The 54580-nt window shown below is 70.7% G+C and carries 57 protein-coding genes (2 of these 57 running past the window's edge); 25 read left to right on the plus strand and 32 right to left on the minus strand.

Translation table 11 applies throughout. The features are described from left to right. Positions 1 to 1096, minus strand: the start of a protein-coding gene (locus HCU73_RS11175; protein WP_168623538.1) for an alpha-2-macroglobulin family protein. It extends 4310 nt beyond the left edge of the window; 1096 of the gene's 5406 nt are visible here — the first part of the coding sequence; its start codon is at positions 1094 to 1096; the stop codon falls past the left edge of the window. Positions 1097 to 1249: 153 nt separating this feature from the next. Between HCU73_RS11175 and HCU73_RS11180 the strand changes: the two genes are divergently transcribed. After that, the gene (locus tag HCU73_RS11180; protein ID WP_168623539.1) at positions 1250 to 3367 is read left to right on the plus strand and encodes an ATP-binding protein; all 2118 of its coding nucleotides are present in this window, start codon (positions 1250 to 1252) and stop codon (positions 3365 to 3367) included. A 30-nt stretch (positions 3368 to 3397) separates the two neighbouring features. Here HCU73_RS11180 and HCU73_RS11185 read toward each other — a convergent pair whose 3' ends face one another. Further along, positions 3398 to 4414, minus strand: coding sequence for an asparaginase (locus HCU73_RS11185; protein ID WP_168623540.1), 1017 nt, complete (start codon positions 4412 to 4414; stop codon positions 3398 to 3400). Between the two features lie 158 nt (positions 4415 to 4572). On the opposite strand from HCU73_RS11185, the gene HCU73_RS11190 reads away from it, so the two are divergent. Continuing rightward, a complete protein-coding gene (locus HCU73_RS11190; protein WP_168623541.1) occupies positions 4573 to 5103 on the plus strand; it encodes an invasion associated locus B family protein in 531 nt (176 codons plus the stop codon). Positions 5104 to 5186: 83 nt separating this feature from the next. After that, entirely contained in the window at positions 5187 to 6371 is a 1185-nt protein-coding gene (rlmN, locus tag HCU73_RS11195; RefSeq protein WP_168623542.1) for a dual-specificity RNA methyltransferase RlmN, read from the plus strand. A 100-nt stretch (positions 6372 to 6471) separates the two neighbouring features. Here rlmN and HCU73_RS11200 read toward each other — a convergent pair whose 3' ends face one another. Beyond that, entirely contained in the window at positions 6472 to 6657 is a 186-nt protein-coding gene (locus tag HCU73_RS11200; protein WP_168623543.1) for a hypothetical protein, read from the minus strand. Positions 6658 to 6805: 148 nt separating this feature from the next. Then, positions 6806 to 7402 (minus strand): L,D-transpeptidase, encoded by a 597-nt coding sequence (locus tag HCU73_RS11205; RefSeq protein WP_168623544.1) that lies wholly within the window; start codon positions 7400 to 7402, stop codon positions 6806 to 6808. Between the two features lie 183 nt (positions 7403 to 7585). Here HCU73_RS11205 and dalA point away from each other — a divergent pair, with 183 nt between their 5' ends. Continuing rightward, positions 7586 to 8137 (plus strand): divisome-associated lipoprotein DalA, encoded by a 552-nt coding sequence (dalA, locus tag HCU73_RS11210; protein WP_168623721.1) that lies wholly within the window; start codon positions 7586 to 7588, stop codon positions 8135 to 8137. Positions 8138 to 8146: 9 nt separating this feature from the next. Here the strand turns inward: dalA and HCU73_RS11215 are convergent, their stop codons facing one another. The 9 genes from HCU73_RS11215 to paaI all read right to left on the minus strand — a co-directional run bounded on the left by HCU73_RS11215 (position 8147) and on the right by paaI (position 15432). Next, positions 8147 to 8653 (minus strand): L,D-transpeptidase family protein, encoded by a 507-nt coding sequence (locus tag HCU73_RS11215; protein ID WP_168623545.1) that lies wholly within the window; start codon positions 8651 to 8653, stop codon positions 8147 to 8149. A gap of 60 nt (positions 8654 to 8713) precedes the next feature. Beyond that, on the minus strand, positions 8714 to 9577 hold the full coding sequence (locus HCU73_RS11220) for an SDR family oxidoreductase (RefSeq protein ID WP_168623546.1): 864 nt from the start codon (positions 9575 to 9577) through the stop codon (positions 8714 to 8716). Next, positions 9574 to 10548 (minus strand): tRNA epoxyqueuosine(34) reductase QueG, encoded by a 975-nt coding sequence (queG, locus tag HCU73_RS11225; protein ID WP_420853584.1) that lies wholly within the window; start codon positions 10546 to 10548, stop codon positions 9574 to 9576. Before queG ends, HCU73_RS11220 begins: the two co-directional genes overlap by 4 nt. Before the next feature lie 53 nt (positions 10549 to 10601). Further along, on the minus strand, positions 10602 to 11267 hold the full coding sequence (fzlA, locus tag HCU73_RS11230; RefSeq protein ID WP_168623548.1) for an FtsZ-binding protein FzlA: 666 nt from the start codon (positions 11265 to 11267) through the stop codon (positions 10602 to 10604). 56 nt (positions 11268 to 11323) lie between these two features. Next, on the minus strand, positions 11324 to 12091 hold the full coding sequence (gene mtgA, locus HCU73_RS11235) for a monofunctional biosynthetic peptidoglycan transglycosylase (RefSeq protein ID WP_420853580.1): 768 nt from the start codon (positions 12089 to 12091) through the stop codon (positions 11324 to 11326). Positions 12092 to 12157: 66 nt separating this feature from the next. Continuing rightward, on the minus strand, positions 12158 to 12949 hold the full coding sequence (locus HCU73_RS11240; protein ID WP_168623549.1) for an SDR family NAD(P)-dependent oxidoreductase: 792 nt from the start codon (positions 12947 to 12949) through the stop codon (positions 12158 to 12160). 155 nt (positions 12950 to 13104) lie between these two features. Continuing rightward, a complete protein-coding gene (locus HCU73_RS11245) occupies positions 13105 to 13686 on the minus strand; it encodes a TetR-type transcription factor C-terminal domain-containing protein (protein ID WP_168623550.1) in 582 nt (193 codons plus the stop codon). A gap of 4 nt (positions 13687 to 13690) precedes the next feature. Continuing rightward, a complete protein-coding gene (gene paaK / locus HCU73_RS11250; RefSeq protein WP_168623551.1) occupies positions 13691 to 15001 on the minus strand; it encodes a phenylacetate--CoA ligase PaaK in 1311 nt (436 codons plus the stop codon). Continuing rightward, on the minus strand, positions 15001 to 15432 hold the full coding sequence (paaI, locus tag HCU73_RS11255) for a hydroxyphenylacetyl-CoA thioesterase PaaI (protein WP_168623552.1): 432 nt from the start codon (positions 15430 to 15432) through the stop codon (positions 15001 to 15003). Before paaI ends, paaK begins: the two co-directional genes overlap by 1 nt. A gap of 85 nt (positions 15433 to 15517) precedes the next feature. On the opposite strand from paaI, the gene paaZ reads away from it, so the two are divergent. From paaZ to HCU73_RS11285, 7 genes are all read left to right on the plus strand, one after another. Continuing rightward, complete coding sequence (gene paaZ / locus HCU73_RS11260; protein ID WP_168623553.1) at positions 15518 to 17542, plus strand: phenylacetic acid degradation bifunctional protein PaaZ; 2025 nt, start codon at positions 15518 to 15520, stop codon at positions 17540 to 17542. A 128-nt stretch (positions 17543 to 17670) separates the two neighbouring features. After that, positions 17671 to 18474 carry a PaaX family transcriptional regulator C-terminal domain-containing protein gene (locus tag HCU73_RS11265; protein ID WP_168623554.1) on the plus strand — a complete coding sequence of 268 codons (804 nt, stop codon included), beginning with the start codon at positions 17671 to 17673 and terminating at the stop codon, positions 18472 to 18474. Between the two features lie 76 nt (positions 18475 to 18550). Beyond that, positions 18551 to 19540, plus strand: coding sequence for a 1,2-phenylacetyl-CoA epoxidase subunit PaaA (paaA, locus tag HCU73_RS11270; protein ID WP_168623555.1), 990 nt, complete (start codon positions 18551 to 18553; stop codon positions 19538 to 19540). Between the two features lie 114 nt (positions 19541 to 19654). Beyond that, the gene (gene paaB, locus HCU73_RS11275) at positions 19655 to 19939 is read left to right on the plus strand and encodes a 1,2-phenylacetyl-CoA epoxidase subunit PaaB (RefSeq protein ID WP_168623556.1); all 285 of its coding nucleotides are present in this window, start codon (positions 19655 to 19657) and stop codon (positions 19937 to 19939) included. Further along, the gene (paaC, locus tag HCU73_RS18735) at positions 19939 to 20724 is read left to right on the plus strand and encodes a 1,2-phenylacetyl-CoA epoxidase subunit PaaC (protein ID WP_239025536.1); all 786 of its coding nucleotides are present in this window, start codon (positions 19939 to 19941) and stop codon (positions 20722 to 20724) included. The genes paaB and paaC overlap by 1 nt, the downstream gene beginning before the upstream one ends. Further along, positions 20721 to 21197, plus strand: coding sequence for a 1,2-phenylacetyl-CoA epoxidase subunit PaaD (gene paaD, locus HCU73_RS18740; protein ID WP_338052085.1), 477 nt, complete (start codon positions 20721 to 20723; stop codon positions 21195 to 21197). The genes paaC and paaD overlap by 4 nt, the downstream gene beginning before the upstream one ends. 10 nt (positions 21198 to 21207) lie before the next feature. Continuing rightward, the gene (locus tag HCU73_RS11285) at positions 21208 to 22257 is read left to right on the plus strand and encodes a 2Fe-2S iron-sulfur cluster-binding protein (protein WP_168623558.1); all 1050 of its coding nucleotides are present in this window, start codon (positions 21208 to 21210) and stop codon (positions 22255 to 22257) included. Between the two features lie 68 nt (positions 22258 to 22325). On the opposite strand, the gene HCU73_RS11290 is transcribed toward HCU73_RS11285, so the two are convergent. Then, entirely contained in the window at positions 22326 to 23051 is a 726-nt protein-coding gene (locus HCU73_RS11290) for a class II aldolase and adducin N-terminal domain-containing protein (protein ID WP_168623559.1), read from the minus strand. 60 nt (positions 23052 to 23111) lie between these two features. On the opposite strand from HCU73_RS11290, the gene HCU73_RS11295 reads away from it, so the two are divergent. Both HCU73_RS11295 and HCU73_RS11300 read left to right on the plus strand, forming a co-directional pair. Continuing rightward, on the plus strand, positions 23112 to 23279 hold the full coding sequence (locus tag HCU73_RS11295) for a hypothetical protein (RefSeq protein WP_168623560.1): 168 nt from the start codon (positions 23112 to 23114) through the stop codon (positions 23277 to 23279). Further along, positions 23267 to 24172 carry a LysR family transcriptional regulator gene (locus HCU73_RS11300; protein ID WP_168623561.1) on the plus strand — a complete coding sequence of 302 codons (906 nt, stop codon included), beginning with the start codon at positions 23267 to 23269 and terminating at the stop codon, positions 24170 to 24172. Before HCU73_RS11295 ends, HCU73_RS11300 begins: the two co-directional genes overlap by 13 nt. A gap of 126 nt (positions 24173 to 24298) precedes the next feature. Here the strand turns inward: HCU73_RS11300 and HCU73_RS11305 are convergent, their stop codons facing one another. Genes HCU73_RS11305 through HCU73_RS11315 form a run of 3 tightly spaced genes read right to left on the minus strand, consistent with a single transcriptional unit; the run spans position 24299 to position 26710 of the window. Next, entirely contained in the window at positions 24299 to 25252 is a 954-nt protein-coding gene (locus HCU73_RS11305) for an OmpA family protein (RefSeq protein ID WP_168623562.1), read from the minus strand. Positions 25253 to 25259: 7 nt separating this feature from the next. Then, complete coding sequence (locus HCU73_RS11310; RefSeq protein WP_168623563.1) at positions 25260 to 25985, minus strand: GNAT family N-acetyltransferase; 726 nt, start codon at positions 25983 to 25985, stop codon at positions 25260 to 25262. Beyond that, positions 25982 to 26710, minus strand: a complete 729-nt coding sequence (locus HCU73_RS11315) for a competence/damage-inducible protein A (protein ID WP_168623564.1) — start codon at positions 26708 to 26710, stop codon at positions 25982 to 25984. The genes HCU73_RS11310 and HCU73_RS11315 overlap by 4 nt, the downstream gene beginning before the upstream one ends. 48 nt (positions 26711 to 26758) lie before the next feature. Between HCU73_RS11315 and sfsA the strand changes: the two genes are divergently transcribed. Continuing rightward, entirely contained in the window at positions 26759 to 27508 is a 750-nt protein-coding gene (gene sfsA / locus HCU73_RS11320; RefSeq protein ID WP_168623565.1) for a DNA/RNA nuclease SfsA, read from the plus strand. Positions 27509 to 27569: 61 nt separating this feature from the next. After that, on the plus strand, positions 27570 to 28379 hold the full coding sequence (map, locus tag HCU73_RS11325) for a type I methionyl aminopeptidase (protein WP_420853581.1): 810 nt from the start codon (positions 27570 to 27572) through the stop codon (positions 28377 to 28379). Positions 28380 to 28385: 6 nt separating this feature from the next. Here the strand turns inward: map and HCU73_RS11330 are convergent, their stop codons facing one another. The 3 genes from HCU73_RS11330 to secA form a co-directional block, all read right to left on the minus strand. Then, on the minus strand, positions 28386 to 29867 hold the full coding sequence (locus HCU73_RS11330) for a phosphate ABC transporter substrate-binding/OmpA family protein (protein ID WP_338052087.1): 1482 nt from the start codon (positions 29865 to 29867) through the stop codon (positions 28386 to 28388). Between the two features lie 97 nt (positions 29868 to 29964). Then, on the minus strand, positions 29965 to 30960 hold the full coding sequence (locus HCU73_RS11335; protein WP_168623568.1) for a hypothetical protein: 996 nt from the start codon (positions 30958 to 30960) through the stop codon (positions 29965 to 29967). Positions 30961 to 31080: 120 nt separating this feature from the next. Then, the gene (gene secA, locus HCU73_RS11340) at positions 31081 to 33792 is read right to left on the minus strand and encodes a preprotein translocase subunit SecA (protein ID WP_168623569.1); all 2712 of its coding nucleotides are present in this window, start codon (positions 33790 to 33792) and stop codon (positions 31081 to 31083) included. A 223-nt stretch (positions 33793 to 34015) separates the two neighbouring features. Between secA and HCU73_RS11345 the strand changes: the two genes are divergently transcribed. The 4 genes from HCU73_RS11345 to HCU73_RS18840 all read left to right on the plus strand — a co-directional run bounded on the left by HCU73_RS11345 (position 34016) and on the right by HCU73_RS18840 (position 36875). Further along, positions 34016 to 34855 (plus strand): peptidylprolyl isomerase, encoded by an 840-nt coding sequence (locus HCU73_RS11345; protein ID WP_168623570.1) that lies wholly within the window; start codon positions 34016 to 34018, stop codon positions 34853 to 34855. Positions 34856 to 34880: 25 nt separating this feature from the next. Then, positions 34881 to 36212, plus strand: a complete 1332-nt coding sequence (gene argJ / locus HCU73_RS11350; RefSeq protein ID WP_168623571.1) for a bifunctional glutamate N-acetyltransferase/amino-acid acetyltransferase ArgJ — start codon at positions 34881 to 34883, stop codon at positions 36210 to 36212. After that, positions 36209 to 36607: an 8-oxo-dGTP diphosphatase MutT gene (mutT, locus tag HCU73_RS11355; RefSeq protein WP_168623572.1), complete on the plus strand. Its 399-nt coding sequence runs from the start codon at positions 36209 to 36211 to the stop codon at positions 36605 to 36607. Before argJ ends, mutT begins: the two co-directional genes overlap by 4 nt. 133 nt (positions 36608 to 36740) lie before the next feature. After that, positions 36741 to 36875: a hypothetical protein gene (locus tag HCU73_RS18840; RefSeq protein ID WP_275403034.1), complete on the plus strand. Its 135-nt coding sequence runs from the start codon at positions 36741 to 36743 to the stop codon at positions 36873 to 36875. A 4-nt stretch (positions 36876 to 36879) separates the two neighbouring features. On the opposite strand, the gene hemH is transcribed toward HCU73_RS18840, so the two are convergent. Both hemH and HCU73_RS11365 read right to left on the minus strand, forming a co-directional pair. Then, positions 36880 to 37947, minus strand: coding sequence for a ferrochelatase (gene hemH / locus HCU73_RS11360; RefSeq protein ID WP_420853582.1), 1068 nt, complete (start codon positions 37945 to 37947; stop codon positions 36880 to 36882). A gap of 20 nt (positions 37948 to 37967) precedes the next feature. Continuing rightward, complete coding sequence (locus HCU73_RS11365; RefSeq protein WP_168623574.1) at positions 37968 to 38831, minus strand: methyltransferase domain-containing protein; 864 nt, start codon at positions 38829 to 38831, stop codon at positions 37968 to 37970. Positions 38832 to 38878: 47 nt separating this feature from the next. Here HCU73_RS11365 and HCU73_RS11370 point away from each other — a divergent pair, with 47 nt between their 5' ends. Genes HCU73_RS11370 through HCU73_RS11380 form a run of 3 tightly spaced genes read left to right on the plus strand, consistent with a single transcriptional unit; the run spans position 38879 to position 40403 of the window. Beyond that, positions 38879 to 39604 carry a double zinc ribbon domain-containing protein gene (locus HCU73_RS11370; protein ID WP_168623575.1) on the plus strand — a complete coding sequence of 242 codons (726 nt, stop codon included), beginning with the start codon at positions 38879 to 38881 and terminating at the stop codon, positions 39602 to 39604. A gap of 35 nt (positions 39605 to 39639) precedes the next feature. After that, positions 39640 to 39900 carry a glutaredoxin 3 gene (grxC, locus tag HCU73_RS11375; protein ID WP_168623576.1) on the plus strand — a complete coding sequence of 87 codons (261 nt, stop codon included), beginning with the start codon at positions 39640 to 39642 and terminating at the stop codon, positions 39898 to 39900. Positions 39901 to 39959: 59 nt separating this feature from the next. Further along, entirely contained in the window at positions 39960 to 40403 is a 444-nt protein-coding gene (locus tag HCU73_RS11380) for a MarR family winged helix-turn-helix transcriptional regulator (protein WP_168623577.1), read from the plus strand. A 33-nt stretch (positions 40404 to 40436) separates the two neighbouring features. Here HCU73_RS11380 and ubiG read toward each other — a convergent pair whose 3' ends face one another. Beyond that, complete coding sequence (gene ubiG, locus HCU73_RS11385; RefSeq protein ID WP_168623578.1) at positions 40437 to 41183, minus strand: bifunctional 2-polyprenyl-6-hydroxyphenol methylase/3-demethylubiquinol 3-O-methyltransferase UbiG; 747 nt, start codon at positions 41181 to 41183, stop codon at positions 40437 to 40439. A gap of 70 nt (positions 41184 to 41253) precedes the next feature. Between ubiG and pip the strand changes: the two genes are divergently transcribed. Both pip and HCU73_RS11395 read left to right on the plus strand, forming a co-directional pair. Next, the gene (pip, locus tag HCU73_RS11390) at positions 41254 to 42243 is read left to right on the plus strand and encodes a prolyl aminopeptidase (RefSeq protein ID WP_168623579.1); all 990 of its coding nucleotides are present in this window, start codon (positions 41254 to 41256) and stop codon (positions 42241 to 42243) included. A 17-nt stretch (positions 42244 to 42260) separates the two neighbouring features. Continuing rightward, complete coding sequence (locus HCU73_RS11395; protein ID WP_168623580.1) at positions 42261 to 42749, plus strand: hypothetical protein; 489 nt, start codon at positions 42261 to 42263, stop codon at positions 42747 to 42749. Here HCU73_RS11395 and HCU73_RS11400 read toward each other — a convergent pair. Next, positions 42692 to 45658 carry an error-prone DNA polymerase gene (locus HCU73_RS11400; RefSeq protein WP_168623581.1) on the minus strand — a complete coding sequence of 989 codons (2967 nt, stop codon included), beginning with the start codon at positions 45656 to 45658 and terminating at the stop codon, positions 42692 to 42694. The genes HCU73_RS11395 and HCU73_RS11400 overlap by 58 nt on opposite strands. Positions 45659 to 45783: 125 nt before the next feature. Between HCU73_RS11400 and HCU73_RS11405 the strand changes: the two genes are divergently transcribed. Next, positions 45784 to 46716, plus strand: a complete 933-nt coding sequence (locus HCU73_RS11405; protein ID WP_168623582.1) for a glycosyltransferase family 8 protein — start codon at positions 45784 to 45786, stop codon at positions 46714 to 46716. Positions 46717 to 46750: 34 nt separating this feature from the next. Here the strand turns inward: HCU73_RS11405 and HCU73_RS11410 are convergent, their stop codons facing one another. From HCU73_RS11410 to HCU73_RS11445, 8 genes are all read right to left on the minus strand, one after another. Further along, positions 46751 to 47203, minus strand: coding sequence for a hypothetical protein (locus HCU73_RS11410; protein WP_168623583.1), 453 nt, complete (start codon positions 47201 to 47203; stop codon positions 46751 to 46753). Positions 47204 to 47288: 85 nt separating this feature from the next. After that, on the minus strand, positions 47289 to 47582 hold the full coding sequence (locus tag HCU73_RS11415; protein ID WP_168623584.1) for a hypothetical protein: 294 nt from the start codon (positions 47580 to 47582) through the stop codon (positions 47289 to 47291). A 31-nt stretch (positions 47583 to 47613) separates the two neighbouring features. Beyond that, on the minus strand, positions 47614 to 48087 hold the full coding sequence (locus HCU73_RS11420; protein ID WP_168623585.1) for an RNA pyrophosphohydrolase: 474 nt from the start codon (positions 48085 to 48087) through the stop codon (positions 47614 to 47616). Positions 48088 to 48094: 7 nt separating this feature from the next. Next, positions 48095 to 49432 (minus strand): S41 family peptidase, encoded by a 1338-nt coding sequence (locus HCU73_RS11425; protein WP_168623586.1) that lies wholly within the window; start codon positions 49430 to 49432, stop codon positions 48095 to 48097. An 18-nt stretch (positions 49433 to 49450) separates the two neighbouring features. Then, the gene (locus HCU73_RS11430) at positions 49451 to 50581 is read right to left on the minus strand and encodes a peptidase M23 (RefSeq protein WP_168623723.1); all 1131 of its coding nucleotides are present in this window, start codon (positions 50579 to 50581) and stop codon (positions 49451 to 49453) included. Next, positions 50581 to 52119 (minus strand): 2,3-bisphosphoglycerate-independent phosphoglycerate mutase, encoded by a 1539-nt coding sequence (gene gpmI, locus HCU73_RS11435; RefSeq protein WP_168623587.1) that lies wholly within the window; start codon positions 52117 to 52119, stop codon positions 50581 to 50583. The genes HCU73_RS11430 and gpmI overlap by 1 nt, the downstream gene beginning before the upstream one ends. A 61-nt stretch (positions 52120 to 52180) precedes the next feature. Beyond that, positions 52181 to 53842, minus strand: coding sequence for a serine aminopeptidase domain-containing protein (locus HCU73_RS11440; RefSeq protein ID WP_168623588.1), 1662 nt, complete (start codon positions 53840 to 53842; stop codon positions 52181 to 52183). A 109-nt stretch (positions 53843 to 53951) separates the two neighbouring features. After that, positions 53952 to 54580 carry the final stretch of a calcium-binding protein gene (locus HCU73_RS11445; protein WP_168623589.1) on the minus strand. The gene runs 1633 nt beyond the window's last position, so 629 of the gene's 2262 nt are visible here — the last part of the coding sequence; its start codon lies beyond the right edge, outside the window — the gene reads right to left on this strand; its stop codon occupies positions 53952 to 53954.

Consider the following 54580-nt stretch of genomic DNA (forward strand, 5'->3'; position numbering starts at 1 on the left):
AGCGCACCGAGGGCGCGCGGTCGCGCACGTATTGCCGGATCGGGACGGGGCGCTGCAGCACCTCACCCGAGGCGGCGGGCAGGCCAGCGCGCAACGTCACCTCGTAGCGCGCCCCGTGCTGCACGCCCGCGATGCAGAGCTGCCGGTCCTCGGCCTCGACGCTGAGGCCGGTGTCGGTGGTCTGGACGAAATCCGACCAGATCACCCCGCCGGCGGCGAGCGGTTCCGAGAACACCGCGCAGATGCGGGGGAAGTCGGTCTCGCCGTCCACCTGCGTCTCGACCACGCGGAACCCGAAAAGGCCCACCAGCCGGTCGAGCGCCGCGGCGCGGTCGGCGGTGCCGGCCTCGACCATGGCGAGCCGCAGCGCCGGGATGGCGTCGCCCCCGCGCTCGGCCCGTTCCAGCGCCTGGGCCAGCACGTCGAGCGCGGCGGCCAGCTCCGCCCCCGGCGCGGCGCGCAGGCCGGCGTTGACCGCCGCCGACAGGGCCGCGTTGGTCCGCTCCTGCCGTTCGGCCCAGCCACCGCCCTCGATCGCCAGCGTCAGCCGCGCGTGGTCGGCCCAGTCGGCGGCCGCGTCGGACCGCGTCACCGCCGCGCCCATCATCCGCGCGGCGCCCGCAAGGTTGCCCGCGGCCTCCTCGCGCGCGGCGGCCTCGCGCCAGGCCTCGGCGGTGAACTGGCCCGCGTAATGTGCCCGTCCCATGCCCAGCGCCTGTTCCCGCGCGGCGACGAGGTCGTCCTCGCGCAGGAACGCCAGCGCCGCCAGCCGCGCGTCGAGCCGGTCCAGCACCCCCGGCGCGACCGGCCGCATCTCGCCCGAGATGGCGTTCTGGTAGGCCACCGGCTCGGACAGGTCGGATTTCGGGAAACAGGCCCCGTTGCGCCCGTTGTAGGTAAAGCCCACGCAGTCGGGATCGGCCCGGCAGGCGGCCTCGCAGGCGCTGAGCGTGGTGTCGAAGATCGGCCTCAGGTCGCCGCCCGGGAAATCCACGTCGCGGGTCAGGGTCACGAAGCGGTCGGGGATCACGTCCTGTGCCGCGGCGGTCAGCGGCAGGCACAACAGGGCGGCCAGAATCGCGGAGGCGGTACGCATGGAACCCTCGTCTCGATACGGCACTCTCGATGGGCGAGTGTGCCAGTGGCGACACACCCTGTCCATGATTCCCCCGGTCAAGGCGGGTTAACCCCCTGTTCAGCCTGAGCTGCGAAGCTGTCCGCGAAAGACGGCCGGGGGCGGACGAACAGGATGAGCATCGCGGGCATCGACGACCGCCTGGCGCGGGAACGCCGCGCGCGGCTGCAGGCCGAACGCCTGCTCGCCCAGCGGTCCGAGGAACTGTATTCCGCCAACAAGAAGCTCGCCGAACACGCCCACGCCCTGTCGCACACCGTCATCGCCCAGCGCGAGGAGAACGCCGCCCTGATGGGCCGGTCCACCCGGACCGAGGCCGCGCTGGAGGTCGCCACCGAAAAGGCCGTGGTCGCCGAGCGCCGGCTCTGGGACGCGCTGACCGCGGTCGAGGACGGGTTCGCCATCTTCGACCGCGACTGGCGTCTCGTCGTCGCCAACCCGGCCTGGATCGGCGCCTTCGACGGCGTCACCGACGTCGCGCCCGGCGCCACCTATGAGGCCGTCCTGCGCATCGCGGTCGAGGAGGGGCTGGTCGACCTGCAGGGCGAGGCGCCCGACGACTGGGTCGACCGCATGATCGCCCGCTGGGAACGCCCGCAGATCCCGCAGACAGACATCCGCCTGTTCAACGGCGCCTATGTCCGCCTGATCGACAAGCGCACCCCCGACGGCGACATGGTCAGCCTCGCCGTCGACATCACCGACACCATCCGCCGCGAGCGCGAGCTGACCCGCGCCCGCGACGAGGCCGAGGCGGCGGCGCGGGCGAAATCCGCCTTCCTCGCCAACATGTCCCACGAGATCCGCACGCCGATGAACGGCGTCGTCTCGATGGCCGACCTGTTGCGCGACACCGACCTGACCGAGGAACAGCGCCTCTACGCCGACACCATCCGCACCTCGGGCGAGGCGCTGCTGGTCATCATCAACGACGTGCTGGACTACTCCAAGATCGACGCCGGCAAGCTGGTGCTGCACCCCGAGCCCTTCGACCTGCAGCAGCTGATCCTCGAGATTTTCCAGCTCATGCGCCCCGGCCTGCAGGGCAAGCCGCTGGACCTGCGGCTGGACTACGACCTGTTCCTGCCCGAACGCGTGGTGGGCGACCGCGGGCGGCTGAGGCAGGTGCTGACGAACCTGATCGGCAACGCGGTCAAGTTCACCGAGGCGGGGCATGTCACCGTGCATGTGGTCGGCGCGCCGCGGCCCACCCCGCCCGACACCGTTCCGATCCGCGTGGTGGTCGAGGACACCGGCATCGGCATCGCGCCCGAGATGCAGGCCCATGTCTTCGGCGAGTTCAACCAGGTCGAATCGGAGGCCAACCGCCGCTTCGACGGCACCGGCCTGGGGCTGGCCATCACCCGGCGGCTGATCGGGTTGATGGGGGGCGAGATCTGGCTCGATTCGGTGCCGGGCGAGGGGTCGTCCTTCGGCTTCGCGGTCACGCTCGGCGCCGCGCCGGGGGAGGAGGGCGCGCCCGTCGCCCCGCTGCCGCCCGAGCGCGCCACGGTCTGGGCCATCACCGGCGGCCGGCCCCTGCCGGCCACGGTCGAGGGCCACCTGCGCCGCCTGCGCGCCCGGCTGGCCGAGACCGAGGGGCCCGGGGGCGGCCCCGCCGACCCCTCGGCGGTGATCCTGCTGGGCGGGGCCGATCCGGGGGCGCTGCGCGACGGCGGGTTCACCGGACCGATCCTCTGCCTCTGCCCCGCGGCGCGGGCGCGCGACCTGCCCCCCGGGGTGGTCCCGATCCGGCCCGACCTGCCGCTGGCCGAGCTGCGCGCCGCGCTCCTGTCCGACCCGGTGCCGCCGCCCCGGACCCGCCTGCGCGTGCTGGCGGCCGAGGACAACCGCACCAACCAGCTGGTGTTCCGCACGATGCTCAAGGGCCTCGACCTTGACCTGACGCTGGTCGAGAACGGCGCCCAGCTGGTCGCGGCGGTCGAGGCCGGGGCGCCGGACCTCGTGTTCACCGACATCTCCATGCCCGAGATGGACGGGCTCGAGGCCGCCCGCCGGATCCGCGCCCGCGAGGCCGCGCTGGGCCTGCCCCGCCTGCCGCTGGTCGCGATGACCGCCCACGCGATGGACGGCGACCGCGACCGCGTGCTGGCCGCCGGGATCGACGGCTACCTGACCAAGCCGCTCAAGAAGGCCGAACTGCTGGAAATGCTGCGGACCCACGCCCCCGAGGGGCGCGCGCCGGGGTCCGTTGCGACACCGCCGCCCTAGGCCGGGGGTGCCCCGACCGGGCCCGCCCGCCTACAGCCGCGGCTGCCACCCCGTCAGCGCCTCGGTCAGCCGGTAGCCGCCCGTCACCGTGCCCCGCACGTTGCGGATCGGCCCGGACAGGTAGCCCTGCGCCACCGGGTCGGCGCGGTCGAGCAGGCCCAGCTTGCACAGGATCTCGGTCACCACGGCCTCGGAGGCGCGCGTCGCGCCGTCGGCGATCTTGACCGCCACGCCGATCCGGTGCTCGGGCACGATGGCGGCGAACACCGCCTCGGCCCCGGTCTTGATCGCCGCGCGCGGGCCCATGACCTCCATCAGCCGGGTGCAGGCCCGGCCCTCGCCCGCGACCAGCAGCGGGTGCGCCATCATCGCGCCGCGCAGCCGCACCATCGCCGACTGCCGCGCATCGGCGCCGTCCCGCGCCGCGGCGAACTGCGACAGGGCGCGCGCGAAGCCCTTGAGGCTCGACGCGAAGTTCGGGGCCGAGCAGCCGTCGATGCCGTAACCGGGGCTGGTCTCGTCGGTCAGCTCCTCCCAGGCGGCGAGGACGGCGCGCTGCACCGGGTGGGCGGGGTCGACGTACTCGGGCCCGGCCTTGAGGTGTTTCGTCAGGGTCAGGAAGCCCGAATGCTTGCCCGAGCAGTTGTTGTGCCTTTGCCCCGCCGCGCACTTGCTGCAGACCAGCGCGTCGCGCGTCGGCTCGTGGTAGGGCAGATGCGCCCCGCAGCGCAGCGCGTCCTCGGTCAGCCCCAGCGCGGACAGCCAGTCCGTCACCATGCCGGTGTGCACGGGCATTCCCGAATGCGACGCGCAGGCCAGCGCCAGCTGCGCGTCGGTCAGGCCGTGGGCGTCGGCGGCGCCGCTTTCGACCAGCGGCAGGGCCTGGATCATCTTGGAGGACGACCGCGGCAGCATCGGCCGGTCGATGTCGCCCAGGGCCCAGATCAGCCCAGCATCGGCGTGCCAGACCGCGACATGGCCGCGGTGCTCGCTCTCGCAGATGTCCCCGCGCCAGACCTCGACCAGCCGCTCCGCCGTTCCGACCATGCTCCGCTCCCTTCACGTCCCGGCGATTTTCCGCCACCGGGGCTTTTGCTGCACGGCGGTTTCCTCTAGTGTCTCTGTGGATAAGGTTTGCCGCCCAGACGTTACCTGAACCAAAAACCGGGCGCAGACCAGAGGCAGAAAGGGCGGAGGCTCTGGACATGAAACACTGGCTTGTCGGTGCCCTGGTGGGGACGGCGCTGGCCGTGGCCGGCGGCATGGCGTCGGCTCAGGAAGAATCGACCAACCGCGTGAACGCCGAGACGGACTGGTCCGTCTTCGTCGAGGACAACCCGACCCAGTGCTGGGTCGTGTCGACCCCGCGCGAGACCGTGAACACCCGCGACGGCCGCGTCGTGTCGGTGCGCCGCGGCGAGATCCTGATGTTCGTCAGCTTCTGGCCCGGGCAGGAGCGGATGGGCGAAGTGTCGTTCACCGGCGGCTATCCCTTCGCCGACGGGTCCACCGTGACGATGCAGATCGGCGACGCGACCTTCGAGCTGTTCACCGAGGGCGAGATGGCCTGGGCCGCCTCGCCGCAGGACGACCAGCGCATCATCACCGCGATGAAGCGCGGCGCCGACGCGGTGCTGACGGCGCGCTCGGCGCGGGGCACGCAGACGCAGGACACCTTCTCGCTGATGGGCTTCACCGCCGCCGTCGAGGACGCCGAGGCGCGCTGCGGCAGCTGACCCGGGGCCGGACGGCGCGCAAAACCCTTTGCGCGGGGGCGGCGATGCCTATATCTGCCCCCAGTTCACCAAGGATTGCGCCCATGACCGCCTCTGCGCCCGTCACGCAGGATGTCCTGACCATTCCGCGCAAGCTGCCCGAGGGGCCGGTCAACCTGATCGGCCTGACGCGCGAGGCCATGCGCGACGCGCTGATCGCCGCCGGCACGCCGGAAAAGCAGGCGAAGATGCGGGTCAGCCAGATCTGGCAGTGGATCTATGTCTGGGGCGTCCGCGACTTCGACGCGATGACGAACCTGGCGAAATCCTACCGCGCCGAGCTCAAGGACCGCTTCGTGATCGAGGTGCCCGAGATGGTGCGCCGCGACGTCTCGGCCGACGGGACGCGGAAATACCTGGTGCGGATCGCCGGCGGCCACGAGGTCGAGGTGGTCTACATCCCCGAGGAGGACCGCGGGACGCTGTGCATCTCCTCCCAGGTGGGCTGCACGCTGACCTGTTCCTTCTGCCACACCGGCACGCAGAAGCTGGTGCGCAACCTGACCGCGGGCGAGATCGTGGGCCAGGTGATGATGGCGCGCGACGATCTGGGCGAATGGCCGGAACCCGGCGAGGGCATGGGCGACCGGCCGCGGCTGATCTCCAACATCGTGCTGATGGGCATGGGCGAGCCGCTATACAATTTCGAGAACGTGCGCGACGCCATGAAGATCGCCATGGACGGCGAGGGGATTTCCCTGTCGCGCCGGCGGATCACCCTGTCGACCTCCGGCGTGGTGCCCGAGATCGCGCGCTGCGCCGACGAGATCGGCTGCATGTTGGCGGTGTCCTTCCACGCCACCACCGACGCGATCCGCGACAAGCTGGTGCCGATCAACAAGCGCTGGAACATCGCCACGCTGCTCGACGCGCTGCGGGCCTATCCCAAGGCCAGCAATTCCGAGCGGATCACCTTTGAATACGTGATGCTGAAGGGCGTGAACGATTCGGACGACGACGCGCGGCGGCTGGTCAAGCTGATCGCGGGCATCCCGGCCAAGATCAACCTGATCCCCTTCAACGAATGGCCAGGCGCCCCCTACGAGCGGTCGGACTGGGAGCGGATCGAGCGTTTCGCCGACATCGTCTACAAGGCGGGCTATGCCAGCCCCATCCGCACGCCCCGCGGCGAGGACATCATGGCCGCCTGCGGGCAGCTCAAGTCCGCCACCGAGCGGGAGCGCAAGTCGCGCGCCCAGATCGCGGCCGAGGCCGGTCTGCAGGAGTGATCCGGCGCGCCTCCGGCCAACCGCCGTTCGTGACCCCGGATACGAAAAAGGCGGCCCGAACCCGGGCCGCCTTTTCCTGAACTGGTCGACTGTCGTCGGATCAGTCGTTGGCAGCGACAGCTGCGGCGATCAGGATGAGCGCCAGGATCGGAACCAGGATGCCGCCGGCCGAGGAAGAGGTGTCTTCCACGATGACGACGGGCTCCACGACGGGTTCCACATAGCCGCCAGCGAACGCGCCAGTGGCGACGACCGACAGAGCAGCAGCGAGAGCGAGTTTCTTCATTGTATCCTCCAAGATACGCCCCTTTTCGCGCGACATGCGCAAGGTCAGGGCACCCAAGACTGTACCTCGTACGATTTGTTTAAGCAGCAATGCCATCCGATTGCAATGCGTCCGAAATCGCCCGAACCGCAGGATTGCCTGCATGTCGTCAAATAAGCAACACCTGCGTTCCGATGCGGGCGAGGCCGTAAAGCTCTGCGATGTGATGGTTGTAGAGGCCCACGCAGCCGTTGGACGACCGGCGCCCGATCTTGCGCGTGTCGTGGGTGCCGTGGATGCGGTAGAACTCCCAGCTGAGGTACAGGGCATGGGTCCCGAGCGGGTTGTCGGGGCCGGGCGGGACGTAGTCGGGCCACTCGGGATTGCGCTCGCGCATCGCCGGCGTCGGGCGCCAGTCGGGGCCTTCGACCTTGCGCACCACCTCGGTCCGGCCGAGGCGGGTCAGATCGTCGGACATCGGCACCGAGGTCGGGTACAGCCGGTAGACGCTGCGGTCCTCGCTCCAGAAATGCAGCGCGCGCGAGGTGATGTCGACCAGGATCGCGCCGTTCCGGGTGCTGTCGAAATAGGGCTGCCAGTCGAGCGTGCGAAAGCTCGAGATGTTGCGGCGGACGCCCTGGTCGAGGGGCGTCTCGAACTCGGTCGATCCGGGGGTCTCCTGCGCCAGGGCGGGGGCGGCCAGGCCGCCGGCCATGCCGGCCAGGAACGCGCGCCGGCCGATGCCGCCGCGGGTGGGTCTGCTCATGCGTCTGCCTCCTTGTCGCCGGGGGCTGGAATGACTGCCTCGCGCGACAGCCTACCACGACGGGGGCCCGATCCGACCGGCCGCTGAGTCGATTTGGCAACGAATGTGGTCAAATGGCCGCAGCCGCCCGGCGCCGCCATTGTCAACGAATCCGCAACGGTTCTTGGTTAAACCATGGTTCCCATGATCCCGCGCAGACAATTCCTTTTCGCCTCGGCCGGCGCGCTCGCGCTGTCGGCCTGCATCCGGGCCGAGCCGCAGCTCGGCCCCGACGGGCAGCCCCTGCCGGTGCTGTACCGAATCGACCCGGCCGACACCGCGCGCATCCAGTTCCGGGTGCTCGACAGCGTGAACTCGCTCCGCGCGGCGGCCGGCGCGCCGCCGCTGGCGCTCAACGCCGAACTCAACGCCGCCGCGGCCACCCATGCGCGCGACATGGCGGTGCAGAACCGGCCCTGGCATTTCGGCTCCGACGGGTCCTCGCCCATCGACCGGGCGCAGCGCGCGGGCTACCGCGGCACCGTGCTGGGCGAGAACATCTCCGAGACCTACGAGGCCGAGCTGGAAACGGTGGCCGCCTGGATGACCCGGCCCGACACCCGCGACGTCATCACCGACCCGCGCGGCCGCGACCTCGGCATCGCCTTCTACCAGGAGGAGGCCGGCAAGATCTGGTGGACCATGCTGGTCGGCGACGGCGGCACCACGGGGCCGGCGAACGCGCCGACCGGCTGACCGGGCCGCTCAGGCGTAGATGTCGATCACCGTGCCGTCGCGCACCGCGGCATAGATGTGCCGCATCTCGCGGTTCGACACCGCAATGCAGCCCGCCGTCCAGTCGCCGCGGTTGCGCCACGGGTTCGGGGTGCCGTGGATGAAGATGTCGCCACCCGGGCTGACGCCGCGCTCGCGGGCCTGCGCGCGGTCTTCCTCGTTGGGGTAGCTGATCCCGATGGACAGGTAGAAGGCGCTGTTGGGGTTGCGCCGGTCGATGTGGTAGCGCCCCTCGGGCGTGCGGCCGTCGCCCTCGGTGGTCTTGTGCCCCTGCGGCGCGAAGCCCAGCGCGATGTCGTAGCCCTCCAGCACCGTCTCGTGGTTCAGGAGGAACATCTGCCGCGACGACTTGTGGACCTCGACGCGGGTGACCTCGGGGCCGTCATAGGTGATGAAACGCGACGGCTCGCAGGCCGCGACGGCGGCGGTGGAGCCGAGAAGGCACAGGGTGGTCCGACGGGTGAAAACGGGGCTCATGGCTGCTCATACCGATGTTTTTTCGGCCTTCTACCGCAGAATCGCGCCCCTGCGTAGGGGTTACGCACCGCCCTCGGCGGCAAGCAGCGCAGCCAGACCCGCCCGGTAGTCGGGGTAGCGCAGTCGCACGCCAAGCTCCTCCTTGATGCGGCGGTTATCGACCCGTTTCGATTCGGCGTAGAAGCTGGCGGCCATCGGCGACAGCTCGGCCTCGTCGAAGGGGATCTCGGGCGGCAGCGGCAGGCCGAGCAACTCCGCGGCGTGGCCGATCACGTCCTGCGGGGGGGCCGGGTCGTCGTCGCAGACGTTGTAGGCCGCGCCGGGGTCGGGCCGCGCCATCGAGGCCGCCAGCACCTGCGCGATGTCCTCCACATGGATGCGGCTGAACACCTGCCCCGGCTTGACGATCCGCCGCGCGGTGCCCTCGCGGACCTTCTCGAAGGGGCCGCGGCCGGGGCCGTAGATGCCGGCGAGGCGGAAGATGTGCAGGGCCAGCCCGTGCTCGCGGTGCAGCGCCTGCCACTCGGTCTCGGCCGCCACCCGCGCCCGGCCCCGTTCGGTCGAGGGGGTGAGCGGCGTGTCCTCGGTGACCCAGCCGCCGGCGTGGTCGCCGTAGACGCCGGTGGTGGACAGGTAGCCGACCCAGTCGAGCCGTCCGGCATGGGCGACAAAGGCGTCGCGCGCCTCGGCCAGCACCGGGTCCTGCCCGCCCTCGGGGCCGGCGGACACCAGAACATGGGTCGCCCAGGCCAGGTCGGGCCCCATGTCGGTGCCGGGAAACACCCGCGCGGTCAGGCCCTGCGCGGCCAGCCTATCGGCCTTGCCGGCGCTGCGTGTGGTCACGCGGACATGGCCCGGCGGCAGGGCCAGTTCGGCGACCAGCGCCTTCGCGGAATATCCATACCCGAAGATCAGCAAGTTCATCGCAGCCTCTCCACCGCCCAGCGCGCCGCGTCGGCCACGGCGTCGTCGGGGTCATTCACCAGTCTCTGCGCGGCGGGTTCGAGCCGTTTATCGCCCGAGTTCCCGATCGCGTAGAGCACGTTTCGCACGAACCTGTCGCGCCCGATCCGCTTGATCGGCGATCCCGCGAACATGGCCCGGAACCCGGCATCGTCCAGCGCGGCCAGTTCCTCCAGCGGCGGCGACACCAGCTCGGGCCGCGCGGCGTAGCGCAGCTCGGTCGCGGCGACGGCGAACTTGTTCCAGGGGCAGACGGCAAGGCAGTCGTCGCAGCCGTAGATCCGGTTGCCCATCTTGCCCCGCAGGTCCGGGTCGACCGGGCCCTTGTGCTCGATGGTCAGGTAGGAAATGCAGCGCCGCGCATCCAGCTGGAAGGGCGCCGGAAAGGCATCCGTCGGGCAGATGTCGAGGCAGGCGGTGCAGCTGCCGCAATGCTCCGTCTCGGGCGGGTCGGGCTCCAGCTCCACCGTGGTGAAGATCGCGCCCAGGAACACCCAGTTGCCCAGGTCGCGCGCCAGGAGGTTGGTGTGCTTGCCCTGCCAGCCCAGCCCGGCGGCCTGCGCCAGCGGCTTCTCCATCACCGGGGCGGTGTCGACGAAGACCTTGATCTCATGCCCCGGCGCCTGCTCCAGCAGCCAGCGCCCGACCCGTTTCAGCCGCTTCTTGACGAGGTCGTGATAGTCCCTGTTCCGCGCGTAGACACTGATCGTGCCCCGGTCGCGGCGCTCCAGCGCGGCCAGCGGGTCGTCGTCCGGCGTGTAGGGCTCGGCCAGCATCACGACCGACCGCGCCTCGGGCCAGAGCGCCGCGGGGTCGCCGCGCCAGGCCATGCGCTCGGCCATCCAGCCCATCTGCCCGTGCCGCCCCTGCGCCACGAACTCCGCCAGCCGGCCCGCGGCCTCTGGGATCGCGTCGGGCCGGCACACGCCCATCCTGGCGAAGCCCGCCGCGCGGGCCTCGGCCTGCAATGCGCGTTTCAGATCGGTCAAAAGTCGAGGTTCGCGTAGTGGGGCGGCTGGATGAAGCCGGGGATCTGGTCGGCCAGGATCGACCGGAAGGCGGGGCGCGATTTCACCTTGGCGTACCAGTCCTTGACCACCTCGGAGCGGTTCCAGTCCACGTCCGAGATGTAGTCGAGGCAGGACAGGTGCGCGGCCGCGGTGAAATCGGCCATCGTCATGCGGTCGCCGGCCAGCCAACGCCGGTGGTCCAGCAGCCAGGCCATGTAGTCGAGGTGGTACTTGATCTGCTGCGCGCCGGTTTTCACCGCTTTTCCATCGGGATAGCCGCCGCGCATGATCTTCTTGTTGACCCGCTCGTAGACCAGGTTCTTGGTCACCTCCTGGTGGAACTTGTCGTCGAACCAGTGCATCAGCCGCCGCACCTCGGCGCGGCCCTTGGGGTCGGACGGCATCAATGGCGGTTCGGGGCGGGTTTCCTCGAGGTATTCGCAGATCGCGGCGGATTCGGTCAGGTACAGCCCGTCGATCTTCAGCACCGGCACCTTGCCCGCCGGGTTGCGGCGCAGGAACTCGGTGCTGGGCTCCCAGTACTTCTCGTCGATCAGCTCCACCTCGATGCGCTTCTCGGCCAGCACCAGCCGGACCTTGCGACAAAACGGGGAAAGGGCGAAGTGGTAGAGGCGCGCCATGGATCTGCTCGGTCTCTCTCAGGCTGCCCCTCTATGGCGTGAAACGGCCCCGGAGTTCAATTCGCAAAGCACCCGTCGCGCCCGTCGGCGGCGATCGTCGCGGCGCCATCGGCGATGGACCGCGCGCGCCGGTCGACGAATCCCGAGGGGTTTCCGGCGTCGCGCTGCTGCGGGTTGGGCAGGACGGCGGCCAGCAGCGACGCCTGCCGCAAGGTCAGATCGGCCGCCGAGACGCCGAAATGGTGCCGCGCCGCGGCCTCGGCGCCGAACACGCCCTCGCCGAACTCGGCCACGTTCAGGTAGACCTCCAGCACCCGGCGCTTGGGCCAGATCAGCTCCACCAGCGGGGTGATCGCGGCCTCCATCGCCTTCCGCACCCAGCTGCGCCCGTGCCAGAGAAAGGCGTTCTTCACCGTCTGCTGGCTGATGGTCGAGGCCCCGCGCTGGCCGCCCTCGGCGATGGCGTCGCGGATCGCGGCCATGTCGAAGCCCCAGTGCAGGCAGAAGTTCGCATCCTCGGCCGCGACGGCGGCGCGCTGCAGGTGGATCGAGATCTCCTCGATCGGCACCCAGTCGCGCTCGATCCCGCCGAGGCGGCGGCTTTCGCCGATCATGTAGAGCGTCGTGGGCACCGGCAGCACGGCATAGGCCACCACCCAGCCCACGGTGACGAGGAACAGGATGGCGATGCCCCGCGTCAGCCAGCGGTGCAGCCATTGCGCGGCCCGGCGCAGGCGCGAGGGGCCGGCCCGCTTGCGGGTGCCTTTCCGCGGGCTGCGGATCGCGGATTTGACCGCGCTGTCTGGGTCCGGGGATCGCGCCACCCCTGCCTCGCCGATGTCCTGCCTGTTTCGCGGCAGGATACCGGCGGGCGGGGTCCGGGGCAAACCCTAGGCGTCGGCCTGCCCCGGCGCGGCGACGGCGCCGGCCAGTATGCCGCCATCCATCACGATCTCGGAGCCGGTGATGTAGCCCGCCTCGCCCGAGGCAAGCATGACGGCCACCGCCGCCACCTCCTCGACCGTGCCGAAACGGCGGAGCGGCGTGTCGGCGACGAAGGCCGCCATGCGCGCCTCGCGGTCGGGGCCGGTGCCCAGCATCGGCTCCCACATCGGCGTCAGGATGGCGGCGGGCGAGATCGCGTTGCAGGTCAGTGTCAGACCCTGTTCCGCGGCATAGAGAGCCACGGACTTGGTCAGGTTGCGGATCCCGGCCTTGGAGGCCGCATAGGCCGCCGCGCCCGGAATCCCCACCATGCCCGAGCGCGAGGCGATGTTGACGATCGCCGCGCCGGGCCGGCCGCGCATGGCGCCAAGCGCATAGCGGCAGCCCAGCATGCAGCCATCGAGGTTGGTCGCCATGACGCGACGCCAGTCCTCCAGCGCGATCCCCTCGGGGTCGAAGCGGGCCGGCCCGTCCTCGAACCCGGTGATGCCGGCGTTGTTGACCAGCACGTCGAGCGCGGGCCGGTGGTCGACCAGCCGCTGCCAGTCGGCTTCGGAGCGCACGTCGAGCACCAGCGCCGTGGCGCCGATGCCCCGCGCGACGGCCTCGGCCGCACCGAGGTCGATGTCGGTGACAAGAACCTCGGCCCCTTCCCGGGCAAAGGCGGTTGCGATCGCGGCACCGATGCCGCGGCCCGCGCCGGTGACGACGCAGGTCTTGCCTGTCAGTCTGTGCATGGAATGTCTTTCGCAGTCGGAGGGCCCGCGCGGGGGCGGGCGGGTCGGTCTGTCGGGGTCTCTCGGCCTCAGCCGTGGCGCTGGTCCACCGGACGCGTCTCCTGCGTTGACAGGGGCGGATTACGCCAGCGGGCCGCGAAAGACAACCGGCAGGGTCAAAGGTTGCGCAGGCCCCCGATCACGAGGTCCGCGGCCAGGTCGCCGTAGTCCGCCCGGCTCATCCCCTTGCCGGGGCGGTGCCACATGTAGACCCAGTTGAGCATCCCGAAGACGCTCATCGTGACGGCCCCGCGGCGGGGACCGAGGCCTGGCCGGATCGCCTCCAGCGCCTCGCCCATGATCGACACCATCCGGCGTTGCAGGGACAGAAGTGGCGCCTGCATCTCGGCCGGCAGCAGCGCCAGCGCGTCGAGCTGCAGCTTGTGCTCGGCGTCGGCGTCCTCGTATTCCGCGAGGATCGCGCTGATCAGCCGTTTCAGCCGCGCCTCGGGCAGCCCGTCGCGCCCCACGGCCTCGACCGCCGCCACCAGCGCGCCCAGGTGCTCCTCGAGAATGTCGAAGAGCAGCGCCTCCTTGCCCTCGTAGTAGTGGTAGATCAGCGCCTTGGACACGCCGCAGGCCCGCGCCGCCCCGGCCATCGAGGCCCGGGCATAGCCCTCGCGCGCGAAATAGGCCGCCGCCCCCCGGCGGAGCGCCGCGCGCTTCTCCGCGTGGTCCCTGGCAAGGCCGCGTGCCACCGTCCTAGACCTTCGGCCTCTTGTCGACGATGCGCACCGCCTTGCCCTGGCTCCGCGGCACCCCGCCCGAGCCATGGGCGGCGATCTCGACACTGACGCCAACGCGCTCCTTGATCCGCCGTTTCAGGCTCTCAGCAGCCTGTTCGAGACTGTCTGTGCCCATCGGTCCCTGCGCGGCCTCGACATGGACGGTCATCACGTCCATCCGCCCCTCGCGCGTCAGCTCGATCTGGAAATGCGGGCCCAGACCCGCCGTCGCCATCAGCTGTTCCTCGATCTGGGTCGGGAACACGTTGACGCCGCGCAGGATCATCATGTCGTCCGACCGCCCGGTGATCTTCTCCATCCGCCGCATCGACCGCGCCGTGCCCGGCAACAGCCGCGTCAGGTCGCGGGTGCGGTAGCGGATGATCGGAAACGCCTCCTTGGTCAGCGAGGTGAACACCAGCTCGCCCTTCTCGCCATCGGGCAGCACCTGACCCGTGACCACGTCGATCACCTCGGGGTAGAAGTGATCCTCCCAGATGTGCAGCCCGTCCTTCGTCTCGACGCATTCGTTGGCGACGCCGGGGCCGATCACCTCGGACAGGCCGTAGATGTCGACGGCATGCATGTCGAAGGCCTGCTCGATCTCGGCCCGCATCGCGTTGGTCCAGGGCTCGGCCCCGAAGATGCCGACCTTCAGCGGGCTTTCCCGCGGGTCGAGCCCCTGTTCGCGGTACTCGTCCAGGATCGACAGCGCGTAGGACGGCGTCACCATGATGGTCGAGGCGCCGAAATCCTCGATCAGCTGCACCTGCCTTGGCGTCATCCCGCCCGACACCGGCACCACGGTGCAGCCCAGCTTTTCCGCCCCGTAATGCGCGCCGAGGCCGCCGGTGAACAGGCCGTAGCCATAGGCCACATGCACCACGTCGCCCGGCCGCGTCCCGCTCGCCCGCATCGACCGCGCAACGCAGGTCGCCCAGGTGTCGATGTCGCGCGCGGTGTAGCCCACGACGGTCGGCTTGCCGGTCGTGCCCGAGGAGGCGTGGATGCGCGCGACCTTGTCGCGGGGCACGGCGAACATGCCGAAGGGGTAGTTGTCGCGCAGGTCCTGCTTCACGGTGAAAGGGAATTTCGACAGGTCCGACAGGTCCTGCAGCTCGTCGGGGTGCACACCGGCGGCGTCGAAGCTGGCCCGGTAGAACGGCACGTTGTCGTAGGCGTGGCGCAGCGACCACCGCAGCCGCTCCAGTTGCAGCGCGGCGATCTCGTCGCGCGAGGCGATCTCGATCGGGTCGAGATCCTCGCGCCGCGGCGTCCTGTCCTCCATCACGCCTCCTCCTCGAAATGCTGGCCCTTGATCTGCCGCGACGCGCCCCGGAACAGCGCCACCTTGCGCCCGTCCCCGCCCGTGACGGTCACGTCCGTCAGACCCGAACGGCCCGTCAGAGACATTTCCACCGCCTCGGCCCGCAGCACCTCGCCCCGCTGGCCGGGGCTCAGGTAGGTGATCGTATTGTGCTGCGCGACGGCGACCCGGTTGTGCGAATTGCAGGCGAAGGCGAAGGCCGAATCCGCGAGCGTGAAGATGAACCCGCCGTGGCAGATGCCGTGCCCGTTCAGGTGATGGTCCTCGACCGCCATCTCCATCACGGCGCGGCCGGGCCCGACCTCCACGAGGCGCAGGCCCACCCATTGCGACGCCGTGTCGGTCGTCCACATCGCCTCGGCCGACCGGCGCGCGCGTTCCTCCTCGGTCATGCGCGACCCCTCCCCTTTCCGGAAAACTTGACGCAAAGCCGACCGAGCGGTCAAGAATAATCCCGTGGAAGGGGAGGGCGCATCAATGCTGGAGCTTCAGTCCTACGCCGCGGGCCGCTGGGTCGGCCCCGACGCCGGCGCGCGGGTGATGCGCTCGGCCATCACCGGGGAGCCGGTGGCGCGGGGCGGCGCGGCGCTCGATTTCGCCGCCATGATCGGCCACGCCACGCGGGTCGGTGGCCCCGCCCTGCGCGCGATGGATTTCCACCAGCGCGCGCGGCTCATCAAGGCGCTGGCCCAGGCGCTCGATGCCCGGAAGGAGGAGCTCTACGCGCTGAACCCGCTGACCGGCGCCACCCGCGCCGATGGCTGGATCGACATCGACGGCGGCATCGGGACGATGTTCGTCTTCGCCTCCAAGGGCCGGCGCGAGATGGTCGAGGGGCAGATCCACCTCGACGGCGGGCTGGAGCAGCTGTCTCGCAAGGGGACATTCCTCGGCCAGCACGTCGCGGTGCCGCTGCAGGGGGTGGCCGTCCAGATCAACGCCTTCAACTTCCCCGTCTGGGGGATGCTGGAAAAGCTCGCGCCCGCGCTGCTGGCCGGCGTGCCGTCGATCGTGAAGCCCGCCACCGCCACCGCCTACCTCGCGGAAGCCGCGGTCCGCATCCTGGTCGATTCGGGCCTCCTGCCCGAGGGCGCGGTGCAGCTGGCGATCGGCGGCACCGGCGACCTGCTCGACCGGCTCGGGCCGCAGGACGTGGTCAGTTTCACCGGGTCGGCGGACACGGCCTTCGCGCTCCGCTCCAATCCCACCCTCCTCCGCCGCGGCACCCGGTTCATCGCCGAGCAGGACAGCCTGAACGCCTCGATCCTCGGCCCCGATGTCACGCCCGACGCCCCAGAGTTCGACCTGTTCGTCAAGGAAGCCGCGCGCGAGATGACCACCAAGGCGGGGCAGAAATGCACCGCGATCCGCCGCATGATTGTGCCTGCGCGGCTCATGGACCCGGTGGCCGAGGCGCTGTCGGCCCGCCTCGCCCAGACCCGCATCGGCGACCCGCGGCTGGAGACGACGCGCATGGGCGCGCTGGTGGGGCTGGACCAGAAGGCCGACGTGGAGGCCCGTCTCGCCGCCTTCGCGGAGGAGGTGACCCCGGTCTTCACCGGCGACACCCTCACCATCGAGGCCGACCACCCCGGGGCCGGCGCCTTCCAGAAACCGTCCCTGTACCGCTGCACAGACCCGGATTCCGCCACCCGCGTCCACGAGATCGAGGCCTTCGGCCCCTCCGCCACCCTGATGCCCTACCGTGACCTGCCCCACGCCGCGCGGCTCGCCAACCGCGGCGGCGGCTCGCTGGTGGTGTCGGTCATCACCCATGATCCGGCCGTCGCCCGCAGCCTCGTGCAGGAGGCCGGCCCCTGGCACGGCCGCATCTACGTCAACGACCGCGACGCGATGGCCGAGGCCACCGGCCACGGCTCCCCCCTCCCGCACATGACCCACGGCGGCCCGGGCCGCGCCGGCGGCGGCGAGGAGCTGGGCGGCATCCGCGGCGTGATGCACTACATGCAGCGCGTGGCGGTGCAGGGCAGCCCGCGGATGCTGGCGGCGATCACCGGCCAATGGGTGCCGGGCGCGCCGACGGTCCCGCCGCCGACGCACCCCTTCCAGCTCACCTTCGACGAGATCGCGATCGGGCACAGCATCGTCACCGAGGCGCGCGAGGTGACCCTCGCCGACATCGAGCATTTCGCCCATTTCACCGGCGATACCTTCTACGCCCACATGGACGAGGCCGCCGCGGCGGCGAACCCGTTCTTCCCGGGCCGCGTGGCGCACGGCTACCTGCTCCTCAGCTTCGCCGCGGGCCTGTTCGTGCAGCCCGATCCGGGGCCGGTGCTGGCCAACACCGGGCTCAACGGCCTCAGCTTCCGCAAGCCCGTCAGCCCCGGCGACCGCGTCCATGTCCGCCTGACCGCAAAACGCAAGACCCGCCGCACCGACAGCTACGGCGAGGTCCGCTGGGGCGTGACCCTCTACAACCAGGACGACGACCCGGTCGCGGATTACGAGCTCCTCACCATGGTCAGCTACAGCCGCTGATCCCTTCATCTGTCCCCAAATACGCGGGGGAGCGCGAGGGGGTGAAACCCCCTCGCCCGGGTCGACGCCGAAGGCGGCGAAATCCCTTCCGCTTTCCTTTCGCCCCGGCTTCCGACAGCATCCGCCGCATGACGCCCGACCCGCTCGCCCCGATCCTTGCCGACCACCTGCACGGCCTCGGCCGCCTCCGGGTCTGGTCGCTGATCGTCACCATCCTAGGCGATTCCATCGAACCTCGCGGCGGCCGGGTCCGGGCGGCGCGGCTGGCGGCGATCCTCGACCGGCTGGGGGTCGGCCGCGGGGCGCAGCGCACGGCGCTGTCGCGGCTGGTGGCCGACGGCTGGATCGACCGCGCCCGCGACCCGAAGGACGGGCGCGCCGCGATCTACGGGTTTTCCGACAGCGCGCGGGCGGAGTTCACCCGTGCCGCGCGCCTGGTCTATGCCGCGCCGGGGACCGTCACCGCGGGCGACTGGATGGTCACCCGGTCCGACGATCCCCGGGGGATTGCGCTTGCCCCGGGTGTCGGTCTCTGGCCCGCTGCCTTCGCGCCGACGCCGTCCGGTTTGACCCTGATTGGCAAGATAGAGACTGTATCCGACCCCGGGATCGGCCCCGGACCCGACCAGCGCGCCGAGACCGAGGCCATCGCGGCGTTGGCAGGGCAGGTTGGCGCGGTCCGCTCCTCGCCCGATGGGCTCGACGCGGTCGCCGCGCGGACGGTGCTGGTGCATCGCTGGCGGCGTTACGTCCTGCGCTACCCCGAATGGCCCGAGGCGCTGGCCCCCCGCGACTGGCCCGGGCTGGCGCTGAGGGCGGAGGTCGCGGGCGCCTACGCGCGCATCGCGGCACAGTCCGACGCCTGGCTGTCGCGGCCCGTGCCCGGATGCCCCGGCTTGCCTGCCGCTACAGCCGGTGACCGGTTCGGATGACGTGTTACAGAGATTCGTTGATTTTGGGATTTTCGTAACATAAAATCCGTCGAGCAGGCGGCAGGGAGGTGTGCGCATGTATTCTCAGGGGCTGATCGGCGCCGATGGCGCGACGGAGGAGACGCCGGAGTTCCTGGCGCGGTTCCAGGCGCGGATCGACGCCGAGGAGAAGATCGAGCCGAACGACGCCATGCCCGAAGGCTACCGCCGGACGCTGGTGCGCCAGATCGGCCAGCACGCCCATTCCGAGATCGTCGGGATGCTGCCCGAGGGCAATTGGATCACCCGCGCGCCGAGCCTGAAGCGCAAGGCGGCGCTCTTGGCCAAGGTGCAGGACGAGGGGGGGCATGGCCTTTACCTCTATGCCGCTGCCGAGACGCTCGGGGTGAGCCGGGAGCAGATGACCGAGGAGTTGCTGTCGGGGAAGGCCAAGTATTCCTCGATCTTCAACTACCCGACGCTCAGCTGGGCCGACATCGGCGTGATCGGCTGGCTGGTCGACGGGGCGGCGATCATGAACCAGATCCCGCTCTGCCGCTGCTCCTACGGGCCCTATGCCCGGGCTATGATCCGCATCTGCAAGGAGGAGAGTTTCCACCAGCGGCAGGGCTACGAGATCGTCATGACGCTGGCGCGCGGGACGCCCGCGCAGAAGGAGATGGCGCAGGACGCGCTGAACCGGTGGTGGTGGCCGAGCCTGATGATGTTCGGGCCGTCCGACGCCGACAGCCAGCATTCCGACCAGTCGATGCGCTGGAAGATCAAGCGCTTCACCAATGACGAGCTGCGGCAGAAGTTCATCGACGCGACGGTGCCGCAGGCGGAGTTCCTGGGCCTGAGCGTCCCGGATCCGGAGTTGCGGTGGAACGAGGCCAAGGGCGGCTACGACCACGGGCCGATCGACTGGGACGAGTTCTGGCGCGTGGTGAAGGGCGGCGGGCAGATGAACGTCGACCGCATCCGCGACCGGAAGAAGGCCTGGGACGAGGGCGCCTGGGTGCGGGAGGCCGCGCTGGCGCATGCGGAGAAGCGGGCGGCGCGCAAGGCGGCGCTGGCAGCGGAATAGGGGGTTTCGCCTGCTGTCGCAGGCGACCCGCCGGGGGGCCAACCCCGTCGCCATTGTCGCTCGGACCAATGGCGACCCCCCGGGAGTATTTGGGAAGCAAAGATGGAGGGCGCGATGGCGCATGAGACACCGTTGTGGGAAGTGTTCATCCGCCCGCGGAACGGGTTGAGCCACAAGCATGTGGGCAGCCTCCATGCCGCCGACGAGGTGCTGGCGCTGCAGGCCGCGCGCGACGTCTACACGCGGCGGGGCGAGGGGGTGAGCATCTGGGTGGTGCCGTCGAAGGCGATCACGGCGAGCGACCCCGACCGCGCGGCCGAGGATTTCGAGCCGACGGCGGACAAGATCTATCGCCATCCGACCTTCTACGAGATCCCCGACGAGGTGGGGCACATGTGATGGCGGAACAGGCTCTGACAGGCGGATCAGACCCGCATCCGGCGCTCTTCGACGCGGTGCTGGAGCTGGCGGACGACCACCTGATCCTCGGGCATCGGCTGTCGGAATGGTGCGGCCATGCGCCGATGCTGGAGGAGGATCTGGCGCTGCCGAACATGGCGCTGGACCTGATCGGCACGGCGCGGACGCTCTACGACTACGCGGCCCGGCAGGAGGGGAAGGGGCGGGGCGAGGACGACCTCGCCTTTCTGCGGGTCGAGCGGGAGTACCGGAACCTGCTGATCTGCGAGCGGCCGAACGGGGATTTCGCGCAGACGATGCTGCGGCAGCTCTACTTCGCGGCAGTCATGGAGCCCTACTGGGCCGCGGCGGTGGACAGTCCCGACGCGGTGATCCGGGGCGTCGCGGGCAAGGCGGTGAAGGAGATGGCCTATCACGTCCGCCATGCGGGCGAATGGGTGATCCGGCTGGGCGACGGGACGGACGAGAGCGCCGCGCGAATGCGGGCCGCGGTGGCGGAGCTGCACCGGTTCACGGGCGAGCTGTTCGAGGAGAGCACGGCTTCGGCGGCGCTGGTGGAGGGCGGCGTGCTGCCGGCGCGGGGCGACCTGCGGGGGCCGTGGGACCGGGTGATCGGGATGGTCTTCGCCGAGGCGGGGTTGGAGGTGCCGGAGGTGCCGTTCCCGCAGACCGGCGGGCGCCGCGGCCTGCATGGCGAGGCGCTGGGGCATCTGCTGGCCGAGATGCAGTACCTGCAGCGCGCCTATCCGGGGGCGACCTGGTGAGCGCCGCGGCGCGGGCCTGGGCGGCGGCGGCTGCGGTGCCGGACCCGGAGGTGCCCTGCGTGACGGTGGCCGACCTCGGCATCCTGCGCGAGGTGCGGATCGAGGACGGGGTGGCGGTGGCCTGCGTGAGCCCGACCTATTCGGGGTGCCCCGCGACGGCGATGATCGAGATGGGGATCGAGACGGCGCTGCGGGGGGCGGGCTTCGAGGTGCGGATCGAGCGGGTGCTGTCGCCGGCGTGGACGACGGACTGGATCACCGCGGAAGGGCGCGAGAAGCTGCGCGCCTACGGGATCGCGCCCCCCGAGGGGCCGGCGGGCAAGCGCGCGCTGTTCGCCGACCCGGTGGTGGCCTGCCCGCGCTGCGGGGCGACGGCGACGCGGAAGATCAGCGAGTTCGGCTCGACCGCCTGCAAGGCGCAGTACGCCTGCACGGCCTGTGGCGAGCCCTTCGACTATTTCAAATGCATCTGAGGGGGCGGCCATGTTCCACGAGCTGACCGTGGCGGAGGTGCGGCCCGAGGGGCCCGAGGCGGTGGCGATCCGGCTGGCGGTGCCCGAGGCGCTGCGCGACGCCTTTGCCTTCGCGCCAGGGCAATACCTGACGCTGCGGGCCGAGGTGGGGGGCGTGGACACGCGGCGGTCCTATTCCATCGCCTCCCTGCCCGGCGAGGGGCTGTGGGTGGGAGTGAAGCATGTGCCGGGCGGCGTGTTCTCGGGCCATGCGCAGGGGCTGAAACCGGGCGACCGGCTGCAGGTGATGCCGCCCGAGGGGCGGTTCACCGATCCGGGCTGCGGGCGGCTGGTGCTGGTGGCGGCGGGGTCGGGGATCACGCCGATGGTGGCGCTGGCGGGTGCGGCGTTGGCGCGGGGGGCGGAGGTGACGCTGGTCTACGGCAACCGGCGCAGCGGGACGATCATGTTCCGCGAGGCGCTGGAGCGGCTGAAGGACCGCTACATGGACCGCTTCACGCTGGTGCATGTGCTGAGCCGGGAGGAGCAGGACGTGGCGCTGCTGAACGGGCGCGTGGACGGGGACAAGATCGCTCGGCTGGCGCGGGCGGGGGTGGTGGACCTGGCCGGGGCGGACGGCGTGTTCCTGTGCGGGCCGGGGGAGATGATCGACGCGGTGGAGGCGGCCTGCCTGTCGCTGGGCGTCGACCGGGCGCGGATCCACCACGAACGCTTCTACATGGACGGCGAGGCGCCCCGCGCCCCGCGCTCGGCCGCGGCCGAGGCGGCGATGGCGCAGGGAGTGGCGGTCGAGGTGGTGCTGGACGGCGCGCGGCGCGGCTTCGTGATGGGGGCGGGCGACGACACCGTGCTGGAGGCCGCCGAGCGGCAGGGGGTGGAGCTGCCCTATTCCTGCCGGGGCGGCATGTGCTGCACCTGCCGTTGCCGGGTGACCGTGGGGCGGGCCGAGATGGCGGTGAACTGGTCGCTGGAGCCCTGGGAGCTGGAGGCGGGGTTCGTGCTGGCCTGCCAGGCGCGGCCGGTGACCGAGCGGCTGGCGCTGGATTTCGACGCGGCCTGACGGCCCGGCGCGCCGGGGGGGCGGGCCGGGCTTGCGTATTTTCGGAAAGATGAAGCGCCGACAGACGGTTACTGGACGTAGTCCGGGGCCTCTGCATCCAGAACGGCGCGCATGCCGCGCAGGAAATCGGCCTCGGCCTGGGCATCGCCCTCCTGCTGGCGGGCGGTCAGCTCGGCGACCTCGGGCGACAGCTCGCGCAGGGGGCGGCCGGTCTGCAGCGCCAGTATGTAGGTGCGGGCGGCGCGCTCGAAGTAGTACATCCGCATGAAGGTCTCGGCGACGGTCTCGCCGATGAACAGGACGCCGTGGTTGCCCATGATCATGGTGCGCACCGAGGGGTCCTGGAACAGGCGGGCGCAGCGGGTGCCCTCCTCCTCCAGCGCGAGGCCGCCGTAATCCTCGTCGACGACCTGGCGGTTGTAGAACATGGCCGAGGACTGGTCGATCGGGGGCAGGCGCGAGTCGGCGAGGCTGGCCAGCACGGTCGCGTAGGTCGAATGCACATGCATCGCGCAGCGGGCGTGGGGCACGTGGCGGTGCAGGCTGGCGTGCAGGCCCCAGGCGGTGGGGTCGGGGGCGTCCTCGCCGCGGGCGCTGTCGGGGTCGGTCGCGTCGATCACCCAGAGGTCCGAGGCGCGGATGCGGCTGAAATGCTTGCGCGGGTTGATCAGGAACTGCGTCCCGTCGGCGTTGACCGCCATCGAGAAGTGGTTGGCGACGCCTTCATGCATCCCCTCGCGGGCGGTCAGGCGGAAGGCGGCGGCCAGCTCCGCGCGGGTGTCGGCATGATCCATCGGAAGGCCCTTTCGGTGATGCTGCGGCGGCACACTAGACCGGCGCCCGGGCCCGCGTCCATGGACGTTTCCGGCCCGGCCGGCCGCGGGGAAATTGGTGAGGCGACACGAACGATCCGCCGAATTACCCGGCTTTGGCCCGGTGACCTCCCCAATCGCGCCGCATTTGCCGGCGACAAGAACGGCATCGAAAAGACCGAGCAGGTGGCAGAGACATGGATCGTCTGACCGAAATGGAAGCCTTCGCCATGGTCGTGGACCAGGGCGGCTTCACGGATGCAGCGAAGAAGATGGGGATCTCCAAGTCCGCCGTCTCCAAGCATGTCTCGAGCCTCGAGGCGCGGCTTGGCGCCCGGCTGCTCAACCGCACGACGCGCCGCGTCAGCCCGACGGAGATCGGGCTGGCCTATTACGACCGCGCCCGCCGGGTGCTGAACGACGCGGGCGAGGCCGACGCGCTGGTCACCGCGATGCAGTCGGCGCCCTCGGGCACGCTGCGGGTGTCGGTGGCCACGGATTTCGGCGTGAACCACGTGTCGCCGATCCTGGGGCGGTTCCTGCACGAATACCCCGAGGTCACCGTGAACATGGTGCTCAACAACCGCTACGTGGAGCTGATCTCGGAAGGCTTCGACATGGCGATCCGGGTCGGTGAGCTGGAGGATTCGAGCCTGCGCGCGCGCAAGATCTGCGAGACCCAGCGCCGGATGATCGCGGCGCCGTCCTACTTCGCGAAATACGGGCGCCCCGAACGGATCGACGACCTGAACGAGCACAAGCTCCTGCATTATTCCAACAACGCCAACGCGAACGTCTGGAAGATCACGGCGCCGTCGGGCGAGCAGCGCCAGGTGCGCACCGGCGGCTGGCTGACGGTGAACGACGGGCAGTCGCTCCTGAACGCGGCGATCGGGGGGCTGGGCATCGCCTACTTGCCGAGCTTCCTCTACGCCGAGCCGATGCGCGCGGGGCTGGTCGAGGACGTGATCCCGGACCTGCCCGTGGAGATCCAGGGCGTCTACGCGATCTACCCGCCGGGCCGCTACACCCAGCCCAAGGTGCGCGCCTTCATCGATTTCCTGGTGGACACCTTCAAGGACAAGGGTCCGACCGACTGGTGACCGCCCCCCGCGCCGGCCCCCGCCGGTGCCCCCCGAGTTTCCCTGTTGCCGTGCCTGCGCCCGTTTCTGTTCCGGGCGCACATCCTGTGCCCGGGTCGGCCCTGTGCCGGTCCGGGCGCTTTTTTCTCAGTCGGAGACCAGCACCACCTCGACCCGGCGGTTGGCCTCGCGCCCCGCGGGGCTGGTGTTCGCGGCGCGCGGCGACAGGTAGCCGACGCCCGCGGCCTCGATCCGGGCCGGGTCCGCGCCGGCCTCGGCGACCAGCCAGTCGCGCACCGCGGCGGCGCGGGCGCGGCTGAGCTCGATGTTGGCCTCCAGCGACCCCTCGGCGTCGGTGTGGCCGACCAGGACGATGCGGCGGTCCGGGTCCTCGGCCAGCCAGGCGGCGAGCGTGACGAGGCTTTCGTAGCGGGCCTCCGACAGCGCCGAGGCGCCGGTGCCGAACTGAAGATCGTCCAGCACCGCGTGCCCCGTGCCCACGAGCCGCTCGACCAGCCCCTCGTCCGGGTCGGCCCCGTTCTGGCGGCTGGAGGGGGTCACCTCGCCCGGCAGCGCGCCCGCCGGCGTCATCCGGGCAAGATGGGCATACCCGAGCCGCCCGCCGTGGGACACGGTCAGGGCCACGTGCTCTTGGCCTTCGGGCGTGGAGCGGCTGGCGGCCAGGTAGTGGAAATTCCCGAGGTCGACATGCATCTCGGGCCCCTCGGCGATGGGCAGCGCGTAGCGGAAATCGAACCCGCCGCAGTCGCGGGCGGCGCAGGCCAGGTCGATCGCGTAGCCCTGCGCGGCCAGCTGGTCGCGCAACAGGCCCACCAGCAGCGCGGGGTCGCCCATCTCGCCGGGGATCTGCCAGATCTCTTCCGACAGGTCGCCGGACAGGGCCAGCGCGGGCACCTGCGCCCCGTCGAAGACCCCGGTGGCGATGTGGACGCCGCTGGCCGGCGCGCTGCGCGTCACGACGCGCTCGGCGCCTTCGGGCCAGGCCAGGTCGAGGGCGGTGGCGGGCAGCGCCAGGGCCAGCGGAAGAAGCGACAGGCAGAGGCTGCGGGAGAGGCGCGGCCAGCGGCCGGGATGCGTCATGGGCGCGTCAGGGGGTCTGGGATCGGTAGTGGTACTGTCCCACAGAGCGGAACCCCAGGGAAGCGTAAAGGCCCCGCGCCGGCCGGTTTCCGCTGGTCACCAGGACGGCGACGGTGCCGGCGCCGGCGCCCCGCGCCCAGTCGGCGGCGGCGCGCATCATGGTCGCGGCCAGACCCTTGCGGCGGTGGGCGGGCAGCACCTCGAGCGCGTGGAGCATGGCCACGCCGTCGTGGATCGCGGCAAAGGCGGTGCCGGCCGGCTTGTCGTCGGTGCGGCCGAAGAAGCTCATCTTCGGCCCCTTGGCGCGGTCCATGACGGCCAGCCGCCCGGGGCCGATGCCGCCCGCGGCCCAGATCTCGGCCTGGATCGCCAGCGGCGGCCAGGTGGAAAAGCAGGTGACGGGCGGCGGCGGCGCGGCGAGGTCGGCGGCGGGCATGACCATGGCTTGCGTTTCGTCGCGGAGGGTGAGGCCGCGCCCGGCGAGGCGGGCGTCGAGCGGCGCCTGGTGGTCCAGCACCATGAACAGCGGCGGCTGGCCCAGGTCGGCGAGCGCCGCAAGTGCGGCGTCGATGTCGGCCTCGGAGGCGTCGGTCGCGGCGGGGTCGGCCAGCCGCGCGGCGCTGACCCGCTGGCCGCCGCCCGCGCCCTCGGCCACCGTGAAGGCCCCCGCGGCGCGGGTCGAGGCCGGGGGCCAGGTCGCGGCGATGACGGGGGCGAGGTCGGCGAGGGTCATGCCGGGTCGGGGAAGAGCCGCGACAGCTCGGCCATCACCCCATCGATGGCGGCCCCGTCCTGGCTGCGGACCACGACGTTGGAGCCCTGCGCGCCGTTCAGGGTGAAGGGGTAGGACCCGATCGACACCTCGGGGTGGGCGGCGGCGACGCGGCCCAGCGCCTCGGCGATCTCGCCCTCGGGCCACAGCACCCGCAGCGACTGCGACAGGAGCGGCGGGCCGCCGGTCAGCCGGGGCAGCACGCTGGCCACCATCGCCTCGAAGATCGAGGGTACGCCGGCCATGACGTGGACGTTGCCGAGGCTGAAGCCCGGCGCGGCGGACACCGGGTTGTCGATCAGGGCCGCCCCGTCGGGGATGCGCGCCATGCGCAGGCGGGCGGCGTTCAGCTCCTGCCCGCGGGCGTCGTAATGGGCCTGCAGGATCGCGCGGGCGTCGGCGCGCACGTCGATGGCGGCGCCCATGGCGTCGGCCACGGCGTCGGCGGTGATGTCGTCGTGGGTCGGCCCGATCCCGCCCGAGGTAAAGACATGGTCGTAGGCGGCAGACAGGCTCTGCACGGCCTGTTTGATCCTGTCATGGATGTCGGGCACGACGCGCGCCTCGGCCAGCCGGATGCCGTGGTCTGTCAGCGCCCGGGCGAGGAAATGCATGTTCGAATCTCGGGTCCGGCCCGACAGGATCTCGTCTCCGATCACCAGCATCGCGGCGGTGGGGGTCTGCATCGGCGCCTCGCTTGTCCTTCGCTGCCGGTTCGGTATAGGCCCGCGCCCATGCGGTTTCCAACCCCCCTCGTCCCCGCGACGCTGATCCGGCGCTACAAGCGCTTCCTCGCCGACATCGTGCTGGCGGACGGGCGCGAGGTGACGGCCCATTGCCCCAACCCCGGCGCGATGCTGGGGCTGGCCGAACCGGGTGCGCGGATCTGGGTCGAACCCAACGACGACCCGAAGAAGAAGCTGGGCTACGGCTGGCGGCTGGTGGAGCTGCCGGGCGGGCACATGGCCGGCATCGACGCGGGTGCGCCGAACCGGATCGTGGCCGAGGCGCTGGGCGCGGGCGGCATCCCGGCGCTGGCGGGCTACGGCACGATCCGGCCCGAGCAGCGCTATGGCACCAACAGCCGGATCGATTTCCTGCTGTCCGAACCCGGCCGGCCCGACGCCTATGTCGAGGTCAAGAACGTGCATCTGCGCCGCGACGGCGACTGGGCCGAGTTCCCCGACTGCGTCACCGCGCGGGGCGCCAAGCACCTGGCCGAGCTGTCGCGCATCGCCGCCGCCGGGGGGCGGGCGGTGATGCTCTACCTCGTGCAGCGCACCGATTGTGGGCGGTTCCGGCTTGCCCCCGACCTCGACCCGGCCTATGCCGCCGCCTTCGACGCCGCCCGCGCAGCCGGGGTGGAGATGCTGTGCCACGGCACGCGCATCACCGCCGAGGGGGTCTGGCTCGACCGCGCGCTGCCGGTCGACCCCGGCCCGCAGGCGGCCGCCGCCGCCGCGCGGCGCGCAAGGGGCAGTTGACTGGAATTTGTCGCATGATGCGACTAGGTTAGACACGAGCATGCCACCGGAGGTCCAGCACTTGGACGACTTCAAGGGCCGTCTCACCAAGGACGGCATCCGCATCCACAACCCCGAGGACTTCGCCGGGATGCACCGCGCGGGGCAGGTCGCCGCGCGCATCCTCGACGCGGTGGCGCCGCTGGTGTTCCCCGGCCAGACGACCGAGGCCATCGACGCCGCCATCGAGCGCATGGTGACCGAGGCCGGCGCGACCTCGGCCACGATCGGCTACCGCGGCTACCAGCACGCGTCCTGCATCAGCGTGAACCACGTGGTCTGCCACGGCATCCCCGGGCCCAAGGTGTTGAAGGACGGCGATATCCTGAACGTGGACGTGACGGTGATCGTCGACGGCTGGTTCGGAGACACCAGCCGGATGTACGTGGCCGGCAAGCTGGGCCGCAAGGCCGAACGGCTGATCGAGGTCACCCATGACGCCCTGTTCAAGGGCATCGAGGCCGTGCGCCCCGGCAACACCTTCGGCGACATCGGCTGTGCCATCCAGAGCTTCGTCGAGGCGCAGCGCATGTCGGTGGTGCGGGATTTCTGCGGCCACGGGCTGGGGCAGGTGTTCCACGCTCCGCCGAACGTGCTGCATTACGGGCGCGCCGGCACCGGGCCGGTGCTGGAGGAAGGCATGTTCTTCACCATCGAGCCGATGGTGAACCTCGGCCGGCCCGAGACCAAGGTGCTGGCCGACGACTGGACGGCGGTGACCCGCGACAAGAGCCTGTCGGCCCAGTTCGAGCATTCGGTGGGGGTGACGGCCACGGGCTGCGAGATCTTCACCCTGTCGCCCGCGGGCAAGTTCCACCCGACCTGGGACTGAGGCCCGTCAGTCCAGCCAGACCTCGACCCGGCGGTTGACGGCGCGGCCCCAGTCGCTGTCGTCGCAGGCCATGGGCATCGCCTCGCCGAAGGCATCGACGTCCAGCGTGACGCGGTCGGGGTCGGCGGCCTCGGCCGCGGCCAGAACGGCGGCGCGCACCGTCTCGGCGCGGCGGAGCGACAGGCGCAGGTTCACCTCGGCCCGGCCCCCGCCGTCGGAAAAGCCCACGAAGACCAGCCGCCGCCCGTCGAAGGCGCCCTGTTCGATCGCCGCGGCCAGCCGGGCCACGGAGGCGCGCGACTGCGCGTCGAGGTCGACCGACCCGTCGGCAAAGCGGAAGGTGGCGGACAGCCGTTCCGCGTGCCCGAGCGTCTCGACCAGGCGCTGCAGCTCGGCCAGCGGCACCTCCTCGCCGGCCGCGGCCACCGCGTTGGCCAGCCGCGTGCCCTGCAACGCCAGCGGCGTGCGCGTGAGGCTCTGGTTCACGTAGCCCGCCTCGGCGACCACGCGCTCGGCGGCCTCGGTCTCGGTCCAGGCGAGGAAATCGCGCACCAGCTGCGGCAGGCGGCGGGGGGCGAGGTAGAGATAGACTGGCGCCGTGAGCGGGTAGTCCTCGGCCTTGACCGCGTTGGGGTCGGCGCCTTGGCTGAAACCGCAGGCGCCGGCAAGCGGCAGGCTGCGGGTTGTGCCGCGCGCCGATTGCGCCGTCACGCCAAGGGCATAGGCATCGCGCGCCACCGCCGTCGCCAGCGCCAGCGCGCTGGCATGGGTGGTGATCCCGGCGGCCGGCTCGCGCGGGGCGCCGCCCAGCACGGCGGTTGCGAAGGTCTGCGCCAGCCCCAGCTCGGGCTCCAGCAGGTGCAGCGCGACCGGCGCGTCGGGCCCGCCCAGCGCCTGCCAGTTGTCGATCTCGCCGGTGTAGATCGCCGCCAGCTCGGCCTGCGACAGCGCGTCGACCGGGTTCTGCGGCGCGACCACCGGCACCAGCGCGTCGAGCCCGATCACCCGCACCCGGCGGATCAGCGGCGGGTCGTCCGGCGCACCGGCGCGGTCGGCGCGGCGCTCGGCCTCGGTGGGGGCGCGGAGCGTCAGGGCCAGGTCGGTGTCGCCGTTCAGCAACGCGAGGAAGCCGCTGTCGCTGGTGCCCGGCGCCACGACCACACGCGCCGCGGTCGACCCGTCGCGGCGGGTGAGCGCGTAGACCAGCCCCTCGCCCGTCGTCTCGGGCCCCGCCAGCGCCATGCCCCGGTCCTGCGCGAAGCCGGCCAGCAGCGCGGGCAGGAGCCCCTCGGCCACCGTCGCCTCGCCCGCGATCCGCGCCTCGGCCACGAAGCTGGACAGGTCGGGGCAGCCCGGCCCGGCGCAGCTGACGCCCTCGGCGGCGACGGTCAGGCGGCCATAGGCCGAGTCGAGCTGGTAATAGGCCCCGTCGAAGGCGACGAGGTTGCCCTCGAGCGTCACCGTGCCGTCGAGCGACCGCAGTTCCACGTCCTGCGCAGGGGCAGGGGCGGGAACCGGGACAAGAAAAAGGGCGGCGATCAGGGCCGCCCTGACGGGCACTGGCATGGGGCTGCGCGGCGGGGCTTCAGTTGCCGGCGAGTCTCAGGTCGTCGAAGAGATTTTGCAACACCAGATAGTCGCCGACCGCGTCGCAGCCGGGCAGGGTGAGGCGGATCTCCTGCGTCTCGACCGCGCCGTCGCGGAGCCGCAGGCTCTGGGCGCGGACCGGCTGGCCGCAGCTGGCCGAGGTGACGGGGATGTCGACCGAGAGCGCCAGCGCGCCGGCGACGGCGACGGGGTAGGTGTAGACCTGTGCGATGCGCGGGGCCTCCACCGTTGGGTCGCCGAGGCGGGTCAGCACGCCGCCGGTGCCGGCCGTCACCAGGGTCACGTCGCCGGGGGCGTCCTGCCAGACATGGCCGGGGGCGCCGAAGGCGGCGTCGTTCTCGAAGGCGTGCAGTTCGATCGCGCGGTCCTCCTCCCAGGCGACGGCGACGCGGCCGATGCCGCCGAGGTCGGGCACCGGCACCAGCGCCATGCCGAGGGTTTCGTCGGCGAGGCGCACGGTAAAGATGGCGGGGGCCTCAAGCGCGGGCACGTCGAGCGTGAGCAGGCCCATGGCGTCGGTCGCGGCGGCGAAGGTCAAGCCGGCGTGTTCGACCTCGACCCGCATGCCGGGGCGGCAGGGGTCCATCACGTCGAGCGCCACCATGGCGCCGGGCATCGCCGTGCCGGCGACCTCGAGGCCGCAGGGCAGGCCCAGGGGGCTGCGGGCGATGTCGGTCGCGGGCGCGGCCTGCGGCGCCGCGTCGGGCAAGGGGGCGGGCACCGGCGCGCCGGCGGCGACCGGCAGGGCCGGCGGCATCGGGGCCGAGGCGGGCAGCCGCACGCCGGCAGTGTCTGCCGTCAGCGGCAGGGCGGGCGCGGCCGGCGGCTGGTCCGGCGCGGGCTGGGCCACCTGTGCCGGGGCGGCGGGGCGCGATGCGGCCCCGATCAGCCCCATGTTGAGCGCGGCGGCCAGCCCCGATCCGGCGAGGACGGCCAGCGCGCTGGCGCGGAGAATGGTCTGGCGAACGGGCATGGCTTTCGGCCTCGCATCTGTCGGGACGCGATGAGCCTGCGCGCCGAATGGGGCGAAAGCGCGGAGAAATCGGGCAGTCTTGGGGACAATCCGCGCGGTTTCGGCGGATTGTCCGTCAGGTCATGCGAGGCGGCCGTGGCAGTGCTTGAACTTCTTGCCCGAGCCGCAGGGGCAGGCGTCGTTCCGGCCCGGGTTGCCCCAGGTGGCCGGGTCGCTCTCGTCGAAGCCCTCGCGGCGCTCGCCGGGGGTCTCGACCGCGGTCTCGGCGGCCTCGGTGGCGAGGTCGGCCTGGCGCTGGGCGGCCTGCTGCTGCGCCTGCAGCTGGCGGATCAGCTGCTCCTGCTGCTCCTGCGTCAGCGGCTGGATGCGCGCCAGCTTGGAGGTCACGTCGGTGCGCAGCCCGTCCAGCATCGACTCGAACAGCTGGAACGCCTCGGTCTTGTACTCGTTAAGCGGGTCGCGCTGGGCGTAGCCGCGGAAGCCCACGACCGAGCGCAGGTGTTCCAGCGTCAGCAGGTGGTCGCGCCATTTCTGGTCGATGGTCTGCAGGAGCACCTGCTTCTCGATCGACCGCATCTGGTCGGCGCCGAACTGCGCCGCCTTGGAGGCCATGTATTCGTCGGCGGCCGTTTCCAGCCGTTCGCGCACGACCTCCTGGTCGACGCCGTCCTCGGCGGCCCAGTCGGCCAGCGGCACGGCGACGCCCAGCGTCTCGCGCACGGCCTTGTCCATCGCCTCGATCTCCCACTGGTCGGCGTAGGATTTCGGCGGCATGTAGGTGTCGACCAGGTCCTCGATGACCTGGTGGCGCATGTCGCGGGCGACCTCGGCGATGTCCTCGGCGCCCATGACCTCGCGGCGCTGCTCGAAGATCACCTTGCGCTGGTCGTTCATCACGTCGTCGAACTTGAGCAGCTGCTTGCGGATGTCGAAGTTGCGCCCCTCGACCTTGGCCTGCGCGCGCTCGAGGCTCTTGTTCACCCAGGGGTGCACGATGGCCTCGCCTTCCTTCATCCCCAGCGTGGACAGCATCTTGTCGAGCTTCTCCGACCCGAAGATGCGCATCAGGTCGTCTTCCAGCGACAGGAAGAAGGACGACCGCCCCGGGTCGCCCTGCCGGCCCGAGCGGCCGCGCAGCTGGTTGTCGATGCGGCGGCTTTCGTGGCGTTCGGTGGCCAGCACGTAGAGGCCGCCGGCCTGCTTGACCTTTTCCTCGTCGGCCTTGTGTTCTTCCTCGATCCGGGCGCGGATCGCGGCGTGGTCGCCCTCGGGGTCCGCGGCGATGGCCTCCATGATCTTGAACTCGACGTTGCCGCCCAGCTTGATGTCGGTGCCGCGGCCGGCCATGTTCGTGGCGATGGTCACGGCGCCCAGCTTGCCGGCGTCGGCGACGATCTGCGCCTCCTGCTCGTGCTGGCGCGCGTTCAGGATGTTGTGGGGCAGCTTGGCCTTTTCCAGCATCCGGCCCAGCATCTCGGATTTCTCGATCGACGTGGTGCCGACCAGCACCGGCTGGCCCTTTTCATGCGCCTCGCGGATGGCGGCCACGATGGCCTCGTATTTTTCCTTGCCGGTGCGGTAGACCTGGTCGTCCTCGTCGATCCGCGCGACTGGCAGGTTGGTGGGGATCTCGACCACGCCGAGGCCATAGATCGCCATGAATTCCTCGGCCTCGGTGGCCGCGGTGCCGGTCATGCCGGACAGCTTGGCGTAGAGGCGGAAGTAGTTCTGGAAGGTGACGGACGCCAGCGTCACGTTCTCGGGCTGGATCTTGCAGCCCTCCTTGGCCTCGATGGCCTGGTGAAGACCGTCCGACAGGCGGCGGCCCGGCATCATGCGGCCGGTGAACTCGTCGACCAGCACCACCTCGCCCGAGCGCACGATGTACTGCTGGTCCTTGTGGAACAGCTTGTGGGCGCGCAGCGCGTTGGTCACGTGGTGGACGATGGTGGTGGATTCCGGGTCGTAGAGGCTCTGCCCCTCGGGCAGCAGGCCCATCTCGTGCAGGCGATCCTCGAGGAAATCGTTGCCCTCATCGGTGAAGGTCGCGTTGCGCGCCTTCTCGTCGAGGGTGAAATGCTCGTCGGTGATCCCGGGGATCACGCGGTCGATGGCGATGTAGAGCTCGGAGCGGTCCTGCGTCGGGCCCGAGATGATGAGCGGCGTCCGCGCCTCGTCGATCAGGATACTGTCGACCTCGTCGACGATGGCGAAGTTGTGCCCGCGCTGCGCCATTTCCTCGAGGCTCGCGCGCATGTTGTCGCGCAGGTAGTCGAAGCCGAGCTCGTTGTTGGTGGCGTAGGTGATGTCGGCGGCGTAGGCCCGCCGCTTCTCGTCGTCGGGCTGGCGCGGGTAGACCACGCCGGTGGTCAGGCCCAGCGCGGTGTAGACCTTGCCCATCCAGTCGGCGTCGCGCTTGGCCAGGTAGTCGTTCACCGTGACGATGTGCACGCCCTTGCCGGTCAGCGCGTTCAGGTAGGCCGGGAAGGTCGCCACCAGCGTCTTGCCCTCGCCGGTCTTCATCTCGGCGATGTTGCCCTGGTGCAGGAAGATGCCGCCGATCAGCTGCACGTCGTGGGCGCGCAGGCCCAGCGCGCGCCGGGCGGCCTCGCGGCAGTTGGCGAAGGCTTCGGGCAGCAGCGCGTCGAGCGTCTCGCCGTTCTGGACCCGGGCGCGCAGCTCGGCCGTCTTGGCGACGATCTCGGTGTCGGACTTGGCCTTGTACTCGGGCTCGAGGGCGTTGATCTGGGCGACGAGGGGCCGGACCGCCTTGACCTTGCGGTCGTTCGGACTGCCGAAGACCTTTTTCGCCAGCGTACCCAATCCGAGCATGTGAAGCGCCTTTTTGTGGTGGCCCCCTTGCGCGGAGCATCGCGCGGGCCTGGGACTCTCAACCGATCGTGTGGGGCATCCGGGTTGTTCGGCCCCTCTTGGCGGTCTATCAACGCGGCAGCAGGCCAGGGCCCCGATGCGATCCGTCAAGCGACATAAGGGGCCGCCCAAACCGTGTCAACGCGGGCAGGACCACCCGCGCCAGAGGAAAAAGGACGCATCCATGAAGAAGTATCTCGCCGGGGTCGCTCTGTCGGCCCTGCTCGCCATGCCCGCCACGGCGCAGGAGGACGTGACCGCCGCGACCGTGCTGGCCACGGTGAACGGCACCGAGATCACGCTGGGCCACGTCATCGCCATGGTGCAGATGCTGCCGCCGCAATACCAGGAACTGCCGGACAACGTGCTGCTGGACGGGCTGCTGGAGCAGCTGGTGCAGCAGGAGGTGCTGGCCTCGGTCGCCGAGGGCGACATCGGCACCCGCGAGCGGCTGGGCCTGGAGAACGAGCGCCGCGCCTTCCTGGCCGCGATGCTGCTGGACGAGGTCGGCATGGCGCCGGTCTCCGACGAGGACCTGCAGGCGGAATACGACGCCCAGTACGGCAGCCTGGGGCCGATCACGGAATACAACGCCAGCCACATCCTGCTGGAAACCGAGGAAGAGGCGCAGGCCGTCATCGCCGAGCTGGCCGAGGGCGCCGATTTCGCGGAACTGGCGCAGGAACGCTCGATCGGGCCGTCGGGCCCCAACGGCGGGCAGCTGGGCTGGTTCACCGCGGGCATGATGGTGCCGGATTTCGAGGCGGCGGTCTTTGCGCTGGAGGTCGGCGAGGTGTCGGCGCCGGTGCAGACGCAGTTCGGCTGGCATGTCGTGGTCCTGAACGACACCCGCGAGCAGGAGCCCCCGGGCCTCGACCAGGTCCGCGCCGAGCTGGAGGACGGCCTGCGCCGCGCCCGCGTCGATGCCGCGATCCAGGAGCTGACGGCCGCGGCCACGGTCGAGCGGCCCGAGATTCAGGTTGACCCGTCGGTCATCCGGAACTTGGATCTGCTCGCCGATTGAGGCGATCGTCAGGGGAAGCACGGTGATGGCGAAGGACGAGAAGAAGAAGAAGTCCAAGGACAAGGACAAGAAGGGCAAGAAGGCCAAGGCCGCCAAGCCCGCGGGCAAGGCGCCGCTGAAGGTCTCGCCGCTTGCGCCCGCGTCCTTCCCCGACCTGCCGGTGATCGCCGGCGTCCGCTTCGCCGCCGGCGAGGCGGGGGTGCGTTACCAGAACCGCACCGACGTGATGCTGGCCGAGATCTCGGCCGGCGCCACGATGGCCGGTGTCTTCACCCGGTCGGCCACCCGGTCGGCCGCGGTGCTGGACGGGCAGGCCAAGCTAGCCGCGTTGCCGGGCAAGTCGAAGAAGGGGTTCGCCATCGTGGTGAACTCGGGCAACGCCAACACCTTCACCGGGTCGCGCGGCGCCGCGGACGTCGCGGTCATCTGCGAGGCGGCGGCGGCGGCGCTCAAGATCCCGGCGACGCATGTGTTCACCTCGTCCACCGGCGTGATCGGCGAGCCGCTGCCGGCGGAAAAGATCACCGCGATCCTGCCGGTGCTGGCCGACGGGTTGGACGAGGCCAAGGCCGCGGTCGCGGCGCGCGCCATCATGACCACCGACACCTTCCCCAAGGGGGCGGTGGCCGAGCTGGAGATCGGCGGCAAGCCGGTCAGGATCGCGGGCTTCGCCAAGGGCTCGGGCATGATCGCGCCCGACATGGCGACGATGCTGGGCTACATCTTCACCGATGCCGCCGTCACGCAGGACGCGCTGCAGGCGATGCTGTCGGCGGCGACGAAGCGCAGCTTCAACGCGGTGACGGTGGACAGCGACACCTCGACCTCGGACACCGTGCTGCTGGCCGCGACCGGCCGGGCGAACCACGCGCCGATCGCATCGGCGCGGTCGGCCGAGGGCCGGGCCTTCGCCGCGGCGCTGGGCGCGGTGATGCAGGACCTTGCGTTGCAGATCGTGCGCGACGGCGAGGGCGCGACCAAGCTGGTCGAGGTGCAGGTGACCGGCGCCAAGACGGCCCGCGACGCGGATCGCGTGGCCCGCGCCATCGCCAATTCGCCGCTGGTCAAGACCGCCATCGCCGGCGAGGACCCGAACTGGGGCCGCATCGTCATGGCGGTGGGCAAGTCGGGCGCGGCCGCCGACAGGGACACGCTGACCATCCGCTTCGGCGACCTCGTGGTGGCGGAAAAGGGCTGGCGCTCGGAGAGCTACTCCGAGGCGGCCTGCGCCGCCTACATGAAGGGGCAGGAGCTGGTGATCGGCGTCGACCTCGGCCTCGGCCGCGGCGCGGCGACCGTCTGGACCTGCGACCTGACCCACGCCTACATCGACATCAACGCGGATTACCGGTCTTGAAGGTCATTCTCGTGTCGGCCGTCGCGCTCATCGACCGCGACGGCCGGGTGCTTCTGGCGCAGCGGCCCGAGGGGAAATCCATGGCCGGCCTCTGGGAGTTTCCCGGCGGCAAGGTCGAACCCGGCGAGACGCCCGAACAGGCGCTGATCCGCGAACTGCACGAGGAGCTGGGCATCGGCACCTGGGCCTCCTGCCTCGCGCCGCTGACCTTCGCCAGCCACAGCTACGACGATTTCCACCTGCTGATGCCGCTGTTCGCCTGCCGCAAGTGGGAGGGCATTCCGCAGGCGAAGGAGGGGCAGCGACTCGCCTGGGCGCGGGCCGGCGAGTTGCGCGACTACCCGATGCCGCCGGCCGACATCCCGCTGATTCCGATCCTGCGCGACTGGCTCTGAACCCGCGCGCGCGGGATTGTTAAAAGTTTGCACGACATTTGAGCGACAAAACGGCCGTTGCGCATCTTTTCTGCGTGATTTCGGAAGCGGAACGGCTATCTTCCCCTCATCGGTCCAATCGGGGGATGTGGCTGTGCTGGCGACCATCATTCTGGGCACCTGCGTGTCCGTTCAGGGTCTCTTCGTGAAGCGGAATGCGAACGGCACCGTGACCGTCCGCGTGGGCGACCTGGTCTACACCGGCCGCCCCGCCAACATCGCCGCCTGACGCCTCAGTCCAGCCAGCCCTTCAGGTTCTGTTCGACCACCGCGGCCAGCGCGTCGATGTGCGCCGCGTCGTCGTTCAGGCAGGGGATGTAGGTGAATTCCTCGCCGCCGGCGTCCTCGAAGCTTTCCTTGATCTCCTCGTTGATCTCCTCGAGGGTCTCGATGCAGTCGGCGGAAAACGCGGGGGCGACCACGGCGATGCGCTTCTTGCCCTGCTCGGCCAGCCGGGCGACCTCCTCCACCGTGTAGGGCTTCAGCCATTCCTCGGGCCCGAAGCGGCTCTGGAAGGTGGTCACGATCTCGGTCTTGTCCCAGCCCAGCCGCTCGCGCAGCAGGCGCGTCGTCTTCTGGCACTGGCAATGGTAGGGGTCGCCTTCCATCAGGTAGCGCTTGGGCACGCCGTGGTAGCTGGCCACCAGCACGTCCGGCCGGTTCTCCAGCCCCGCATAGGCGCGCTCGACCGACTGGGCCAGCGCCTCGATGTAGAGCGGGTTCTCGTAGTAGGGCTCGACCGTACGCACGATCGGCTGCCACTTGATGTTCTCGAGGCTGCGGAAGAACTGGTCGCAGGCCGTGGCCGAGGTGGCGCCGGCGTATTGCGGATACAGCGGGAAGAACAGGATCTTGGTGCAGCCCTTGGCGACCAGCTCGTCGACCTTGGACTTGGTCGAGGGGTTGCCATAGCGCATGCAGAAATCGACGATCACGTCGTCGCCGTAGCGGTCGGCCATGCGCTCGGCCATCAGGCGCGTCTGCGCCTTGGTGATGGTCATCAGCGGGCTTTCGTTCAGCTCCTCGTTCCAGATCGACTTGTAGTTCGCGCCCGACGAGAACGGCCGCTTGGTCAGGATGATGAGTTGCAGCAGCGGCTGCCAGATCCACGGGCTGTAGTCGATGACCCGCCGGTCCGACAGGAACTCGTTCAGGTACCGCCGCATCGGCCAGTAGCTGTAGTGATCCGGGGTGCCGAGGTTGGCCAGCAGGATGCCGACCTTGCCGAACTTCACCCTGGGGTGATCGGCGGGCGCGTAGGGCAGGTCGGTCGCGGGCGTGGCGGCGGTCGTCTCGGACATCATGTTCATCTTTGGCGGCCTCAATCGTCGGACGGGTGTAGGACCGGACGGGCGGTCTCGTCAAATTCCTTGGTACCCAGCGCGTCCGCCAGCCGCGCCGCGGCGCTGCCGGGGCGGAGGGGTTTTTGCTGGCTCTCGTGCGGGGCCCAGCCCGAGAGGAAGATCATCTCGAACGTGGCGCGGATGCGGGCGGGGTCGTCGGCGGCGGGGAACCGCGCGGCGTAGATCTCGGCCATGCGCAGGAACAGCCGCCGCGTCGCGGGCGCGCGGTGGCGGGCGTCAAGCGCGTTGGTCTCGCCCATGGCGCGCAGGTCGGCCATGAGCGCGAAGGCGTTGGCATAGGTCACGGTTTTCGGCAGCCGGTCGGCCACGGGCAGCGACAGGCCGGCGCGTTGCAGGAGCGCGCCCATGTCGCGGATCTCGGCCATCGGCGCGACGCGGGGGGACAGGCCGCCCGCGACCTCGGTCTCGGCCTCGGCCAGCGCTGCGCGGAGTTCCGCCAGCGTCTCGCCGCCGAAGGCCACCGACAGGAACAGCCCGTCGGGGCAGAGCGCGCGGCGGCATTGCACGACCTGCCCCACCGGGTCGTCGGCCCAGTGCAGCGCCATCGCGTGGACGACAAGGTCATGGGCGCCGGGCGACAGGTCCAGCACCTCGTCGGGCGCGACCATCTTCGCGCCGGGGACCAGATCGGCCCAGGCGGCGGGAAAGGGCGTCACCACGGCGGGGGACGTAAACCTTCTGTTAACGTCGATCAGCCTTTCCTGAAGCTCGGCCTTCGCCTCGTCGTGCAGGAAGCCGGCGTCGTCCAGCCGGGCGCGCGACCGGGCCCGCGCAAGGCGGTCGGGGTCCACGAGGCGGGGCTGTGGGCTGGCTTGGGGCACGGGGTCGCCTGTCCTGTCGCTGACCCGGGGCTACTTAGGGGACGGGGATGAGATTGCAAACATTGGTCCGCGCGGTGTTTCCCCCCGAATGCCTGTGCTGCGGCGCGCGGGTGGAAAGCGAGTTCGGCCTCTGCGGGGCGTGCTGGGGCGAAACCCCCTTCATCTTCGGGGCGGCCTGCGACCTTTGCGGGGTCGGCCTGCCGGGGCAGAGCGCGGGGGCCGAGCGGCTGATCTGCGAGGAGTGTCATGGCGTCGCACGGCCCTGGGCCCATGGCCGGGCGGTGCTGCACTACGCGGGCAACGGGCGGTCGCTGGTGCTGGGCCTCAAGCACGGCGACCGCGCCGAGGTGGCGCGCGCGGCGGGCCCCTGGATGGCGCGGGCGGGGGCCGACCTGCTGGCGGCGCGGCCCCTGATCGTGCCGGTGCCGCTGCACTGGAGGCGGCTGGCCACCCGACGGTTCAACCAGGCGGCGCTCCTGGCGCGCGCGCTGGCCGAGGCGTCGGGCTGCGACTGGGCGCCCGACGCCCTGATCCGGCCGCGCTCCACCGGGAACCAGGATGGCCGCGACCGCGAGGGGCGGTTCCGCAACGTCGACGCGGCGATCCGGGCGCACCCGCGGCGCGGCGCGGTGCTCAAGGGGCGGCGGGTGCTGCTGGTCGACGACGTGATGACCTCGGGCGCGACCTTTTCCGCGGCGGCGCAGGCCTGCCATGCGGCGGGCGCAGATGAGGTTTGCGTGATGGCACTGGCGCGGGTGGCGCGCGATGTCTAAGTCTGCGTCCTGCGCGACAGATGAGGACCCGCCCGATGCCGACCGTCGAAATCTACACCTCGCCCCTCTGCGGCTACTGCCACGCGGCCAAGCGCCTGCTGGCCGACAAGGGCGTGACCTACACCGAATACGACGTCGCCCGCGACCCGGCCAAGCGGCAGGAAATGATGGCGCGCGCGAACGGCCGCCACACCGTGCCCCAGATCTTCATCGGCCCGACCCATGTCGGCGGCTACGACGACATGGCCGCGCTCGACCGGGCCGGCAAGCTCGACCCGCTTTTGACCACGGTCTGAACGGCTTGCGACCCTTCGCCCCTTGCCCTGCGCGGGCCGGGGGTGTCCTACTGCCCGGCATGGCAGCCCCCGAGGATCCGCTTTCCGTCGCGCTCTTCAGCGAGATGTTCATGGCCGACCATCTGGCCCGGAACCGGCTGAGCCGTGCGCTGCCCAAGGGCATGGAACTGAGCCATTTTTCGGTGCTGAACCACCTCGCCTCGGCGACCGAGGAAAAGACCCCGGCGCAGCTGGCGCGGGTGTTCCACGTGACGCGGGGGGCGATGACCAACACGCTGAACCGGCTGGAATGGGCGGGCTACATCCATGTCCGCCCCGACTGGGACGACGCCCGCCGCAAGATGGTGTCGATCAGCCCCGCGGGCCGGCGCGCGCGCGAGGCCGCGCTGTCGGCGATCGCGCCGATCCTGTCGGACACGGTGCGCGAGATCGGCGCCGACCGGGTGCGCGCGGCCCTGCCGGTGATCCGCGAGATGCGGCTGCGGCTGGAGAACGAGGGCTGAGGCGCCGCCGCGGGTGCAGCGCCCGGCCCCGGCTCAGGCCCGCTTGACCGAGGCGGTGACGTAGTTCACCGACAGGTCCCGGTCCGAGATCGACCAGGTCCAGGTCAGCTTGTTGAACACGAAGCCCTTGCGGTCCACCGGCTCCAGCCCGGCGGTGCGGATCAGGCCGTAGAGCTCGTCGGGGGTGATGAACTTGGCCCACTCATGGGTGCCCTTGGGCAGCCAGCGCATCACGTATTCCGCCCCGATGATCGCCATCAGGTAGCTTTTCGGGTTGCGGTTGATGGTGGAGCAGATCATCAGCCCGCCCGGTTTAAGGAGCTGTTGGCAGGCGGTCAGGTAGGCCTGCGGGTCGGACACGTGCTCGACCACCTCCATGTTCAGCACCACGTCGAACTGTTCGCCCGCCTCGGCCAGCGCCTCGGCGGTGGTGTGGCGGTAGTCGATGGTCAGCCCCGACTGCGCGGCATGGATCTGGGCCACCGGGATGTTGCGGGGGGCGGCGTCGGCGCCCACGACCTCGGCGCCCAGCCGCGCCATCGGCTCGGACAGGAGGCCGCCGCCGCAGCCGATGTCGAGCAGGCGCAGGCCCTCGAACGGTCTCGGCGCGGTGAGGTCGCGGCCGAATTCGGCGGCGATCTGGCGGGTGATGTAGTCGAGCCGGGTGGGGTTCAGCATGTGCAGCGGCTTGAACTTGCCGTTGGGATTCCACCACTCGGCCGCCATCGCCTCGAACTTGGCGATCTCGCCCGCGTCGACGGTAAGATTGACCTGTGCCATGGCATATCCCCTCGCATTCTGTCACTGTGCAGCCGTGCAGGCCGCGTCTTGCGGTCTATATAGGAGCGGCATGGACAAGTTCTCCGGCCAAAAGCGCGCAGCCGCGCACCTGTTCCCGCCGATCGACCCTTTCGACCAGCGGATGCTGGACGTTGGCGACGGGCACCACCTGTACGTGGAACAGTGCGGCAACCCCGACGGCGCGGCGGTCGTGGTGCTGCATGGCGGGCCGGGCGGGGGCTGCAGCCCCGCGATGCGGCGCTACTTCGACCCGGCGCAGTGGCGGATCGTCCTGTTCGACCAGCGCGGCTGCGGGCGGTCGCGGCCCCATGCCAACGTGCGGGCGAATACCACCTGGCACCTGGTGGCCGACATCGAGCGCATCCGCAACACGCTCGGCATCGAGCGCTGGGCGGTGTTCGGCGGCAGCTGGGGCGCGACGCTGGGGCTGATCTACGCAGAGACGCACCCCGACCGGGTGGCCTACCTGGCGCTGCGCGGCGTGTTCCTGTCGATGCAGCGCGAGCTCGACTGGTTCTACGGCGGCGGGGCGGGGCAGTTCTGGCCCGACCAGTGGGGCCGCTTCTGCGCGCTGATCCCCGAGGAGGAGCGCGGCGACCTGATCGCGGCCTACAACCGGCGCCTGTTCTCGGGCGACCTGATGGTCGAGACGCGCTATGCCCGCGCCTGGGCCGCCTGGGAGAACGCGCTGGCCTCGATGGACAGCGACGGCGGCGGCGGCGAGAGCCCGGCGGAATACGCCCGCGCCTTCGCCCGGCTGGAGAACCACTATTTCCTGAACAAGGGCTTCCTCGAGGAGGACGGCCAGATCCTGCGCGACCTCTACCGCATCGCGCAGGTGCCCGGCACCATCGTGCAGGGGCGCTACGACATGATCTGCCCGCCCCTGTCGGCGCACAAGCTGCTGGCCGGCTGGCCCGCGGGGCGGCTGCACATGATCAAGGCGGCCGGCCACGCCCTGTCGGAGCCCGGCATCAGCCAGGAGCTGGTGCGCGTGATGGGCCAGGTGGGCGAGAAACGGGACCGGTACGGGCTTTAGTTTCGTGGACCATCTTTATGGCGAGTGATGTTGTTTCCGAGAGCAATAGAGAGCTTAGGTTTGATTTTCCTTGGCCTTTCTGGGCTTACGGAAAGTATGAATTAACCTTTGCGTTTAACGAAGCTGCGCATGCGGTAGGCCAACAGCCTCACTACTTCGATGTTCATCCCCTGTTTAAGGAACGTCCGCGCTTTATTGTCCTATCTAGCACTGAAAAGCGCTCAGTAGTTGTTTTGGGCGACGGAGATCAGGCACTTGGTGAGGCTTGGCTGAGAATTGGACTGTTTGTGAAAGGTGGCGGAAGTCTTTTTTCATGGATTTGTGAAACGTATCGATATCGTCGAGCTTGGCGCGATGAACTGACAACCGAGATGGATGGGGAGCGCGCTGGTCCCTTTGTTCTGCCTAGTCGGGAGAAGGACCTGATTTGTAGGTTTCGCAGGCATGATCAGGCACTGATGCTGGTTTCAGGAACCTTCTTTGCCCGTTTATCGCGTTGCTCTTGAAATAAATTACTCCTTGTCAGCCACCGCCGGTCGATCCCCGGGCTCAGCCGGTCGCGGATCAGCGCCACCGGGTGGGTGCGGAGCGTGAGGCGCAGCGCCACGTAGTCCTCCACCACCGCCTCGCCCTCGTTCATGGCGGGCAGGTGCACCGCCGGTTCCACGATCCCCTCGCCATCCAGATCGCCCGAGAACAGCGGCAGTTCCCCCTTGGGCGCCAGCGCGCGGGCGGCCCAGAGCGCGTCGCGCCGGGGGATGCCGAGGGCGGCGAAGGCGTCCGCTTCGGCCAGGATCGTCAGGGTCCGCGCGTCCAGCCCCGCGCGGCGCCACACGTCCTCGACCGCCGTGTAGCCGTTGCCGCGGGCCGCCGTCAGCCAGTCGGCCTCCTCCTCCCGCATCGCGCGGATCTGGCGGAACCCCAGCCGCAGCGCCAGCGCGCCGGTCTCGGTGCGTTCCATCACGTTGTCCCAGTGGCTGCGGTTCACGCAGACGGGCCGCACCTCGACCCCGTGCTCGCGGGCGTCGCGCACGATCTGGGCCGGCGCGTAGAAGCCCATCGGCTGGGAGTTCAGCAGCGCGCAGGCGAAGATGCCGGGATGGTGGCGTTTCAGCCAGGCCGAGGCGTAGACCAGCAGGGCAAAGCTGGCGGCGTGGCTTTCGGGAAAGCCGTAGCTGCCGAAGCCCTCGATCTGGCTGAAACAGCGCTCGGCAAAGGCGTCGTCGTAGCCGTTGGCGCGCATCCCGCGCAGGAAGCGGGTGCGGAACTCACTGACCGACCCGTGCTTCTTGAAGGTGGCAAGCGACCGGCGCAGGCGGTCGGCCTCGTCGGGGGTGAAGCCCGCGCCGGTGATGGCGATCTGCATCGCCTGTTCCTGGAACAGCGGCACCCCCAGCGTCTTGCCCAGCACCCGGCCGAGCTCGTCCGAGGGGAAGCTGACCGGCTCCTCCCCGTTCCGGCGCCGGATGAAGGGGTGCACCATGTCGCCCTGGATCGGCCCGGGGCGGATGATCGCGACCTGGATCACCAGGTCGTAGAAGCAGCGCGGGCGCATCCGCGGCAGGAAATTCATCTGCGCGCGGGATTCGACCTGGAACACGCCCAGCGTGTCGGCCCGGCACATCATGTCGTAGACCGCGGGGTCCTCGGGCGGCAGGGTGGCGAGGTTGTAGTCGGTCTGGTGATGCAGGCGCAGCAGCCCAAAGGCCTTGCGGATGCAGGACAGCATCCCCAGCGCGAGGATATCGACCTTGAGGATCCCCAGCGCGTCGATGTCGTCCTTGTCCCAGCAGATGACGGTGCGGTCCTCCATCGTGGCGTTCTCGATCGGCACCAGCTCGTCCAGCCTGCCTTCGGTGATGACGAAGCCGCCGACATGCTGGCTCAGGTGCCGGGGAAAGCCGATGATCTCCTCGATGAGCGCGATGGTTTGCTTCAGCCGCGGGCTGTCGGGGTCGAGGCCGATCTCGCGCATTCGGTCGATCTCGGGCCCGTGTTTCGACCATGACCCCCAGATCTGGGAGGACAGCGCCGACAGCACGTCCTCGGACAGGCCCATCGCGCGGCCCACCTCGCGCACGGCGCGCTTGCCGCGGTAGTGGATGACGGTGGCGCAAAGGCCGGCCCGGTGGCGGCCGTAGCGTTCGTAGATGTGCTGGATCACCTCTTCCCGCCGCTCGTGCTCGAAATCGACGTCGATGTCGGGCGGCTCGTTCCGCGCCTCCGAGACGAAGCGTTCGAACACCATCGTCCCGATCTCGGGGCTGACGGAGGTGACGCCCAGGGCATAGCAGGTGATCGAGTTCGCCGCCGACCCGCGCCCCTGGCACAGGATGTCGCGGGAACGGGCGAAGGCGACGATGTCGTGGACGGTGAGGAAATAGGGCTCGTAGCCGAGCTTGCCGATCAGGCGCAGCTCGTGGTCGAGCTGGTTTTGCGCGCGCTCGGGGATGCCCTGCGGGTAGCGCCAGTGCAGCCCCGCCTGCGCCAGCCGTTTCAGCCGGGCGGCGGCGGTTTCGCCGTCGGCGATCTCGGAGGGGTATTCGTAACGCAAGGACCGGATGTCGAAAGCCAGCCGTGCCGCGATCTCATCCGCCCGGTCCACGGCGTCTTCATGCCCGCGGAAGATGCGCCGCATCTCGGCCTCCGACCGCAGGCGCTGTTCGGCATTGGCCTGCGCGGCGGTGCCCAGCTCCTCGATGCGCAGCCCCTCGCGGATGCAGGTCAGGATGTCGGTCAGCCGCCGGCGCGAGCCGTGGTGCATGATCGGCCGGGCCGAGGCGACGGTGGGCAGGCCCAGCCGGTCCGCCAGCCGGGCGGCGCGGGTCAGGCGGGCGGCGTCCTGCCCGTCATAGGCCGGCGCCATCAGGAGGTGCAGTTGCGGGCGCAGCGCCGCGACCAGTCGCTCGGCCCCGGCCAGCCAGCCGGGCGCGGGGCGGTCGGGCGCGTGGAGCAAGAGCTCCAGCCCCTCCGCGCGGGCCAGCACATCGTCGAGCGCCAGGTCGCAGTCGCCCTTTCTCGTCCTGAGCCGCCCGGTGGACAAAAGGCGGCACAGGCTGGCCCAGCCGGTCCGGTCGCGCGGCAGGGCGGTGATCGCCATGCCGTCCCGCAGGACAAGGCAGGCGCCGGGCAACAGCCGCGGCACGTGGTCGATGGGGGCGCGGGGCGGATCGGGCAGATGCGCGGGCTTCGGCGGGCCGACGGGGTCGGCGCGGGCGGCCTCGGCATCGGCGATCTCCTCGGCGATCTTCTTCAGCTCGGACCAGGCGCGGACCACCCCCGCCACTGAATTGACGTCGGCGATGGCAAAGGCCGACAGGCCCAGCAGCGCGGCGCGGCGCGCGTGTTCCTCGGGGTGCGAGCCACCGGTGAGGAAGGTGAAGTTGGAGGTGATGGAGAGTTCCGCGAATCCCATGACGCGGGAGTATATTCACGTTTTGTTCTCACGGCGAGTCGCCTTGGCCGGCCCTCTGCACCGCGCGCTTCCCCCCGCGCGCCCGATTGCCTATCGTCGCCCCACCTGTCCCGGATCGCGGTCCCATGTCCTTGCCCTGTCGCCTGATCTACGTTCTCGACCGCAACTTCATCGGCTGCACGGCCGTCTCGCTCTATTCCGCCCTGGAAACCGCCGGCGCGCCGCTCGACGTGACGATCTACACGGTCGACCTGCAGGACGACCCGCTGGACCTGTTCCACGGCCTCGCCCGGCACCCCAACGCCGCCGCGATCCGCCTGATGCCGATCGACCTGTCGGCCTATCCCGAGCAGTTCACCTTCAACCTGCCGCGGGCGACCTGCGGACGGCTTGCCATGGTGGGCCGCGAGGCCGGGCGCGCGGTCTATCTCGACGGGGACACGCTCGTCCTGCAGGACATCACTGAGTTGCACCGCGCCGACCTGAACGGGCAGCCCCTGGGCGCATCGCTCGACACGCTGGTGCGCAACTGGCTGATGAAGGCCCGCGCCCGGCGCCGGCCGGGCGGCGAGAAGTACCGCCGCATGTTGGCGCATCGCGGCACCCTCATGCCGAGCGTCGATTTCGACAGCTATTTCAACGCCGGGGTCCTGTTTTTCGATTTCGACCGCATCCACGCGCTCGGCCTCGTCGACCGCATCATGGATCCGACCCCGATCCGCGGCTACCCGCTGATGGACCAGGACCACCTGAACGAGATCTTTGCCGGGCGCGTCGCCTTGCTCGACCCGGCCTGGAATTCGCAGTGGGGCAATCTGCACACCGGGAAAGGCATCTACCCGGCGCCGGAGCGGGCCATGTTCCGGCGGTCCCGGCGCAGCCCCGCGGTGATCCATTACACCGGCCCGCGCAAACCCTGGCTGCCGCTGGGCCCGCGGCGATTCCTGCGCGCCTTCGGGGTGCAGCAGATCCTGCAGCTCGCCGAGGTCCTGCGCCGCCGCCGGCTTTACCGCGAGGCCGAGGCGCGGATGACCGCGTTCCTGCAAGGGCGCCCCTGAGCGCCGCGATCCTCCGCGTCCGTCGCGGTCGGGATCAGCCCCCGCAGGCCCCCCGCGTGTGGCAGGCGGACACCGCGTCCAGCGTGGCGCGGTCGATGCCGAAATGCGCGTTCTGGCTGCAGAGCCCGGGCTCCAGCACCAGCGCGTCGCCGACGCGGCGGAGGAACACCAGCGCCTCGCCCTCGGGCCCCGTCACCGGGCAGGACAGCGCGTCGCCGCAGTCGTGGCGCAGCGTGAAATCGAGCGTCACCCGCGGGCCGAAGCCGCCGCCGCCCAGTTGCCGGCCCTGCACCCGCATCGGCACGCTCAGGATGTTGTCCGCCTCGACGCCGGTCCCGGTGACGGTCAGGTCGCCGGCCACCACCACGTAGCTGTGCGGTGAGGCGGCGATGGCCCGGAAATCCTGCACCGGTTCGGGATCGGGGCAGATGAAGGCGGCGGCGGGGGCGGCTGACAGCAGCGCGAGGCAGAGGGGCAGGGCACGCATGGTGGACCTCGCAAAAGGGTTCTGGCGCCGAGGCTACACCGACCGGGGCCGCGGCCCAAAGACGGGAAATCCGCCGCGGACCGGCCTAGGACCGCCGCCCGCGCAGCCAGTTCCGCAGGGCCTGCCACCCGCCGACTGGCGTGTTGCGGGCCGGTCTCAGGCCATGCTCCACCGCGAGGAAGCCGGTGTTCCGGCGCAGCGAATCGGCGCGGTCGCGCGCGAAGCGGCGGATGTCGTCCAGCGGATCGAAGACGAGGGTGAAGCCGTACGTCGCGGAGAAGGTTCCGACGGCCAGGTGCAGGTCCGCCCAGCCCGGGTGATCCGCGTCGAGGATGCAGAGCGCGGCCGCCTCGGACCGCAGCGGGGTGTCGTCGGCCATCCGGCGCGCGGCCTCCCCGGTGGTCGCGCGCTCAGGCGAGCCCGAACTCGCCCAGAACGGCCTCGTAGATCGGCCGCTTGAACGGCACGATCAGCGCCAGGAGCTCGGCCCCCGTCATCCAGCGCCAGGCCGAAAACTCCACGTCCTCGTGGGTGAGGTCGATGACCTCCTCGCCGGCATCCAGCCGCATCAGCACCCATTTCTGGGTCTGGCCGCGATACTTGCCGCGGTAGGGCAGCACCTCGGGCGGCAGGTCGTAGGGCAGCCAGTCGGCGGTCTCGGCCAGCACGGTGACGTGGCGCTTTTTCACGCCGGTTTCCTCGCGCAGCTCGCGCAGGGCCGCATCGACCGGGGTTTCGCCGGCGTCGATCCCGCCCTGCGGCATCTGCCAGGCGGGGTCGGCCATGTCGGCCCGCTGCCCGGCAAAGACGCGGCCCTGCCCATCGGTCAGGACCACGCCGACGCAGGGCCGGTAGGGCAGGGCCGCGATCTCCTCGGGCGTCATCGCGCCGTCAGTTGCCGCTGGGGCCCAGCGCGTTCAGGCCGGTGAGGATGTCGATGGCGTAGGCCAGCTGGTAATCCTCGTTGCGCAGCCGCGCGGTGGCCTCGGCGATGGCCTGCTCCGCCTCGAGCTGGCGAAGCTCGTCCTCGGTGAGGGTGGAGTTCTGCAGCGCGCCCCGCAAGCTGGCCTCGTTGCGGCGGCTGGCGGCGCTCTCCTCCTCCTCCTCGGGCGTTTCCACGACCGGGCGCTGCTCCACCAGGATGTCGGGCGCGATGCCCAGCGCCTGGATCGAGCGGCCCGACGGCGTGTAGTAGAGCGAGGTGGTCAGCCGGATCGCGCCGTTGCCGGCCAGCGGCATGATCGACTGGACCGAGCCCTTGCCGAAGGTGTTGGTGCCCACGATCACCGCGCGACGGTGGTCCTGCAGGGCGCCGGCCACGATCTCGGAGGCCGAGGCCGAACCGCCATTGACCAGCACCACCATCGGCAGGCCCTCGATCAGGTCGCCGGGGGTGGCGTTGTAGCGCTCGCCGTCGGCCGGGTCGCGGCCGCGGGTCGAGACGATCTCGCCCTGCTGGAGGAAGGCGTCCGACACCCGGATCGCCTGGGACAGGAGGCCGCCCGGGTTGTTGCGCAGGTCGAGCACGACGCCGTTCAGGTTCTCCAGCCCCCCGACCTCCTCGATCATCTCCAGCAGGCCCTCCTGCAGGTTCGGGTAGGTCTGGTCGTTGAAGGTCGACACCCGCAGGATCGCGGTGTTGCCCTCCAGCCGGTAGCGCACGGCGGTCAGGCGGATGCGGTCGCGCACGATGGTCAGGTCGAAGGGCTCGTCGGTGCCCTCGCGGACGATGGTGATGGTGATCTCGGAGCCCACCGGCCCGCGCATCAGGTCCACCGCCTGTTCCAGCGTCAGGCCCAGCAGCGCCTCGCCGTCGACATGGGTGATGAAGTCGCCGGCCTCGACGCCCGCGGCCATGGCGGGGGTGTCGTCCATCGGGGTGATGACGCGGACGAAGCCGTCCTCCTGCGTCACCTCGATGCCGAGGCCGCCGAACTCGCCGCGGGTCTGCACCTGCATGTCGTCGAAGTCGTTCGGCGGCAGGTAGGAGGAATGCGGGTCGAGCGAGGTGAGCATGCCGTTGATCGCGGCCTCGATCAGGGCGGCCTCGTCGACCTCCTCGACGTAGTTGGCCCGGATGCGCTCGAAGATGTCGCCGAACAGGTCCAGCTGCTCGTAGACCGACGCGTTGGCGCGGTCCTCCTGCGCGATCAGGGGCCCGGCCACCTGGGTGCTCAGCAGGACCCCGCCCGCGATGCCCCCGACGGCAGCGATGATCAGCTTGTTCATGGCGTCCCTTCCTTCGACTCAGTCGCGCCCGGTGGCGGTGAACCAATCCGCCGGATCGACGGGGGCGCCCGCCGCCCGCAGTTCCATATAAAGCGTTTCCGTCAGGCCTCCGCCACCGGATTGCGGCGCGGCGACGATCAATTCTTCGCTGTCCCCGCCCGGGTCGCCGGGCATCAGCCCCAGCGGCCCGTCGGCGGCCACGATGTCGCCCGCGGCGGCGTAGAGCGTGCCGAGACCCGCCAGAACGAGCAGATAGCCGCCCTCGGGTTCGAGGATAATGACATTTCCGTAATCGAGAAGCGGCCCGCCGTAGCGCACCGTCGCCGGCCAGGGCGCGGTGACCAGCGCCCGCGGGCGGGTGGCGAGCACGAGGCCCGGCCGGGTGACGCCGGCGGCATCCGCCTCGCCGAAGCGGCGCAGGACCGTGCCCAGCACGGGCAGGTCCAGCGTGCCGCGCGCGCCGGCGAAATCGGGCAGGTCGGGGGCGGCCTCGGGCGGGTCCGCCGCGAGCAGCGCGGCCAGCGCGTCGAGCGAATCGACGCTCCCGATCAGGTCCGCCATCGCGGCCTCGTCGCGGATGAAGTTCTCGGGCAGCATCCGGCGGTCGGCGATGGCCTGGCTCAGCTGGGTGCGTGCGTCCTGCGCGCGCTCCAGTGCGGCGCTCAGCTGGGTCAGCGCGCCGTCCTGCAGGGCGCGCAGCGTCGCCAGCTCCTGCAGCTGGGTGCGGAGCGCGCGGGCCTCCTCGGCCACGGCGGGGGTGACATCCGACAGGATCATCCCCGACCGCGCCGTGCCCAGCGCCCCCTCGGGGTGCATCAGGAGGAGCGGCGCGGGCGCCTGCTCGATCGTCTGCAACACGCCCAGAAGCCGCCCCAGCCGGTCGCGTTCGGCCTCGAACACCAGCAGGATCGTCTGTTCCCTGAGCGCGGCCTGCCGCATCCCCTCGCGCAGCGCGAGCAGCCCTTCCTCGTAGGCGCGCACGGTCTGGGTCAGCGCCTCGACCCGGTCGCGCGCGCCCTCGGCCTCCAGCAGCGCGAATCCCGCCTGTTCCAGCATCTCGGCCGCGCGTGCCGCGGTTTCCGCGGCGTCGATCTCGGCCCGGGCCGGGGCGGCCCAGAGCAGCAGCGCGGCGAGGGCGGCACGCAGGATCATGCCAGCAGCGACCGCCCGGTCATCTCGGCCGGCTGCGGCAGGCCCATCAGCTGCAGCAGCGTCGGCGCGAGGTCGGCCAGGACGCCATCGCGCAGGCTCGCCCCGGCGGGCCCGCCGGCCAGGATCACCGGCACCGGGTTCGTCGTGTGCGCCGTGTGCGGCCCGCCGGTCGCGGGGTCGACCATGGTTTCGCAATTGCCGTGGTCGGCGGTGACGATCATCGCCCCGCCCGCGGCCTCCAGCGCCGCCAGCGCCCGGCCCAGCCCCGCGTCCACCGCCTCGCAGGCGCGCATCGCGGCCTGCAGGTCGCCGGTGTGGCCGACCATGTCGGGGTTGGCGTAGTTCACCACGATCAGGTCGTAGCCATCGGCGATGGCCGCGACGAGGTGGTCGGTGACCTCGGGCGCCGACATCTCGGGCTGCAGGTCGTAGGTCGCCACCTTGGGCGACTGCGCCATGTAGCGGTCCTCGCCCGGCACCGGGGGTTCCTTGCCGCCGTTGAGGAAGAAGGTGACGTGCGGGTATTTCTCGGTCTCGGCGATGTGGAACTGCCGCAGCCCGTGGCTCGCCACCCATTCCGCCAGCGTGTTCACGATCTCCTGCTTGGGGTAGAGCGTGGTCATGAAGCGGTCGTGGTCCCTGGAATAGTCCACCATCCCGAGCGCCGCGGCGAGCTTCGGCCGCGGGCCGGTGTCGAAGGCGTCGAACCCCGGATCGGCCAGCGCCGACAGGATCTCCCGTGCGCGGTCGGCGCGGAAGTTGAGGCAGAACAGGCCGTCGCCGTCCTTCATGCCCGCGTAGTCGCCCAGCACGGTTGGCACGATGAACTCGTCGGTCTCGCCGCGCCCGTAGGCCGCCTGCACCGCGTCCTGCGCCGTGCCGTCCTGGTGCAGCGTGCCCTCGCCACCGCCCTCGGCCATGGCGCGGAAGGCGCGCGCGACGCGGTCCCAGCGGTGGTCGCGGTCCATCGCGTAGTAGCGCCCGATCACGGTGGCGATGCGCGCCCCCTCGGGCATCGCCGCCGCCATCCGGTCGAGCACCGGGATCGCCGAGCGCGGGGCCACGTCGCGCCCGTCGGTGATGGCGTGCAGCCGCACCGGCACGCCCGCCGCGGCGACGGCCTCGACCGCGGCCATCAGGTGCGCCGACTGGCTGTGCACTCCGCCGTCCGAGGCCAGCCCGAACAGGTGCGCCGTGCCGCCCGACGCCTTCAGCGTTTCGATGAAGGCGACCAGCGCCGGTTCCCGCGCGAACCGCCCGGTCTCGATCGCCTCGTCGATGCGCACGAGGTCCATCTGCACGATGCGGCCCGCGCCGATGTTGGTGTGGCCGACCTCGGAATTGCCGAACTGCCCCTCGGGCAGACCCACGGCGCGCCCATGGGTGGTCAGCGTCGCGTGCGGGCAGGTGGCCGTCAGGCGGTCCATGGTCGGCGTCCGGGCGAGCAGCGGGGCGTTGTCGGCCTCGGTCGGCCCGATCCCCCAGCCGTCGAGGATGCAGAGGACCACGGGTTTCGGCGGGGCGGGCTGTGGCATGGACGGTCTCCTTCGCGCCCCCGGTTCTAGGAGGCCGCCGCTCGCGGCGCAAGGCGGCGGGTCAGCGCCCGAGCAGACGTCCGACGAGGCCGGGCCGCGTGCGCCCCAGCCCGGCATAGCGGTCGCGCCACGCCTGCGGCACCGCATCGCCGAACCGGGCAAAGGCGTCCTCATAGTGCCGTTGCAGCCCCTCGAGCAGCATCGTCTCGATCTCGCCGGGAATGGGAAGCGGGTTGCCGAGGTTGACCCGCTTGTCCGTCTCGGCCGGTCTGTCGGCGATTCCGAGGAAGGCGCAGAGGGCGGAGACGCTCTCCTGCCGGAACATGTCCTCGTAGAAGATGGTGTGGATCCGGTCGCGCGGCACCACGGCTTCCAGTTCGGTGAGCGTGCGCTCGTAGTGCGCCCGGAGCAAGGTCGGCAGGCGGCCCGACTTGACCAGATGCCTCGCCCGGGCGATGCAGGCCGGCGCATAATCCGGCCCGTCCGGGTCGATCCCCTTGCCCTCGACCATCATGCGGATCTGCGACCAGAGCCGGCCGACCGGATCGCGCAGGATGAACACGAACTTCGCCGGGCCGAGGCTGTCCATGTCGGCAAAGCCGGCCCTGTCCAGCACCGCGTAGGAGGGGGTGATGTCGCAGGCCAGCTTCTGACCGGCATGTCCGCGCATCAGGTAGGACAGGTAGGGCCCGTGATCGCCGGGTGGCCCCGAATGGATGCAGAGCCATTCGACCAAGCGCGCGATCTGGTCGAGGATCCGCTGGTTCGCGGGCTCCGGCGTCTCCGCCAGCCGCGCCGAGAGGGATTGCAGGGCCTTCACACGCCGCGCGTGGTGGCGGTTTTCGTGCGGCGGGTGGATCACGTCGAAATAGTGGAGCTCCTTCAGCTCGGGGCAGTGGCAGTCCGGGTGCCCGGCGAGGAACTCGTACAGCCAGCTGGTCCCGGCCTTCTGCGCGCCAATCCCGTAGACCAGCGTCGTCCCCCCGGGCAGTCCGCCGGCCTTGCGCCGCGCCGGCCTTGGCCGCTCCGGCGCCGCGACGAAGTCGAGCACCGCGGCGGCCGCCTGCTCGCTGTGCGGGGGCTGGGTGAAGAACCCGTGGCCCGCGCCGGGAAACACCTTGATCTCGCAGCGGGAGGCCGGCCAGAGGCGCGCGAAGCCCTGCGAGGACGCGAGCGGGACCACGGTGTCCGCGTCGCCATGCGCGATGAAGCAGCGCAGCCGCCCGACGATCGGGCTCGCGGCATGGCGCTGCAGGGGCGAGAGACCCACGAGGCGCGCGTCCGGCACGACCTCGTCGGGGAAGGTTCCGGGGCCGATGTCCGTCACCGGGTTCATCAGGATCAGGCCGGCGATGCCCCCTGGCGCCTCCACCGCGGCATGGAGGGCGAGAAGGCCGCCGAAGGATGCGCCGAACAGGTAGAGCTCCGCCCCGGGCGGAAGGTCGGCCCGGCACCACTCTAGCGCCTGTTCGGCATCGGCCAGCATGTCCTCGAGCCCGGCGCCGTCGCGCTCCGGCGTCCGGTAGCCGGCCGCGAGCACGGTGATGTCCCCCCGCGCCGCGAGCCGCGCGCAGAAGGGCGCCAGCATGTCCGGCGCGCCATCCACGCCGCCGCCGTGGAACGCCAGGATGCGCGTCGTTTCGGGCAGGCGAGAGGGAAACAGGAGCGACCCCGGACCGCGGCCGATATAGACCGTCTGAGCCGCGGTTTCCTGGCCGGGCATCGGGGGTCCATCGGTGCTTGCCATCCCCGTCTGTCTCCTCGCGGCGCCCGATGCCCGGACCCGCCGCCCCCCTTTCACCCGACCGGCCGGGCAAAACGGGCCGACCTGATCAAACGATGACGAGGTCGTCAAGCAGGAGGCTGGTGTTGGTGAGCCCGTTGATGGTCAGCGTGTTGCCCCCGCCGAAGTCCAGCACGGTGTTGCCGCCCACCACCGACCCGAAGGCCGAGATGACCTGCGCGACCGTCAGCCCGCCGCCCCACATCGCATCGTCGAGGTGGATCTCGTCCACGTCGTTCTTGAAGTCGGTGATCACGTCGAGACCTTCGCCGAAGACGAACACATCGGCGCCGATATCCCCGGTCAGGGTGTCGTTGCCCGCACCGCCGTCGAGCGTATCGTTGCCGCCGCCGCCGAAGACCCGGTCGTTGCCCGCGTCGCCAAACAGCACGTCGTGGCCCGCCAGGCCGTAGACCTGGTCGTTGTCGCCGCCGCCATGGATGGTGTCCCGTCCGCCGTTCCCGAACAGCCAGTCCCGCCCGTCGCCACCGTCGAGCCAATCGTGGCCGGGCATGCCGTAGAGACGATCGCCGTCATCGCCCCCCTCAAGCCGGTCGTCCTGGGCATAGCCGAACAGCCAATCGCGCCCGCTTCCGCCGATCAGGTGATCCTCACCACGCTGGCCGTGCAGCACGTCGTTGCCGTCGCCGCCCTCGAGCGTGTCGTTCCCGGCACCGC

Origin of the sequence: Roseicyclus persicicus (genome assembly GCF_012395815.1) — a bacterium.
GTDB lineage: Bacteria > Pseudomonadota > Alphaproteobacteria > Rhodobacterales > Rhodobacteraceae > Roseicyclus > Roseicyclus persicicus.

Bases quoted from the DNA above. Each gene is read 5' to 3' on its own strand.
- HCU73_RS11180 (WP_168623539.1), top strand. From the start codon at position 1,250: ATGAGCATCGCGGGCATCGACGACCGCCTGGCGCGGGAACGCCGCGCG.
- HCU73_RS11185 (WP_168623540.1), bottom strand. From the start codon at position 4,414: ATGGTCGGAACGGCGGAGCGGCTGGTCGAGGTCTGGCGCGGGGACATC.
- HCU73_RS11190 (WP_168623541.1), top strand. From the start codon at position 4,573: ATGAAACACTGGCTTGTCGGTGCCCTGGTGGGGACGGCGCTGGCCGTG.
- rlmN (WP_168623542.1), top strand. From the start codon at position 5,187: ATGACCGCCTCTGCGCCCGTCACGCAGGATGTCCTGACCATTCCGCGC.
- HCU73_RS11200 (WP_168623543.1), bottom strand. From the start codon at position 6,657: ATGAAGAAACTCGCTCTCGCTGCTGCTCTGTCGGTCGTCGCCACTGGC.
- HCU73_RS11205 (WP_168623544.1), bottom strand. From the start codon at position 7,402: ATGAGCAGACCCACCCGCGGCGGCATCGGCCGGCGCGCGTTCCTGGCC.
- dalA (WP_168623721.1), top strand. From the start codon at position 7,586: ATGATCCCGCGCAGACAATTCCTTTTCGCCTCGGCCGGCGCGCTCGCG.
- HCU73_RS11215 (WP_168623545.1), bottom strand. From the start codon at position 8,653: ATGAGCCCCGTTTTCACCCGTCGGACCACCCTGTGCCTTCTCGGCTCC.
- HCU73_RS11220 (WP_168623546.1), bottom strand. From the start codon at position 9,577: ATGAACTTGCTGATCTTCGGGTATGGATATTCCGCGAAGGCGCTGGTC.
- queG (WP_420853584.1), bottom strand. From the start codon at position 10,548: ATGGGCGTGTGCCGGCCCGACGCGATCCCAGAGGCCGCGGGCCGGCTG.
- fzlA (WP_168623548.1), bottom strand. From the start codon at position 11,267: ATGGCGCGCCTCTACCACTTCGCCCTTTCCCCGTTTTGTCGCAAGGTC.
- HCU73_RS11240 (WP_168623549.1), bottom strand. From the start codon at position 12,949: ATGCACAGACTGACAGGCAAGACCTGCGTCGTCACCGGCGCGGGCCGC.
- paaK (WP_168623551.1), bottom strand. From the start codon at position 15,001: ATGGAGGACAGGACGCCGCGGCGCGAGGATCTCGACCCGATCGAGATC.
- paaI (WP_168623552.1), bottom strand. From the start codon at position 15,432: ATGACCGAGGAGGAACGCGCGCGCCGGTCGGCCGAGGCGATGTGGACG.
- paaZ (WP_168623553.1), top strand. From the start codon at position 15,518: ATGCTGGAGCTTCAGTCCTACGCCGCGGGCCGCTGGGTCGGCCCCGAC.
- HCU73_RS11265 (WP_168623554.1), top strand. From the start codon at position 17,671: ATGACGCCCGACCCGCTCGCCCCGATCCTTGCCGACCACCTGCACGGC.
- paaA (WP_168623555.1), top strand. From the start codon at position 18,551: ATGTATTCTCAGGGGCTGATCGGCGCCGATGGCGCGACGGAGGAGACG.
- paaB (WP_168623556.1), top strand. From the start codon at position 19,655: ATGGCGCATGAGACACCGTTGTGGGAAGTGTTCATCCGCCCGCGGAAC.
- paaC (WP_239025536.1), top strand. From the start codon at position 19,939: ATGGCGGAACAGGCTCTGACAGGCGGATCAGACCCGCATCCGGCGCTC.
- HCU73_RS11285 (WP_168623558.1), top strand. From the start codon at position 21,208: ATGTTCCACGAGCTGACCGTGGCGGAGGTGCGGCCCGAGGGGCCCGAG.
- HCU73_RS11290 (WP_168623559.1), bottom strand. From the start codon at position 23,051: ATGGATCATGCCGACACCCGCGCGGAGCTGGCCGCCGCCTTCCGCCTG.
- HCU73_RS11295 (WP_168623560.1), top strand. From the start codon at position 23,112: ATGGACGTTTCCGGCCCGGCCGGCCGCGGGGAAATTGGTGAGGCGACA.
- HCU73_RS11300 (WP_168623561.1), top strand. From the start codon at position 23,267: ATGGATCGTCTGACCGAAATGGAAGCCTTCGCCATGGTCGTGGACCAG.
- HCU73_RS11305 (WP_168623562.1), bottom strand. From the start codon at position 25,252: ATGACGCATCCCGGCCGCTGGCCGCGCCTCTCCCGCAGCCTCTGCCTG.
- HCU73_RS11310 (WP_168623563.1), bottom strand. From the start codon at position 25,985: ATGACCCTCGCCGACCTCGCCCCCGTCATCGCCGCGACCTGGCCCCCG.
- HCU73_RS11315 (WP_168623564.1), bottom strand. From the start codon at position 26,710: ATGCAGACCCCCACCGCCGCGATGCTGGTGATCGGAGACGAGATCCTG.
- sfsA (WP_168623565.1), top strand. From the start codon at position 26,759: ATGCGGTTTCCAACCCCCCTCGTCCCCGCGACGCTGATCCGGCGCTAC.
- HCU73_RS11335 (WP_168623568.1), bottom strand. From the start codon at position 30,960: ATGCCCGTTCGCCAGACCATTCTCCGCGCCAGCGCGCTGGCCGTCCTC.
- secA (WP_168623569.1), bottom strand. From the start codon at position 33,792: ATGCTCGGATTGGGTACGCTGGCGAAAAAGGTCTTCGGCAGTCCGAAC.
- HCU73_RS11345 (WP_168623570.1), top strand. From the start codon at position 34,016: ATGAAGAAGTATCTCGCCGGGGTCGCTCTGTCGGCCCTGCTCGCCATG.
- argJ (WP_168623571.1), top strand. From the start codon at position 34,881: ATGGCGAAGGACGAGAAGAAGAAGAAGTCCAAGGACAAGGACAAGAAG.
- hemH (WP_420853582.1), bottom strand. From the start codon at position 37,947: ATGTCCGAGACGACCGCCGCCACGCCCGCGACCGACCTGCCCTACGCG.
- HCU73_RS11370 (WP_168623575.1), top strand. From the start codon at position 38,879: ATGAGATTGCAAACATTGGTCCGCGCGGTGTTTCCCCCCGAATGCCTG.
- grxC (WP_168623576.1), top strand. From the start codon at position 39,640: ATGCCGACCGTCGAAATCTACACCTCGCCCCTCTGCGGCTACTGCCAC.
- HCU73_RS11380 (WP_168623577.1), top strand. From the start codon at position 39,960: ATGGCAGCCCCCGAGGATCCGCTTTCCGTCGCGCTCTTCAGCGAGATG.
- ubiG (WP_168623578.1), bottom strand. From the start codon at position 41,183: ATGGCACAGGTCAATCTTACCGTCGACGCGGGCGAGATCGCCAAGTTC.
- pip (WP_168623579.1), top strand. From the start codon at position 41,254: ATGGACAAGTTCTCCGGCCAAAAGCGCGCAGCCGCGCACCTGTTCCCG.
- HCU73_RS11395 (WP_168623580.1), top strand. From the start codon at position 42,261: ATGGCGAGTGATGTTGTTTCCGAGAGCAATAGAGAGCTTAGGTTTGAT.
- HCU73_RS11400 (WP_168623581.1), bottom strand. From the start codon at position 45,658: ATGGGATTCGCGGAACTCTCCATCACCTCCAACTTCACCTTCCTCACC.
- HCU73_RS11405 (WP_168623582.1), top strand. From the start codon at position 45,784: ATGTCCTTGCCCTGTCGCCTGATCTACGTTCTCGACCGCAACTTCATC.
- HCU73_RS11410 (WP_168623583.1), bottom strand. From the start codon at position 47,203: ATGCGTGCCCTGCCCCTCTGCCTCGCGCTGCTGTCAGCCGCCCCCGCC.
- HCU73_RS11415 (WP_168623584.1), bottom strand. From the start codon at position 47,582: ATGGCCGACGACACCCCGCTGCGGTCCGAGGCGGCCGCGCTCTGCATC.
- HCU73_RS11420 (WP_168623585.1), bottom strand. From the start codon at position 48,087: ATGACGCCCGAGGAGATCGCGGCCCTGCCCTACCGGCCCTGCGTCGGC.
- HCU73_RS11425 (WP_168623586.1), bottom strand. From the start codon at position 49,432: ATGAACAAGCTGATCATCGCTGCCGTCGGGGGCATCGCGGGCGGGGTC.
- gpmI (WP_168623587.1), bottom strand. From the start codon at position 52,119: ATGCCACAGCCCGCCCCGCCGAAACCCGTGGTCCTCTGCATCCTCGAC.
- HCU73_RS11440 (WP_168623588.1), bottom strand. From the start codon at position 53,842: ATGCCCGGCCAGGAAACCGCGGCTCAGACGGTCTATATCGGCCGCGGT.